This window comes from Leptospira alstonii serovar Sichuan str. 79601 (assembly GCF_000347175.1).
Classification (GTDB): Bacteria; Spirochaetota; Leptospiria; order Leptospirales; family Leptospiraceae; genus Leptospira; species Leptospira alstonii.
Genome location: NZ_ANIK01000012.1, coordinates 1 through 57,671, shown reverse-complemented (window position 1 = coordinate 57,671; position 57,671 = coordinate 1). Strand labels below are relative to the sequence as shown.

The following is a 57,671-nucleotide window of genomic DNA, read 5'->3' as shown; positions in this document are numbered from 1 at the left end:
AAAATCGTTGCCATGGCTTCCACAGGCGAGGACCCGACGATCATGTTAACGGGCCCGGTTTCCGCTTCTAAAAAAGCCTTAGCGATTGCGGGACTCAAACCCGACGATATCGATCTCTGGGAAATCAACGAGGCATTCGCTTCCGTGGTTCTTTATACTCAGAAGTCGCTTAATATTCCTTCGGAGAAAATCAACGTGAACGGCGGTTCGATTTCTCTCGGTCATCCCCTCGGAGCGACCGGTGCAATCCTTCTCGGAACCGCGTTAGACGAACTCGAAAGAAGACAGAAACGTTATGCGCTGATCACTCTTTGTATCGGAGGCGGTATGGGAATCGCCACGATCATCGAAAGAATCTAAGAAACGGTATTTTTTTTCGTTTCATCCGGGCTGGCTTTCGCTTTCGGCCCGGATGTTTTCCCTTTCTGTTTTCATCCCCTTTCCTTTCTTGTGCCCGACTTCTAAAACGCGGGAACTCCTGCAAATTTCCTTTCCTATCGAGCGACCCATAAAAAGCCATAACCAACCCTACAAGTTGAATGGGATTTTGGAAGAAGAAGGATCAAAAACGCAAATTCGCGGAAAAAGCTTGGGGCGAATCCGGCCCTTGGCTTTGCCAAGAGCCGGACCGCGCTTTCTGCTCTGATCAACAAATTGACGGCCTCTTCGAAAAGCGAAATTTGTTCGTCATTCCAATTTGTTGATCCCGCGACAATCGCTTTCGCATCGACGATGCCGCGCCTAACACTAAAATATTTTCCAAAATCACTTAAGAGATTTGATGAAAAATTTTCGTCGTTACGACGATTCATGATTCTACTTCAGCACATAACAATTGTTACAAAAAAGAAAAGGAATTCAATTCTCCTTTTGAGAATTTTAGAAACTTTTCAACCTTTTTACGAAAACCTGTTTGACACTAAGCCATGAACTTCTAAAGTTTCACCCTGTGTCCGGGATTCTCAAAACAAGATATAAAACTTCCGGAAACATAATCAAATTCTAATTGAATCGCGAGTAAGGAGTTATCAATGGTTCGTAACATGTGTAAGGTGTTGCTTGTCTTAGCTGTAGTATTATCATCAGCTGCAAGCCTAAGTGCAAAAACATACGGAATTGTAGGATTCGGGTTACAGTTAGACCTGGGTCAATTAGGCGGAACGATCACGAAAGACGGTTTAGATGCCGCAAGCTTTTACGGCCCTGCTAGATCAACGGACACCTGTACTGTAGGTGCAAACGATCCTGCTTGTATTCAAAATCCTTCCAAAGCCGCAGGTGAAGGAAACTATGTAGGAGTTGCCCCTAGAAAAGCGATTCCCGCTGAAAACAAACTGATCGCTCTCGATAGAACAACCGGCGGTCTTATCAATGCAAGAACCACAAACGGGGCTATGGTCGGCGGTAACTTAATGGTAGGTTACGAATCCGATTTCGGAAAGTATTTCTTCTGGAGAGTTGCGGCGGAATATACCCAAAAAATCTCCGGCGGTGTGACGAAGGCCGACATCGCGGGATACAACATTGTCGATATTTCTTGGGGATTCAGTTCCATCGTAATCCCCGCAACCGTCGGTATTAAATTGAACGTTACCGAAGATGCTGCGGTTTATATGGGGGCCGGTTTGAACTACTTTAACGGCGGATGGTCCTTAAACGGAATGAACAACCTCAAAGGCGGTCACGATATTTTAGCTGCCGCAGGAGTGAATAGTCTTGCAAACCTTATACCGGACGGAACCGATCCGATTACCACTCGCGAACATACCCGATTTAGAGCTTCCGGAATCGCTCCGAACTTTTTAATCGGAACTCAGGCGAGAGTAACGGACAAAGGTCACGTATTTATAGAACTGGAAACGATCATGTCTGCGGCTTATTCGGTAGGTAAAACACAATCCTTAGGAGGAGCTACCAATCTTTCTCCTTATCCCGCTTATCCGATCGTTGTCGGTGGACAAATCTACAGATTCGGTTACAAGCACGAACTTTAAGATTGAATCCGATCTTATACGTTCCATTTGCAAAAAAGGCCCTTACGAGGGCCTTTTTTATTTTAAAATCCAAGTTATCGAATCCGAATTTTGTTATCGGAAAATTTTAACCCCTGACATCTGAATCCCTATCCACCGATCCCTAAAACGTGGGAGTTCCCACATTTTAGGCTCTTGGTATTTTAGGCATTTCTAATGGACGAGTTTCACCTTCCAGAGATTTCAAAAATTCGATCAGATCCTTTCGCTCTTCTTCCGTAATCATGGCAGGTTTTAGAAGCGGATCTTCGATCGAACCTTTCACACCTCCGTTTACGAAATGATTCACAACGTCTTCCAGTCTCGTAAATTCTCCGTTATGCATGAACTCGTTTTTCCTACTCACGTCTCGAAGACTCGGAGTTCTCACCTTTTGTACGATTCCGCTAAGACCGGTCGTATGTTTTTCGGAATCCGAAAAGTTCGGTCCTTTGTGACACTGAGAACACTTGGCCTTGTTCATAAATACGTCTAAGCCGCGTTTTTGAGCCGGAGAGAGAGCCGATTCTTCCCCCAATACATAACGATCGAATTTGGAATTCTTGGAGAGGATCGTTCTTTCAAACGCCGAAATCGCTTTTACGATCCGATCCATCGTAATTCCGGGAGAACCGAAAGACTTTTCGAAAAGTTCCCTATATTCGCGTACCTGATTGAGTCTTGCTACGATGGTTTTTTCGTCCCTGAGCATCACCGCCGTGTGAACTCTTTCCTTTACGATCTCTTCCAGATCGTTCGCTTGAGGATCTGCAAACACATCCTTGTACAAACCTACGTTTGTAAGAGAAGGCGCGGGAGAATTGTGGATTTTATTTCTTGGTAAAGAACTTTTTTCCGAATTTTGAATTTCCGCCGAATGGCAGATCGCACAATTCGTGTCTTCCTTGAGCGAAAGCCGCTTATCGAAATAGAGCAGTTTTCCCAATTCCACTTTATCCTTATTGTACGGATTGTTATTGGGATGAATTACGTTCTTTACAACAAAACCTTCCAGTTCCGTTTTTTGAACCGGTTCTTTGCAGTCGCCGAAAGCGAGCAAAAACAAAATGGGCAAAATCCTATACATCGGGGCCATTCTGGGTCAATGGTTTGAATGCGAGATGATTCTGTCAATTCTAATTTAGAACAATTTTGATTACATATTTGAAGAGTGTTGTTGAGTTTTTACATTCAATCGCTTTCACGTCGGCTAAACCGAACTGAAGTGAGTTACCTAAATCCCGGCAAAACGTCCCGATTGAATTTCAACGAAATCGGAAATCCGAAGAGAAACGAAATAAAAAAAGGCGCCGACTCGAACGTCGAACGCCTTTCTTCGGTTCAATTTGGATTTTAGAGAACTTCGTCTCCGATCCGCAGAATTTTTTAAACGTGTTCCCTATTGGAATGCGATTTAGAAAATTCTAATATTCTTATTTACTCGACGCTGCCTCTCGAATAACGTAAGCCGCAATCTCGTTTTTCTGAATTTGAGTGGTTCCTTCAAAGATACAAAGGATTTTCGCGTCTCTCATCAGCTTTTCGACCGGGTATTCTTTCGTGTAACCGTATCCGCCGAAAATCTGAACCGCATCCAGGGCGCATTTCATCGCGGTTTCGGAAGCGTGCGCTTTTGCGATCGCGGAATACTTCGGAAGTCTCGGATCCTCGGCGTCGGACATTCTCGCCGCGAGATACGTAACTTGACGGGAAGTTTCCAGACCGATGGACATATCGGCAAGCATATGCTGCACCGCTTGAAAACTGGAGATCTTGGATCCGAACTGTTCTCTCTGTCTTGCATATTTGGAAGCGTAATCCAGAGCCGCTTGAGAAACACCCACACCCATCGCCGCAACGTAAGGACGAGAAGCGTTTAGAGTTTGAAGCGCATAAATAAATCCTAAATTTTCTTTTCCAATCATGTTCGCTTCTTCCACGGCACAGTCTTCGAAAATGATCTGACGCGTATCGGATGCGCGAATTCCGAGTTTATCTTCTTTTTTACCGACGGTTAAACCCGGAGTGTCTCTCTTAACGTAAAAACAGCTAACTCCTCTGGTTCCTCTTCCCTTATCGGTATATGCAAATACGGTAAAAGCCCCGGCGCTACCGCCTCCGGTGATCCACTGTTTCGTTCCGTTGATGACCCACTTGTCCCCTTTTTTTACGGCGGTTGTGCTCATGCCGGGAACGTCGGAACCTGCACCGGGTTCGGAAAGACAGAAGGATACGCCGAACTCTCCGTCAACTACCGGCTGCAGCCATTTTTTCTTTTGCTCGTGAGAAGCTCCTTTCAGGATAGGAAGGATTCCAAGACCCGTGTAACCGAAACAAAGAGAGATTCCAAGACATCCTCTAGAAAGCTCTTCGGTCACGAGGCACTGTTCAACGGAGCCGAGTCCCCAACCGCCGTATTCTTCGGGGATGGTCAAACCGTTGACTCCCAGTTCTTTTCTCATACGATTGATGAGTTCTTCGGGATGTTTATTTTCTTCGTCCCAGTGGATTGCGACTTCGTGTGTGATTTCTTTCTTCACAAAATTGCGGATCTGGTCTCTGATTTCGATCTGTTGTTCGGTAAATTCCTGGTACATCGGTTTTTCCCTTCTTACGAGAGTGTTCTGATCCTACTTTTTTTTTTACGGCGATTAGATCAAACCAAAATAGGAACGAAAAAATCGATGTATCGCTTGTTTTTTATCTTTTTTATTCATCCTATATTTAAAATTTTCAAGGTGAGAACCTCCCTATTTTAAAATCGCTTCAAAATGTCCTTTCCTCTGAAATTTCAAAGAACGAACGTTCTGTTATGGATTTTAAAAGATTCGTTTTAGAAAATTTTCCAGCGTTCTTAACGTTTAAAGCGAAATCAGATCACTTTTTCTTTCTTCATCGTTTCGATTTCTTCCACCGTATATCCGAGAGATTGATAAATCGACGCATTATGTTCCCCGTGATTCGGCGGGTCCAAACGATACGTAACCGGGGTAGCGGAGAATGGAAAAGGAGCCCCGAATTGAAAGTAATCTCCGTATTCGGAATGTTTTTTATCCAAGATCATTCCCCTTTCCCTTAAAACCGGATCCTTGCTGACCTCTTCCATCGTTTTAACGGGAGTCAGGCAGGAATCTTCGTTCTCAAATAGAAAATTCAAATCTTCGTATGTTTTGGACGCAAAGTAAGAGGTTAGAATTTCCTTCCACTTGGAAAAGTTTTTTTCCTCCGACGGGAATTCTTCCAAATGTTTATCCAATCCGGACTGACGCAAAAAGGTTTTAAAAAACATATCCTCAAGAGCGCCTAACGCGACCCAGCGCCCTTCCTTGGTTTGATATACATTATAATTCGGTAATTTACCGGAAAGTAATTCGTTCCCTCCTTCCGGATTTTTTCCGGTGGCGGCAAAAATTCCTCCGTACAAGGATAAAAACGGAAGCGAAGAATCCATCATGGAGATCGCGATCTTCTGCCCTTTTCCGGTCTTTTCCCTCGCATACAAGGCCGCTAAGATCGATGCGAGAGCCGTCATCGTTCCTCCTCCGATGTCCGCAAGTTGATAACCGGGGATCTGGGGCGTCTTACCGGTTTGCGAAAGAACTCCCGAAAGCGAAAGATAGTTCACGTCGTGTCCGGCAAAGTCCCTGTATTTTCCCTCCGTTCCGTACCCGTAAATGCCGCAGTAGATCAAACGCGGGAACCGCTCCTTCAGATCCTCGTAACCGAGTCCCATCTTGGCGAGTCCGTCCGGTCTAAATCCTTCCAAAAGTATATCAGCGTTTTCTAATAGTTTAAAAAGTATTTCTTTGGACTTTTCCTTTTTCAAGTTGAGCGTAATCGCTTTTTTATTCCGATTGAGCATCAAAAATAAGGAAGGGGCTCCGTTCGCTTTTTTAAACATAACTCGAGTCGCGTCCATCGCTCTCGGATTTTCAATCTTAATCACGTCGGCCCCCATATCCCCCAAATACATGGAGCAAAGCGGGCCGGGAAGTAACAAACTCAAGTCGATTACTTTTACTCCGGAAAGTGGACCTTTGTTCATAAAATTAAAACCTCTCAAAAAAGAATCTTTTCCCATTGATTGGAAAAGAACAAATCGAGATACCTTTTTTTAAACGCGTTTTTGGGAATCCGGCCGTCGAAGTTTCGGGTTGTATTTTTTTCGAAAAAGTATATTCTTTTATCTTAATTTTATGTAAGGACCGTTGAAATGTTTTACCGAATTCCGATTTCAATCCTAGTTTTCGTTTCCTGTTCGACTTCTTCCGTTTATAATCCGAGTATTTTAATGAGTCAGGCTTGGGCGGAAAACACGATCCTGAATTGTATTCTTACGGAATGTTATTTTTGTACTCTCAAGGTAACGAAAAATCCGGTCGTCAGTTTATTTGCGGGAACCGGAATCGGAACCAGCGCGGACGGAACGACGACAACCGCTTCCTTCAAAACTCCTTTCGGTTTGGAAGTGGACAACTTGGGAAACGTGTTCGTAAGCGATCAGACGGCGAACCTAGTTCGTAAGATAGACAGTTTCGGAAACGTGACGACTCTTTCCACAAGTTTATCCTTAGAGGATCCTTCGGGTATTAAATTCGATCCGAGCACAGGCGATAAGTATATTTCCTGCAAGGATACCTCTCAAATCTACAAGGTCGATTCTACGGAACAATTTTCTTTGTTTGCGGGAAGTTCTTCCGGTACGACCGGCCTTCAAAACGGAGACAGGTTGAGTTCCCTATTCAACGGTCCTTTTTTTATGGACTTGGATCGTGAAAGAAATTTATACGTGGGAGAGCTCGGAAACCACGCGATCCGAAAAATAAATTTGAATTCCGGTTCGGTAAGCACTATTTCGGGCGGCGTTTTGGGTTACTTAGACGGGGATTCGGCTTCTGCGCGTTTCAAATCTCCATTAGGAATTGCTTATGATCGAAAAACCGAAAGTTTACTGGCCGCGGATCTTCAGGATCATAGAATTCGAAAGATCGATCTGAAATCTTCCACCGTTTCCACTCTTTTGGGAACCGGAATCGGAACGGACATAGACGGAAACGGTTTAAACGCGTCCTTTTACGGTCCCGCTCATATTTCTCTCGACAATAGCGGAACCATGTTCGTGTCCGACGTATTTTCCAACAGAATCCGAATCGTAGATCCGGCTCTCAACGTTTCCACCGTTCCTCATACGTTTACGGCAATCGGCGCGGTAAAAGTAGACTGCCTAAATCAAAGACTTCTTGTCGCGGACAGTTCGGCGAATCAAATCTTTCAAGTTAAGTTTGAATAACAAGTATTAGCGATATGTTAGGCGTTAGATTTTAGGACTTTACATTATCCTTGCAGGAACCTAACTCAAGTTAGGTGTACGAAAGATGAGACGGTTTTTTATGATTTTGTTTCGAACATGTTCGCGGCGCAAAGCCAAACACCCGCGAGGATGAGCAGGATTCCCACCCATTGGGGCCAGGTCAATCTTTCCTTAAACGCAAGGGAAGATACGATGAGTACGATGATAAATCCAGCGCTCGTAAATACGGGATACGCGAGGGAGAGTTTTAATCCCTTCCCTAATACGAAACGATATCCTAGTAGCGCCAATCCGAAAGAAGCCAATCCTCCGATAAAAATCGGATTGAAAATCACTTGCAGAATTCCTTGTAGTCCTTCCGGTTTTTCGGAAGCGTCGCCTAAAGAGCTGGCCTTTATGAGGATATTGGCAAGCGCATTGAACGCAAGAGCGATAATAAAAACGATAAGAATTTGAATCTGCATGATACGCTCCGGTTTTGGCTTTACGAAAACCAGTCCACCGAAGGAGTTGGAAAGATCAAGGTCAAATCTCTCCGTTATGCTCAGAAAAACATTCTCCTTTCAAGGACTCAATCTTTCTTATCTCGATACGAACTCCAATTCCGATTCAAAGCCGACGATTCTTCTCTGTCACGCAAACGGATACAGCGCGCTTACGTACAAGTTTTACATCGAATCTTTACAAAAAACGCATAGGGTGATCGCGCTCGATTTTGCGGGTCACGGGGAATCGGATTCCACTTTAAATTTTCGAGATTGGTATTTTTTCAGAGACCAAGTTCTTTCCCTCCTGGATGCGGAAAACTTGGAGAACGTCACCGGAATCGGACATTCCTTGGGAGGAGCGAGTCTTCTTTTAGCGTCGTATCATTCCCCCGAAAAATTTAAGAAAGTGATCGCACACGACCCGGTCGTATTAAATTTTCTGCAAGTAACTTTTTCTCGGATCTTTCACAACCCGCTTGCCAAGGTGGCGATCAAACGCAGAAGGGAATTCAAAAACATCGAAACCGTTTCCAAACTCTACAAAAGAACCCCTTCTTTTTTCAAGATGGATTCCGAAATTTTCGACGATTATATCCGGAGTTGTTTTCGAATCGGCGACGACGGAAAAGCCTTTTTACGTTGCCTGCCCGAAGTAGAAGCGAAAATTTTCGATTCGGTGAGTTATCGGAGTTTGTTCCAGTTCGGAAAAATCCAAACGGAAACTCATATCACAATTCCAGATCCGCACGAAGTTTGTTCTCCCAAAGGCGCAAGTCGCATTCATTCGGGAAATGATAAATCGACCTTGGAAATTTGGCCGGGAACCTCTCATTTTTTTCCGTTTGAAGAAAAACAAAGGACCTTAAAAAGAATTTTAAACGTTCTCTGATTAAAAAAATTACGAAACACGTCCTTATCTTGCAGCTAAGAACTTATGCGTCGATATTCTCAAAAAATCCGTATCAAAATTCCGGATTTATGATTTTACATTCTGTTCGCGCTTATTAATACTGGCTTATCATTAGTGATAATTGTACAAGATGATTGTTAAAGGCCTCAAATCCGGGTTTCTCGCACTTTTGCTCGTTCTTTTTGCGGGCTCGGGATTTCATACTCACTCTGAAAAAGAATTTCAGACCTTTTCCGAACCGTCCTATTCCGCTCATCAGGATTCAAAACAAACTCCCGTTTGTCCGATCTGTCAGTTCCAAATCGAAACCCGGTCCGCCTGGAATCCGGGTTTTTTAACGGGAAATTCCCTTCCGCTCCTTCAAATTGAGAATCGAATCTCGTCCGAAATTTTTATCCGTCCTTTCGACTTTTTCCAAATCCAACTCGGTCGCGCTCCTCCGTTTTTGCTCCCCCTTTCTTAAATCAATCCTTTCTTTTTTCGTTTGATTGAATGGACGTTTCGTCCGGGAGTTGCACTTGAAAAAGCAATTGCATTCGTATTTTAGAATATTATTATTTTCCATTTTTATTTCACCCGCTTCGGTTTTCGCTTTGGACGTCGTATTAACGGGAAGCGTCAAGGGCAAGAACGGAAATCCGATTTCCAACGCGAGAGTTTTCATCCAAGAGTCCAGAAAAAGCGCGATTACGGACAACAAGGGTGAATTCGTTTTGGATCACGTTCCTCCGGGAAAATACACCCTCAGCGCGACCGCAAGAGGCCATCAATCCGAAACCCTTTCGGTTACGATCGGTGAAAAAGATCAAAGAATTCAGTTCACTCTCCTCGAAATTTCCTTGGACGAATCCGCAATCAACGTCACCGCAAAGTCCACGATTTCGGACTTTCTAACCGCTCCGCAGCCGATTACGGTTTTGTCGGGCAGGCAACTCGATCGTCAAAGAGGCGAATCGGCTATGTCGGCGATCAACAACACTCCCGGCGTTTCCAACCTAACTACGGGTGCGGGAACTTCCAAACCGATCATCCGGGGTTTAACGGGTCAGAGAGTGCTCGTTATGACGGACGGTATCCGCCAGGAGGAACAACAGTTCGGAGACGATCACACGGTAGAATTAGACGCTTTTAATATTCAAAAAATTGAAATTATTCGGGGTCCGGGCAGTTTGCTCTACGGTTCGGACGCGCTCGGCGGCGTTGTCAACGTGATTCGGGACAAGGCTCCTCTTTCCGGCGAAGGTGTTCCCAAAACGGCGGGACTTTTCAATTCCAACAGTTATTCCAACAACAAACAGGACGCGGGCAACTTTGCGGTTTTCGGTAATATCGACGGTTTCGGTTATCGCGCCAGTTCCAACGTCAGAAAGGCGGGCAGAATCACAACTCCGAACGGGACGCTGCGTAATACGGGAATGATCGAAAAAAACCAAAGCGCTTCCGTCGGTTTGGACGGGAAATGGGGAAATTTTTATCTGGATTCTTTTCGAAGAGAACAGACCCAAGACCTTTTGGAGAATCCGAACGAAAATCCGGGAGCGACCGTATCTCAAAAACTTCTGCATGAAAAATCCCACTTTCATTCCTTTTTTATTTTTTCGGCAGGTAATCTGGAACTCGATTTTTCGTATCAAAGGAACAATCGAAGGGAAATCGAATCCAAAAACAAACTCATTCCGATCAAAGACGTTCTTTGGGACGAGAACGCGGATATCCTTGATAAATCGTTTCAATTTTATCAAGCGACTTCCAGAGCAGCATATCAGGGTTTAAATCTTTTTTTGGATACGGCGACTGCGGAGGCGAAATTTCATCACAAACCTATATTCAATTTTTTGAAAGGAACCTTCGGGTTATCCGGCTTGGAACAAAAAAACAGAACGATCGGAACAGAACCTTTGACTCCTTCGTACGGTATCGTCAACATTGCGGGTTATTTTTTGGAGGAACTCAAACTCGGTTCCTTGACTTTTAGCGCCGGAGTTCGAGGAGATAAACGTTCGGCGGAAATTCGAAATAACGAAACGTTAGCCGTCGCGGAACAATCCAAAAATTATTATGCGACGACGGGTTCCACCGGCCTCGTCTGGAGAATCGATAAGTCTTTTTCCGCAGTTTTTAATTTCGGCCGCGGTTTTAGAGCGCCGACCCCGTTCGAACTTTTTTCCCACGGAGTTCACGAAGGAACGGGTAAATTCGAGATCGGCAAAAACACTCTAAAACCGGAATATTCGAATAATCTGGATTTCTCTCTGAGATACGGCTCTTCCAAAATTCAAACGGAAATCAGCGTTTTTCAAAATAATATTCAAAATTTCATATATGCCGCAAGTATTGCGGATATCGATGCGGATTCGGGTTTGCCGAAATATCAATACAAACAAGGCGACGCGATTTTACGCGGGGGAGAGTTTTCGATCCAGGCGGCACTGACCCGCCAACTCGTCCTCTCCGGCGGAATCGATATCGTTCACGCGAGAAATCAGAACGATACAAACCCGCTTCCGCGAACGACTCCGAACCGCGCGCGCGCGGGTCTTAGGTGGACGGAAGATTCCATTCTCGGCTTAAAGGATTTTTATTTTTCGATCAACGGAAGGTTCTACGATTCGCAGTTTCGCGTGGATCCTAAGGAAACTCCGACCAAGGGTTATAACCTTATGGACATAGGTCTCGGGTTCGAACTTCCCTATTTTGGTGACGGTATTTCCAAACCCACGGTGGATCTTAGCGTTCAAAACGTATTCAATGTTTCTTATGTGGATCACCTGAGCAGATACAAGGACTACGCTTTAAATCCGGGCGTAAACGCGATTCTTAAAATTTCATTTCCGTTCACGGCGGTTCCGTAGGAGGTTATATGAAGCGGTATATTCTAATATTCTTAATCGTTCCGATTCTATTCTGCCAAAAGGACAAAAAAGAATACGACGATGATCAACTTATTCGTTTACTTGCGAGCGCGTTTTTAGAATCCCGTTCCGACTGCGTTTATTGTACGGATACTCAGGCCTTTCAAGGTAACTGTTCCTGTTTTTCGAACATTCCGGTTTGGAGTTGCCAAGGTTACTCTGCGGGACGTCAAAAATCGAATTCCGTGAAAGTTTCCTGCGAGGATTTGACTTCGAAAGGAGTTTGGTCCGAAGTTCCGGGAGACGACGGAACGAAGTCTTGTTCTTATTTAACTTGTCCGCCGGAAGCGTATCGAGCCGCGTTTTCTCCGGACGGAGTTTGACGGGATCCGTCAACCGGATTTGCGCGTTCTTCCATCGCCGACGGATTTAGTCGTGAGTTCGATCTAAGAAAGTTTGGGCGAATCGTGTATTTTCCGGCCTGGAAATTCTCTAAAAAAATTAGACTTTTGAGACAAGCCGTCATTTTTAAATTCAGAGCTTGTCCCAAAATCAAAACTCGTCGAGCGATCCGTGGAAACTCAGGTGAATGCCTTCTTCAACTCAATCTCACTCCCTATGGGTCGTTCGATAGATCGGCATTCAGAGAATGAGGCTTTAGTTTCACAAAAATGCGGGAACTCCCTACATTTTCGATGTTAGGGACGAGTGGTTAGGAATTAGGAGCAGCTGTATGTTAAAGTCCCAACCCCTATAACGAAACCCTCGCCACTTGAAACGTGGGAACTCCTGCAAATTTCCTTATGTTCGAAAATGTTCGAAACGATTTTTCAATTAATGTGCGTTAAATGTTTCTGAGAGGATTTTTTCGTTATTTTCTGAAATTTTTTTCTTTTTTCACACAAATTGGATCCATCGCATACTTTCCGAGAACCGTAATCGGTATGGGAACATTGTGGCTACAATCGGATTTTAAAATCAGTTCGACTCTTAGGGAAAATCGTTCCGAGACGGTTACTCTTTTGATTCCGGAAGATACTTGGTCAGGTTTCTCCGAGAAAGATTTGAAAGCGCTTCCAAGAAAAATTCCCGAACTTTTGAGAACGTATGGAAAGTATCTTTCCGCGACAAAACGTTTGGGTAAAAAGGCCGGCCGAACCTTGTATCAGCCCAGTCCGGGAAAACAAAAAATGAAACGCGTGAATATTCGACTTAGCACCGGAACTTGGACTCTCTTTGGAGCTCTCGCACAGGCCCACGGCGTGTCCCGCTGTTATCTTTTCAATTATCTTCTGTGGTTGGAATCCGTGGGAGTCGGAGACTCTATCGTGGATACGATGAATGAGGGAGTTCCCACCTTTCACAGGTCTTACAGTTATATTCTCCACCTCGACCTAGTAGAAAACCAAGTGACCCGTAAACTACGCTGCCGACCCTTGTCCCATTTTTACGCATTGGACTATCGAGACTGGTTCCCGACATAAAAAACATAGGAGGAGGAGGCAATTCACGATAAACGCCTCACTACGGATCGCATTTTATCCTAACGCATTACATCTTCATCTTAGAATATTTTATAGGTACTTTATTTTATAACCAATCGGTAATTTCGTAAAACGGCGCTTAAATTCCCGATTCTAAGTATTCTCGTTTTTTCTATATCTTTTATTCGAGTCGATGCTATCCTTTTATGATTTGAGAAGAAACTTTTCGATCTTGAAAAGGAGAATGACAAGTGAAACTTTTTACTTTTTTAGGAATTTCGATTCTAACATTCTTTCTGACTGTCTTGTCCTGTTCAAACTACGGTTTGAACCAAGACAAGACAAAAAAAGAGGACGATAAAAAGAAGTGTGAGGCGGCTCTGGCGGTTTATTTGTCCTGCACCTCATCGAACCCTGCGATGAGCGCCTGCGATTCCCTGTATACGGGAGTTCTTGGAGTCTGCGGCGGAGGCGGAGGTTCCGGCGGGGGCGGCGGATACTGATCCTTAAATTCTTTTTGATCCATAATATTATAAAGTAATAATATATTTTATATCGCAGCTTTCGAACTGCAAAATAAAATGGCGATTTGTTATTACAGCCAATATGCTCAAAAATAGTTTCCGTTCGGTTCGAAAATTTGAAAATACGACGGATGTTCCCCATCGGAAACAGGCCTTTTGTCCACTCGACGGACAATCGACTCTTCCCGAAAAATCCGAAAACTTGTAAGTCAATTTGATTGTCAAAAGGGAGTTTCTCTACATTCTGTCGCTTAATGTCCTATAAGCATAAGAACATCCTGGATACGGAACAATTCTCGAAATCGGATCTTGATTTTCTCATCGGAAAAATCAAGGATATGGAGCGTCTTGTAGAACGGAACCAAGCTTTCGGAATCCTGACCGGCAAACTATTGGCTTCTCTTTTTTTCGAGGCTTCGACGAGGACGAGACTTTCCTTTGAAGCGGCGATGGAACGACTGGGCGGAAGAGTAATCTCCACCGTCGGTTTTCAATTCTCTTCGATTTCCAAAGGAGAAACGTTGTATGATACCATGAAGATGATAGAAGCCTACGCGGATATCGCCGTGATTCGACATCCCGTGGAGGGTTCCTCAAGAATCGCGGCGGGAGCGGTAAAAATTCCCGTCATCAACGCGGGGGACGGAGCGGGGCAACATCCTACTCAAGCGATTCTGGATCTTTATACGATCATCTCCGAAAAAGGAACGTTAGACGGCTTGACCGTCGCTTTCATCGGGGATTTGAAATACGGCAGAACGATTCATTCGCTTATCAATTTGCTCAGGCACTACAAAGTTCGACTTTATCTGATTTCTCCTTCGGAACTTGTATTACCCGATTCTTATAAAAAAGGTTTGGAAGGTTATCCTCTCACTTTGGAAGAGACGACCGACATCAAAGCGGTTTGGGATTGCGACGTCGCGTACGTGACAAGAATCCAAGAAGAAAGATTTCCGGATCATAAGGAATACGAAAGACTCAAGGATCTTTTTAAGATCAACAAAGAATTGATTCTTGCTTCCAAGAAAGAGACTACGATCCTACATCCGCTTCCGAGAGTGAACGAACTTTCCACGGACGTTGACGATCTGCCGAACGCGGCGTATTTCAGACAAGCGAGATACGGAGTCGTAAGCCGAATGACGCTTCTCTGTCTTTGTCTGGGACAGGATTTCTAAACGTCTTGGAACGGAAACTCTGGACATACCAAGAGGCTCGTAAAATTCTACCCGTAATCAGGGAGATTACGGAAGAATACTATTCTCATGTATCGGAACTGACCGTTCAACTTAGGGAAAAGATTTTTCCCGAAAATGAGATGGAACAAAAGGAAGAAGAAGTTCGAAACTCCATTTTCAAATGGTCTTCCAAAATTCAAGAATACGGAATCGAAGTCAAAGGACTTTGGCTCATAGACTTCGACAATGGAAACGGATATTATTGCTGGCACTTCGGAGAGGACGATCTTCTTTACGAACACGGTTACGAAGAAGGTTTTGCCGGAAGAAAATTAATCGATAAGGAAAAAGAAGATGGCGAACATCAATGAAAATTATTTAAAATTAAAAGCGGGATATTTATTTCCCGAAATTTCAAAACGAGTCAAGGTTTACTCCGAAAAAAATCCTTCCGCAAAAATCATTCGATTGGGAATCGGAGACGTAACTCTTCCGATTGTTCCTTCCGTCGTGGATGCGATGGTTGCAGCCTCGAAAGAGATGGGTACGTCCGGAGGTTTTCACGGTTACGGACCCGAACAAGGATATTCATTTTTGCTAAAGTCGATCGCGGATCACGACTACGGTTCTCTGGGAATCAAAATCGACGAGAGTGAAATTTTCGTATCCGACGGATCCAAATGCGATTGTGGGAATATTCAAGAAATCTTTTCTACGGAATCCAAAATCGCGGTGGCCGATCCCGTATATCCCGTTTATGTGGACACGAACGTGATGGCCGGAAGAACCGGGGAGATCGGACCCGATGGAAGATATTCCAATTTGATCTATATGCCCGCGACGAAAGAAAACGGATTTCAACCTGCAATTCCCAAAGAAAAAGCGGATATCATCTATCTTTGTTATCCTAACAACCCGACCGGAACCGTAACCACAAAAGAATCCCTAAAGGCCTGGGTAGAATACGCGAAAAAAAACAATTCTATCATTTTATACGACTCGGCGTACGAAGCTTTTATCAGCGAGCCCGGCGTTCCTCGTTCGATCTACGAAGTGGAAGGCGCGAAAGAAGTGGCGATCGAGTTTCGTTCCTTTTCAAAAACCGCGGGTTTTACAGGATTACGTTGTGCTTATATAGTCATTCCCAAAGAACTCAAAGGTAGAACGCGTTCCGGCGAAGAGGTCGGCATCAATTCACTTTGGAGCCGAAGACATACCACGAAGTTCAACGGAGTTTCTTACGTAACTCAAAAAGGCGCCGAAGCATGTTATTCTCCGCAAGGAAGAAAAGAAATTCAAGAATCCATTTCCTATTATATGTCCAACGCGGCAAAAATTCGAGAAGGTCTAAAAACGGCGGGTTACGAAGTTTTCGGAGGAGTCAACGCTCCTTATATCTGGTTGAAAACATCAAACAATCTTTCTTCTTGGGATTTCTTTGACAGACTTTTGGATAAGGCGCAAGTGGTCGGAACTCCGGGTTCCGGTTTCGGTCCCGCCGGAGAAGGTTATTTCCGTCTTAGCGCGTTCGGAAAAAAAGAGGACGTGGAAGAGGCGATCGCAAGAATTGCGACACTCTAAGTGCGGATGAAAGTGTGGCCTTGTTTTCAAGGCCCCGCTTTTCGTAGCTCGTGTATTCGTTGTTAGGCGAAGTCGCACTGATTTAATTCAAAATATGAATAGAGAAGCGTTCTTTGAATCTTTATTAGATCTTATTATTGAAGACTATTCCGAGTACCTTTATACTCAAAGTAAATATCTATGCCATTATACAAATCTTCAAGGGGCATATGGGATTATCAAAAGTCGCTGTCTTTGGGCTACGAATATTTATTATTTGAATGATACAAGCGAATACAGATACTCACTGGATGCCTTGAATATGGCTATTATTTCAATTGAAAAGAGGTATTCTACAAAAAGGTTTAAAATATTTAAGGAAACACTTTTAAATCATTTTACATATAAAAACTCAATTCCACCCATTCATATAATAAGCTTTTCAGAAAAATTGGATTCATTGAGTCAATGGAGAGGATATGGAGAATTAAACAATTCTTATAACTTAGTCTTTTCTGCAAATAAGCTCTGGCCAATAACAAAAGCGGAATGCTTAATTCTTAAAGTAATCTATGATAAAGAAATTCAGCAATATTTGCTTTCAAATATTATCTCGAATGCATATGAGTTTTTTATAAAATCTCAGAAACGGTCTCAAAAAAATGTAGCTAAATTTATTGAACATTTAAAATTTTTTTTGCATTTGTTTTTGCCAATTATAAAGGATCCTTCTTTTGAAGAAGAATTGGAAGTGAGGGTGATCATTAATAAAGAACATTTTGAGAACGATGATTATTTTAAAATGGAACATAGATTAGGAAAACAGTATTTGATTCCATATGTTTTGTTCCCTTTATCACCTAGTGGCGGAAAAACACTCGACTCATTAGATAAAATTGTAGTAGGTCCGAATGCATATCCAGAATTGGCGGTTGCCTCAATGAAAACACTTTTACAAACTTCTTTCGATTGGGCTAGTTGGATAAAGGTAGAACAATCCACGGTTCCATTTCGAGTCTAATTGAAATATTTCTGAGAAGTTGCAACTTCGTCTAACACGAGCTACCCTATCTGCGAACGTCGAGAAGCCTACTTGTTAGGCGAAAGCTTCTGTAAACATAGCAAATTCAAATTTTACATTCAAAGTGATTAAAAAAAATGCCAAACTATGAACTTAATGAAAGCGGTCAACCTATCGGGATTCTAATTGAAAATTGGATTACACCTAAATTTCCGGAGAAAACAGTTATCGATGGAAAATTTTGTAAATTAGAGCCGTTAAATTCGGTAATACATTCAAAGGAATTATTTGAGGCTAATTCATTAGATATAAAGGGAGAATGCTGGACTTATTTACCCTATGGTCCATTTAATACTTTACTAGAATATCAAAATTGGGTGATAGAGATGCAAAATTTAAAAGATCCTGCTTTCTATGCAATTATAGATAAAATTTCTTCGAAACCTATTGGCGTTATTTCATTTCTTCGAATCGATCAAGAAAAAGGTTCAATTGAAGTCGGACATTTAAATTTTTCAAATCTTCTTAAGAAAACAAAAATTGCAACAGAAGCATTATATTTAATGATGAATTACGCTTTTGAATTAGGATTCAGAAGATACGAGTGGAAATGCAATTCATTAAATATTCCTTCAAGAATAGCTGCACAACGATATGGTTTCTCCTACGAAGGAGCATTTAGACAACATGCAATTAACAAAGGTAGAAATCGAGATACGGCATGGTATTCTATTATAGATTCAGAATGGAAGTCAATCAAAGAAGCATTCGAGAAATACTTTAAAAATAATAATTTTGATGAAAGTGGAAATCAAAAAGTCAGTTTATCAAGTTTGACAAAACCTCTTTTAGCTCAAAAAGACAATTTTATTCTAAATAAGCAGAAGTCTTCGCCTAACACGAGATAACCGCTGCACATTGCTCGGTCTCCGCCACATTGCTCGATTTCGCTTTGAAGTTTAAAGACAAGCGAATCTCATCGTCCCTTTGTGTGTAAGCTCCTTGAGATAACCTATCTTTTTGCGGAAAGAATTTTTTCTGCGTTTCCTCGTATTTCGAGAATTGAAAGTAGGGCAGATCTTAGTATAACTTCGATTTCTCACTCCGTTCGTCACAAGCGCTCGGGTCCGCAATGTTGAGTCGTCGGCAATTTTCGGTAATTGATGCGCGTAAACTCCAAAATGAATGTCATCGTTTCATATAACATTCAATTTATATGATATTTTGAAACAAGGAATCTTCTCCGATTCGAAAGGAAATAAAATCATCTCCGTGGATTGCGAAAAAAAAGTTATCCTGTTTATAAGCGCATTTCAGGGAATCCATACAAGTTCGTTTGATATTTGCATCGTAACTCACGTCCGAGGCGATTCGATTTGAATCGTTTGAAATTTCAACGTATTGCTTCGAGCCGTCTTGTTCGAACTGTGCAAATAAAGGAATGATCGTCCCTCGTGTTTTATCCAAAATTACGTACGAATAATCGAAACCGAAAAGAATATTTCCGTTGGAGAGGGAAAAACAAAGGTTCGGAGGGCGCTCCAATCGGATCGGTTCGCCTAACGGTTGAAAGGCGGCGTTCAGGACGGAAATCGCGTTGATTTCCTTTTTCCCCTTTTTAAATTTACCGTACAAAACGACTTCGTCCCGACAGTAGAAAACTTTGGAAGGATTAAAATCCGTAAATTCCCTTTTTTCCACGATATTTAGGGAGCCGTTTACGAACGAAATCTCGTATAAAAACGGATCATCGGAGCCGCTCGTAAATAGCAGATTTTCACCGAACGGAACCAAACGTTCCACATATCCCTTTTCCACTTTTTGTTTTTGAACGGGTTGGATTTCGTCCGGCAAATTCAAATCGACTACGCCGATACCGTCCCAATTCATCGCAAGAAACGCGTAATCACCGATAATCCTCATATCGTAAAGATCGTAGCCTAACAATACGAAGGAATCGACGAGTTGAGGATCCGTAATATCTTCCAGATCGAATTTGTGAATCGCCCTACCGTTTTCGGTTGCATACAACGTGTTGTCCTGAACGAAAACGTTTCCGATCGCGTTTCGAAACCGAACGGAACGGACCTGATCCGGTTCTTCCGGATTTTCAAGATTTAGAATATGAATTCCCCGAGTTTCGCCGTACAAGCCGCATACGAACGCATGACCTTTGTGGATGACAAATCGATCGGCTCCTTTCAGAGTGATTCTTTTTAAAAGTTCCAAATGAAAGCGCGACATATTGATCCTTAGTTTAAAGAGTTTAGAAATTCTTGATATATCTCGAGGTCCGCGAGGTTTAAAAAATCCTTTTCGGAAAGGATCTTTTGTTTGTCGTAAACGTCCGGATCGAGACGGATCGCTTCTTTCAGATAAGAAACGCTCGTTTCTGCGTCTCCCAGTCTCGAATACAAACAAGCGGCGTTGAACTTGGCGAGAGCGAAATACTTCTTAAAGATTTTGGAATATTGTTCGTCCAAATCTTCTCCGAAGATTTTATCCATAAAACTCGAAGTCTCGTCCTTTTGATAATCGAAACGGCTCCAGTCCATGGAAAAGAGGGAATCGAATGTTTGTTTCGCCTTGTCTAAATCTCCGATTTCCGTCTGTAAAACTCCCAAATTCGCCGCGATCAAAACGTATTCCGGCTTTTTAGAATCCGATTTTTTAAGAATTTGATCGGTAATCGATTCCAGTTCGTTCAATTTATTTTCGTTTTGAAAAGCCCAATAAACGGAAAGAAAACAATATACGATCGTATCCCGATCCAAATCCTTTACCGCTTCCACGATTACGGAAGAATTTCGAATTTCCCTAAATTTGGAAAAGACGGATTTTGCGAGTTCCTTGGGGGAAACGTCCTCGTATTCCTTGATAAAGAACGCGAGGTGTTTTTGAAAAATCGGATTTTGAAAGAGTTCTTCCTTTAAGACCGGATTTTGATAAAACAATTTTAGGATTTGAAGGACGGAAACTTCTTCCGTTTCCCATTCCAAAAGTTGTAAAAGTTCCTTGGAAAAGTTTTCGGAATTTTTAAGAAGTTTGGAAGCGATCGAAAGATTGAGGGATAAGTTTCCGGGTTTTAAGAATAAAACCAGTTCGTTTTCGGGAAGGGAATCCAATTTTTCCAGAGTTTCGTATTCTTCCGTTTGATTTTTAATCCACGTTTTTTGAAACTCTATTTCAATTTTTGAATATTCCTTTTTTAAAATATCTGAAAACAGGTCCGTTTTAAAGGAGTTTAAATCGGCGATGAATTTTCCGTCCGCAAAAAACAGATCCTGAAACGCCGTTCGGACCTTTTTGTAAAAGGCGTATAATTTACCGAAGGAAATCCGCTCCCAGTTTTGATCGGGAAACAACAGATACAAAAAGAACGCCTTTGTTACGACAAGATCGTCCTCCCACAAAATCGGAAGGGCGAGTCTCAGCTCTTCCAAGGCTTGTTTGATTCCTTTTTTCTTTTCCAGATAATTTACTTTCAAAAAGAATAATAGAGGATTTTTAGAAATTTCGGATAACGTTCGGTCCAAAAGATCCAACGTATCCGGTTTTTCGTATAAAAACGATTCGATCGCCTTTGCGGAAACGCCGCATTCCAGTGCGAATTTCTGTTCCCGGTTCAATTTTATATGCGGCTTGAGAAGGTTCAGAAGCTCCGTCATGTCGGAGACGATTTGAAAAAACCGTCCGCGATTTTTTTTCGCGGTCTTTCCTTTTTTTTCGGAATAAAAAAGGGCGAATCGTCTTAAAATATCCTTCGGATCGTTTTTTAACGCCGTCAAAAGGAAAGAAAAGATGCGAGTTTCCTTTTCAATGTTTTCATAATATAAGGAAAATCCGGGTTCGCTGTCGTAAAGAAGATCCTCCCAGGTTTCCGAGCGCGCGAAGTCTTCCGGAAAATGTTGAAATCGATCCGAAAGATGAGACCAACGAATCGCGGGAGCTTGTCCGGCCCATCGATCGTAGAATTCTTCCATGTAAAATTCGTTTTCTTTGTGCAGCTCGTGAACGAGAGGCGGAATGTCTTCGCATCCGATCTCGTACAAAACCGGGGCAAGATTCCGCGTTGCGTCCTCGTAGTCGTATCTTTCCATCACTTTGATCACGGCGGGAACCGCCCTTTTGGCTTTTTTTCCCAAAGGAAGAAGCCGCTCTTCGAAGATAAAATCCCAGGATTCTCCGAACCAAGGAAACTCTTCGGGCATACAACGAATCAGTTCTATCATCAGATCAATCAATTCATCCGGAGGATCTAAATAGAGAGGGTTTTCATCCTCGAACCGATTCGATCTCAGGCGGGCTTCGATTTCCATAGCGCGAATTTTAAACGCGGGATGTGGAAGTGTTTTCATACGATCCAGCGCGCTCTCGAAGGCGGGACGAAATTTTTCCTTGCGGTTCTCCGGAATTTCCAGGTAGGATTGCAGTAAATTATATGAAAAATTTTGAATATTCGGAATCGCTTTCTCGTATAAATCCGTTAGTTCCGGAGGGGAAAGGGAAAAAACCTCGTTCTGAAAGTTTACTGCGTTTTCCAAATGGGATGGATTTACCTCCGCAAGTTTCCAGAAGAAACATACGAACTCCTGAGGAGTGAAATCCTTTATCTTTTCCTTAAGTAATTTATTATCGTCCGAAAATTTCCCGTCGTTCCAATCTTCCTCAAAATCCGAATCGGAGAATTCTTCATCGTCGTTGTTAGAATGTAGTAAAACAAGGGCGGACTTTTCCAGGAAGGTTTTGAATTCAGGATTGGAATCCGCGATTTCGAGTAGGTTCTGAAATTCTTTCGATTTCGGTTGATTTAGAAATTCGACCGAAAATAAAAATTCGTCCGTTACGGAAGAGTAATTTTCAACTTGAGACGACGTTTCATACAACGTGAAATGCGGATTGTCCCGAAGGGATTCCAATTCGATCGTTGGAAGAATTTCGAGTAGAAACCTTTCCTGTGTATAATCGTAACAATCCTCCGAGTTGACGAGCACGTAAAACGGAAACGCTTTCGGGAATTTCGCAAATCGTTCGTCTAACAAAAGTTCTTCGACGATTTCACGGATCATCTTCGCAAAAAGAAGGAGTTTGATATGAACGTGAAGATCCTTTCCTGGGATCGTTTCTCCCAAATAGGAAATCGGATATTCCCCTTCTTCGAGTGCGTAAATAAAATCGTAGGCTTCGGAACTTGTTTCTTCTTCGTCCTCCGAACTTTCTCCCGAAGGGTACGAATCGGTATATCGGATGATTTCGTGATTGAGTCCGAACACACGGGACGTTTTTCCGTTCTCCGAATCGAAATGAATCGAATCCAAGGTCGCGCTGCAAAATTCGTCGTCGGACATTTTGAAAAGAAATCCGTTGAACGGTTTGAATCGATGAGATCGTAGATTTTCTTCCGTTAGACTCTCTTCCAACGTTTTCAAGATTCGATCGACTCTGTCAGGCAACGATTCCGCAAAATGAAACTGCCGAATCATTTCTTGAAACAATTCATAAAGACTGCGATCCTTTTCTCCGCGCTCTTCGCGCAAATGGTCCGCGGGTTTTCCTTTTTTCTTTTGATTTCGCTCGTCTTTGAAAATTTCTTCAAGGAGATTCATCGCCCCTTCAAAGTCGTAGTTCTGTAATCTTTCCAAGTAGTGCGTATAATATTCGGGAATTGTTTCTTTACGGAAATCTGCCGGTCTGAAAATCATAAAGTGTCGTTTTGTCGAAAGCGTTTGATAGAATAACAGACCGCGCAAAAAAAGTCGTATCACTTTTTATTGGGAACGAGCGGCTCGGTTTGGACATCCTTTCTTAGTTTTAACCTACCACACTCCAAAAAAGAGAGGAATTTTCTGACCGACCGAAAATAAAAGTATTCTGACGTGAAATCGGCATTTGGAAAAATCGTCCTGCATGAAAATAGAAGCCATTTATAAATACTTTCTTCTCACGCCGACGACCCATCTTCCGGTTGTGGACGAGTCGGGGGAACTGATCGGGCTTTTATCCCGCAAACTGATTCAGATGGAAATGGCCGACCTGAGTTCGTCCGAAAGGGAATATTCGCAACTTCCGGAATCATTTCTGGAAACTACAATGCCTGAATCCTTCTTTCAATATTTTCAGAGACAAAAATCGATTCCGGTTCTATTTAAAACGGGCGAAAAAAAAGAAGAATGGGATAAGGTTCAGCTCCTCGCCGGTTTAAGTAAACTTGCCGTTGCGCAAAAGCCGCCCGTGTCGTCGTCTTCCGAAAAAAAACAGGAACAAGAACTGAGTTCTCGTTTTTGGTTTATGGAACTTATACTTCAAAATTTCCCCGACGGACTTTTGGCCACGGATTTGGAGGGTAATTCCGTCTTTTACAACGAAACGTTCGAACAGAACATTCTCCCCAAAAAATACTTTCGGGATTCGATCCTTCAGGCGGAACGGTTGCTCAAGGAAATGAGTAAAAATCTTTTGGCGGATTACTTGAAGTCCAACGAACTGCGATTAGACGGAAACCTACCCTTTTCCCTACAAACCTATCGGACCGAACTTGAGTGTAATGTGAGAATCATCGTACTCAAACAAGATTCCAAGATCGCGGGGTATCTCTATCACTTCGTCACTCCTCGGGCCGTTTTGGGTCGTCAGGACGAAAGCGGGTTGGAATTTCCGTCCGTTCAAGACGCGTTCTTTCAAAAGCTTCCTTTGGAAACGATGCTCAAAGAAATCGAAAGCGCGTTTATCTTTCATTCTTTAAAGGCCAACCAAGACAATATTTCGCATACGGCCCTCCAACTCGGAGTTCCTCGCACCACTCTTCAAAATAGAATCAAATTTTTGGACTTACAAAATCGTTACGCACTTTCTAAAGAAAATCCCATTCCTCGTAAAAAGACGATTTCCGCCGCTTCTCCCGAAGAGAAATCGGCAGCGGAACCTAAAAATGCGGAACCTTCCGGTCTGAAAAAACAAAGTCCTAAGACAACGAAAATCGCCTCAAAACAAGTTTCCGCTTCCAGTAAGAAATCGGATAAGAACGCAGTGAAACCGAATTCTCTTTCCAAGAAGAATTCTTCTTCTAAAGCGAGTTCTTCCAAACCCGCCGCAAAAAAAAGAAAGTCTCGCTGAATAATTTCGTTGACAACTTCCGCTTGCGTCCGTTATCTCATGATTAGAGCCGATCTAACCGATCTCTTCTCCACTCTGTATTCTCAAAAATAAAATCTCAAAAAGGCGAATCCTTCCCCTTTTTAAAACTCAAGTAGCTCCTAATATGGCAACAGCAAGACGAGACAGTAAAAGTAGACACCAACATTCCAATCATAGCCACAACAATCAAAACGACTCCGAAACCGGCGATTCGTTCGAAGAAGAAAGCGCCAGCCAGGAATCTCAGGATTTCGATTCCTCCGAAAATTCAGATCATCGTTCCCGCAAACGCAAACGGGGCGGCTATGATGGTCCGACTCCGGCTCCCATCGATCTCGTAGAGCTCAAAAAAAAGGCAATCGCCGATTTGATCGAAGCCGCCAAAGGTCTCGGAGTAGAGAATACGGGCGGGCTTAAAAAACAAAATTTAATCTTCGCGATTCTCCAAGCACAGGCCGAAAGAGACGGTCAGGTGCATGCGGCCGGAGTGATGGAAAAACTTCCCGACGGCTACGGATTTTTAAGATCTCCCGATTATAACTACGTTCCGGGTCCGGACGATATCTATGTTTCTCCTTCTCAGATTAAACTTTTCGGTCTTCGAACCGGGGATACGGTGGAGGGCCAGATCCGTCCTCCGAAAGAATCCGAGCGATTCTTTGCCATGCTCCGTGTGGAAACGGTCAACGGTTATACTCCGGATGTCGCGGGTAAACGCGCTCTTTTCGACAACTTAACTCCTCTTTATCCGAACGAAAGACTCAAGATGGAATACGATCCGTCCATGCTTGATACTAGAATTTTGGACCTCATGTGTCCGATCGGAAAAGGTCAGAGGGCTTTGATCGTCGCTCCGCCTAGAACCGGTAAGACGATCCTCATGCAGAATATCGCAAACGCGATCACATCCAATCATCCCGAATGTACTTTGATCGTACTTCTCATCGACGAACGTCCGGAAGAAGTGACCGACATGGCCCGTCACGTTCGCGGCGAAGTCGTTTCTTCCACCTTCGACGAACCGGCGCAAAGACACGTTCAGGTCGCGGAGATGGTCATCGAAAAGGCCAAACGTCTCGTAGAACACGGAAAAGACGTGGTCATTCTTTTGGATTCGATCACTCGTTTAGCGAGAGCTTATAACCAGGTGATCCCGACTTCCGGTAAAATTCTTTCCGGCGGTGTGGACTCCAATGCTCTTCACAAACCGAAACGTTTTTTCGGAGCCGCGAGAAACATAGAAGAGGGCGGTTCTTTGACGATCATCGCCACCGCTTTGATCGACACCGGTTCTAAAATGGACGAAGTGATCTTTGAAGAATTCAAAGGAACCGGTAACATGGAAATCCACCTGGATCGGAAACTTTCCGACAAGCGGATTTTCCCCGCCATCGATATCAACAAATCGGGAACTCGTAAGGAAGAACTTCTGATTACCAAAGACGTCCTTCAGAAAGTGTTCGTTCTGCGAAAAGTACTTTCTCCTATGAGTATCACGGAAAGCATGGAACTATTGCTGGAAAAAATGAGGCTTTCTAAGACGAACGACGCCTTTTTAGCCAGCATGAACACCCAGTAACCGCTAAAAAAAGGGAAACTATGAAAACTGGAATTCATCCAAACTATAAAACTGCTAAAATCAGTTGCGCGTCTTGTGGAACCGTTTACGAAACCAGAACTTCCATCGGCGATATCAACATCGAAATTTGTTCCGCTTGTCACCCGTTCTTTACCGGAAAATCCAAACTTGTGGATACGACGGGTAGGGTGGACAAGTTCAAGAAAAAATACAAGATGCAGTGAGAGTTTGCGGACTCTTCTTCCTTTTTATGCCGTCTAAACACCGGGCAGGAGAAATTTCATGAGTGTAATGGACTTCGCACGGTACAAACAAATCAACGACGATCGAGTCAACTACCGTGAAATGGAGGACGCGACCGTCGTTTCCAATTATAGGAACGTAGGCTGCGGGGACGGTTATCGCATTTATCTCAAAATCGATTCCTCCGAAAAAGTCACGGACGCAAGTTATACGACAACCGGCTGCGGTTTTGGAATCGTCGCCCTCGCGATGGCTACCGAGTTCGCCAAGGGCAAAACGATCGAACAGCTCAAATCGGTCCGTCCCGTAGACATCGAAACGATGTTCGAATTTCCGGAACGTAGAAAGAATTATCCCGAGTCCGCAGTCGCAGCGCTTTTGCAAGCCGTGAAAGATTACGAAAGCGGCGCCGGAGTTCCGAAAGAAAAAAGAATCACCGCGGGGAAAGCCCTCGAAATTCTCAAAGAAAAAGGTTCTCTGAAAGGAGAAGACCTTTCCAGTATTATATTAGAAAAACAGAATTTAGACGGAGTGGATTTTTCCGGCGCCAATCTGGGACACGCGTTCCTACAAAATTCTTCCTTTGTGGGCGCTAATTTTGAAGGTGCGAAACTCAGAGGTTCTTTTTTAAACAACGCGGATCTGAAAAACGCGAACTTCAAAGGCGCCGATCTTCGTTGGGCCAAACTCGCCGGAGCTAACGTGGAAGGCGCGGATTTTACCGACGCGATCTACGATATCGGAACCCGTCTGGATCAAAAACAAATTCATCTCTTTGGCGTTATGAAAAAAGAAGGAAAAGATCTTTATCTCAACAAAGAGGCGGAATGAAACCGGGCGACAAGGTTAAAATCATCAAACGTACTTTTCTTCACAACGGTATTTTCGTTCATACCAATTCGATCGTAGAAGTGATTTCTTTCGAAAACGATAGATTAGTGGTTCTCTTTTACGATAAGGAAGGATTTACCCACAACATCGAATCTCTTACGCCTGCCGACGTGGTTCCGGCATAACGTTTCCATTTTGCTTTCCCCGTAAAAACGGATTTTTGCATTTATAAATGATTAAAAAAAATCCGCGAAAATTCACCATCGTTCTAAGGGTTTTGCATAGGCGACGAGAATTCGTTTTCCCAGTTTGTGTTCGAAATCATCGATAAGATTGCAGGTATCCTGATCTAATTTCGCAAATTTGAATGTAGTACAAAGACCTTTCGGTTTTGCCAACGTTCCTTTTTTGTAAACGGCGAAAAAGACATTGAATTCCTTTTCTAATCGTTCGCATTCATCGACTAAATTTTGTTCAAGATATTCCAACTCGGAAAGATCCAACGTGTTCAGTTCATGAGATGGAATCCAATCATACATATAAAACAATGGATTGCTCATTACATCCGTAAGAATTCTCTTTGTTCCTTATCCTCTCTTTCTCTTCTACGTTTTTCCTTTTCTTGTCGAAGTAGTTCTTCGGCCGTCCATTCTCTGGAAGGTTTTTGTTTTTTTACTTCCGAGGACCGATTGCCGCTCTTGGTTGGCGTTTGAGTCGACGCTGCATCCTTAAATTCCGTTTTATTTTGGGAGGCGGTCGGATCGGATTTTTCTTGTGCCTTATGTTCGTATTTTGGTTTTTTAATATAATCTCCCGGATCGTAACCGGGTCTAAAATTGCCTTCGTTCTGCCGGGAAGACGAGGTATTGTTCCCCGTAGGAGAACCGTCGTTGGTTCGTTCGGTTTTCAAACCGGACTTTGTATGAAAGCCGGTATTTCCATTTCCCGCGTTTGCCGCCGTACTTCCCGAATTTGAGTTCGTATCAAGAGTCGTGTTGGATCCGACGGTCTCTTGGGTTCCGTTGTTCGAACTTCCATGGGACGAATTGGAACGGGATGCAGCTCCGGAAGAAACATTCGAAGAACCGGAATTGACTGCGGATGTATTTGTCGTCTCGGAGGAACCCGTTGAACCCGTGTTATTCGATGAACTCGAATTTGCGGCTGTTCCCGCTTGGAGAGTTTCGGCGGTTTGAATACTCGCCGCTACGGGAAATAATTTCTCGAATCCGTCCAAGGATTTTTTAGGCAACATCGGAAACGGATTGTTGGGATCCGCTTTTACGGCGCCCGAAAGAACCGCATAATCCAGGGTTTTTTGGTTCTTCTTTTTTTCTACGTTTACGGTTCCTTCCACGAGTTTTAGAACTCCGTCGCCCGAACGAATTCCAAGAGAAGTTTCCTTATTGTCCGATTTTCTCGTAATTTGCAGACCGCCGGAGGAAATTTCCAAACTTGCCCGATTGTCCAGATAATCGATAAAGATCATGGAATTTTCCGCGATCATAATCTCGCTTCCGTCCAAAAGTATGATTTTTGCCTGAGAATCTTCGGAGGTTGAAATTGTATCCCTGTTTTGGATCGAGTTTCCGATTTCGATTTCTTTCCAGACCACTTCGGAATCGTATTTTCTTTGGATCGTTTTGGATTTATAAAGAATACTTCCGATTACTTTTTGCGAACCTTGGTAGCCGTATCGAGTATAATCATATAAGAATATACCCGTGAACGCGACGATATTGAATAGAAGAAGAAACAGAATCGGCTTGTCGCCGGAAAGAAATCGATCTTTCATATTCTTATTTAGCTCCGCCCGGTTTGAAATCGATGCCGATTTGTTTTCGGAGTTCCTTCAGATTTTTAGGACAGTTTTTATCCTTGGAATGTCCCAAAACCGCGTAGATGGTTTGCAGGGATTTTTTTCCCTTCACTTGGATCGGTTTTAGTTTTTCCACGTTGAAGATCCCTTTCGTTTTTTCGTAAGAATTTCCGGTAATTAAGATATCGGCTCCGAATACTTTTGTTAAAGATTCCACTCTTGAAGCGAGGTTCACGGTATCTCCGATGACCGTGTATTCCAGTCTATCCTCGGAACCGATCTGTCCCGCGATGACTTCTCCCGTGTTGATTCCGATTCCGATTAGGATTTTCGGTTTTTTGTCGGTTCCGCGTCCTTTATTGAATTGAATCAAACTCTTACGCATATCGAGCGCGGCGACGATCGCTTTTTCGGTGTCGGAATGCGTATGTTCCAATTCTCCCCAAACCGCCATGATCGCGTCTCCGATGTATTTGTTGACGCTGCCGCCGTTTTCGTTAACACACTTGACCATCGCCGTAAAATATTGATTTAAAAATTCGACAACGAGTTCCGGTTCTATCTTTTCCGAGATGGAAGTGAAACTACGGATATCGGAGAATAAAATCACACACTCTCGTTTGTCCCCTCCGAGTTTGACTTCTCCTTTGAGAACCATTTCGGCGATGTCTTTGTTGACGAACTTACCGAACGCGTCCTTCATCTTATCCCGATCGGACAAACCTTTTCCCATTTCCACAAAGGAGGAAGTGAGTGTTCCGATTTCGTCCCCCGATTCCGGTTTTAGATCGATGTGAAAGTTTCCCTGTTCGATCTGCTTGGACGCGTCTACGAGTTTAAGAATCGGTCTTGTGAGTCTTCTGGAATAAAAGAATACGATTAGGATCGAAACGTTTAGGATTACGATCATCAGATAGATGTTTCTTTTCTGAATATTATAAACTTCTTCGAAGGCCTTTTTTTCCGAAGTGCTGGAAATTACACCGAGACCCGCGTATCCGATTCTTCTAAAGGAGCCCAGATAAAATTGATCGTCTTTTCCCTTGTAACGAGTCTGTCCGTTGCTGATGGAACTTTCCAATAAATTTTTAACGATCGGATCGTCGCCGAGGTCGGTCGGTTCCAGAATCAGTTTCGAATCGGAATGTGCGATCAGTTTTCCGTCCCCGCCTACGAGAAAAAACTGAGTGATTCCGGACGTTTTAAAAGAATCTAATATGGAATCCATTTTTACCAGGGAAACGAGTACGGCAGAATTGACCCCGTCTCCGAGAACGATGGAAAGATATAACACCGGTTTGCGAAAATCGGGAGAAACGTTGAAAACGAGAGGTTTTCCGATCTGGGCTTTTTTCCGTCCGCTTAAATGTTTTCGTACGATTTTGTCCGCGTTGTCCGGGGAAATCTTGAAGTCTTTGAGAGCGGTTTCGTTGACGATTCGCTTAACACCGACGTAGTCGGATCCTTCCTTTCTGAAAATTTTCAGATAAAAAATGTCCTCGTCGTTTTGAAGAATGTCGTTCGATTCTTCCGAACCCACAACGGACCGCGCGAGAAGCAGAGAACGTTTTGTCAACGAAGCTATGTCCGAACGTACTTTTTGACTGATGACATCGGTCAGTTTCAAGTTGTTTTCCTTGATACGAACCTCGTTGTCCGATTTAAAAAAATACGTAGCGAGAGCGATGATTGTTCCTAAAGAAACAAGAATGATGAATGAGATGATCACCATTAATTTTTGGCGAATATTCCAGTTGTACAAATTGAGCAATGAATTCATAACGTTCCGTTCGAGTTTGGTTGCACGATAATGAGTCTATCTAATTTAGTAGAACCTATAAAACAACACTATTTTGCACATTCCGTTGTATGGATCGGATTGAGTAAGTTCGGGACCGAGCGGTTTGTAATTTTTGATTTCGGTTTTTCGTTTTATAATAAAAAGTTAAATTTACAAATCAGGAACTTGCCGGTTTAAAGTTGATTTTGTCTTTTATGTAGCGTCAAGGGCCCAATTTATAACAAGATTTCTTAAATGTGATGATTTTGCGTTTGTTTCAAAGCGAAGGATGGGGATTTGAAACAAAAAAAGTAAGTAGCGCTTTTGACATCGGAAACGTGGGAACTCCTGTGCAAGGGTTTTGGGATGAACTCGAAATTCCGGTAAAATCTTAACCTTATTTCCGACTGGATTTTTCGGGAAACGATTTGTCTAAACGAATCAAAATGAAATTCTGCCAAAACCGGAACTCCGAAACCTGCTGAAAAACTCGGGCTTGAACGGTACATTCAACTTCATGAAACATTTCCTATTTTGCCTAACGATTCTATTTTTCTTTCAGACTTGTTTTCCGGTCGATCCGGAAAGAATCCGTTCTTCTCATTTCCAAAACGGAAAATACCACAATATCGAAGAAGACGAAAGGTTGAATAAAAGTTTCTTTTCCGTTCTTCGCTGGAAAGTTTTAGGACCGGTCGATCCGCCTACGGTGGAAGGGGACGTGGAAAAAATTCCGGACGTGATTCCGAGAACAAAAGAGGATTTTCTCGCGCCGCCAGGTAAGGTGAGAATCATCTGGCTCGGACACGCAACCGTCTGGATTGCGGCCAATTTTCACGGAAAAAGAATGCACATTCTCACCGATCCGATTTTTACGGGAGTTCCTCCTTTTGTTAAGCGACTTACGGAACTTCCGATCGAACCCGAAAATCTTCCGGGAGTGGACATCGTAGCGATCAGTCACGCGCACAGGGATCATCTGGATATCGATTCCGTCAAAAGGATTCAGAAATCGTTTCCGGAAGTTACGGTTCATCTTCCTTCCGGAATGGGAGAATTTGCAAAGGACGAAGGTTTTGAGAACGCCGTCATCCAAGAATGGTGGACCGTTTCCGAATACGCTGGAACCAAAATTCATTTTCTTCCCGCCAAACACTGGAGCAGAATGGGACTCGCCGATATGAATCAATATCACTGGGGAAGTTATACGTTCGAATTTGAGAATATTAGAATATACTTCGGAGGCGACACCGGATTTTCAAAACACTTCTCCGAAATCGGAAAACGTTTCCCGCAGGGTTTTTCCGCGACCTTACTTCCGATCGGAGCGTTCAAGCCGAGATGGTTTATGGAGCCCGCTCATATCGGACCGAAAGAGGCTTTGGAAGCAAGCGATATCCTTCGTTCTTCTCTTCTACTTCCGGTTCATTGGGGAACCTTTGCACTCGGAGACGATCGTCCTTCCGAGGCCCCTCTTTATCTGAAGAAACTACATTCCGAAAAAAAAGATTCGGCTCCTCCTCTTAAGGTTTGGACCGTGGGTGAAATCGTCGATTTATAGAATTGGAAGTTCTTAAATCTTGGGAGAAATTTCCTGCCAAAGTCCGTGGTTTTTGATGAGTTCCACGAGTTTTTCGTCCGCGATCTCGCTCGGAACGTTTTTCATGACGATTTCTTTTCCTCGATAGAGATGAACCTTACCCGGTCCCGCGCCCACGTAACCGAAATCAGCGTCCGCCATTTCGCCCGGACCGTTTACGATACAACCCATCACAGCGATTTTTACGCCCTTGAGATGCCCGGTTCTGGACTTGATTCTTGCGGTGGTTTCCTGAAGGTCAAAGAGGGTTCTTCCGCAGGAGGGACAGGAAATGTATTCCGTTTTTGTTAAACGAAGTCTGGTTCCCTGTAAAAGATCGTAAGAAAGTTGGAATGTTTCTTCGACGTCCTTTATCTCCGGGGTTTTGATTCGGACCAGATCTCCGATCCCGTCGATGAGAAGTCCTCCGATACCGATCGCGGAATCGTATAACGCTTCTTCCGGATTGGAAAAAGAACCGTGAAGAAGAATCGGGAATTCGTGGCGGCTGAGAATGTTTCCGAGTTTTCTGTAATCGTAAAGAATCTCCTTCGATTCGATCGAAAACAGAACGTTTCTGATTCCTCTTTCGGTTAACGTGTCCGGAAGTCCCTTAAGGGATTCTGTTTTTTCGGCGCTCGTATGTATTTCCGTATAAAGCCCTGCGTGTTGTCTTTCTTTTAAAAAGGACAACATCTCTTCTCCGTCTTGAAATTGAAGAAACGGATCGAACGCGATTTTAGGAAATCGTTTCAATTCTTTTTGGAGTTTTTCGTTCAAAGAAACGTTTTTTGCCAAAAGAATTCCCACCGGAATTTCAAGAGTCGCCGCCGCTTTGGCAATTTCCTCCAGTCGATCCGGCGACGGGGAATCGACCAAGATACTTTCCGGCTCGATCGAAAGGGATTTTCCGTACTGATAAAGTCTTGCGACGTTCGCTAAGAATGAGTTTGAATTTTCAAACGGCAAAACGGTTTCCACTCGTACGGGATGATTTTCTCCCGCTTCGAACTTTCCGATGTTGATTGGACTGCTGTAAAATCTTTCATAAACGAATGGATTTCTAAATTCGGAATAACCCTTTGCCGATTCGGAGCTTGGGATTCTTTCGTTGTATTTGTCCGCGAGAAGTTTCGCGACGGGAACTTCCAAAACCGGATCTTCCGTGAGGGAAACTCGAATCGTATCTCCGAGGCCGTCTTCGAGAAGAGAACCGATTCCGATCGCGGATTTGATTCTGCCGTCCTTGCCGTCTCCCGCTTCGGTGACTCCCAAGTGAAGGGGGTAATCCATTTTCAGTTCGTCGAATCTTGCGGCGAGCATTCTGTAAGCCTGAACCATCACCTGAGGATTGGAGGCTTTCATGCTTACAATAATATCATAATAACTTAAACTTTCGGCGATCCTGATAAATTCGAGCGCGGACTCCACCATTCCCTGCGGTGTGTCTCCGTATCGATTCATAATTCGGTCGGAAAGAGAACCGTGATTGGTTCCGATTCTCATCGCCACTCCGAGTTCCTTACAACGTTGAACGAGCGGAATAAACACTTCGGAAATTCTTCCCAACTCGTCCTCGTACTGCGAGTCCGTATAATCTCTTACCGCGAATTTTTTCTTATCCGCAAAGTTGCCCGGATTGATTCTTACTTTTTCCACATACTCGATGGCTTTCATCGCGACACTCGGAGTAAAATGAATGTCCGCTACGAGAGGAACCTTACTTCCCGCTTTTTTCAGTTCTTGTCGGATCGAAGGAAGGTTGTCGGCGTCCGCCTGAGAAGGTACGGTAAGCCTTACGATTTCACAACCCGCGCGTTCCAGTTCGAGAATTTGTTTTACCGATCCGAACGTGTCGGTCGTATCGCTGTTGATCATGGATTGGATGACGATCGGATTGGCGCCTCCGACTTTCACATCTCCCACTTTGACTTCTCTGGTCTTTCTTCTTTTATAACCGAAAGGCGTGTGATTGTATCTAAAATTCATTCTGGTTTAGAATTCCGTTTTGAACTAGAATTCCCCTTTTCTTAAAAGTTTTTCCCAAACCCATCGAACGACCCATGTAAACTCAGGTGACGGGTCGGCATTTAGGGAATGAGACGTTTTAGTTTCACAAAACGCGGGAGTTCCCACATTTTAGATGTCAGTGAATAGTGAATAGATGTCAGGGTCAAAATTTTTCCGATTTTATCCATAACGGCACGAATTTTATTCGTTTCCGGATCGTATTTTTGCCGAACGGATTTGATTCCGCGCTTCTCGACTCCGATATATACAAACACATCCCTGAAAAAATTGTTTTATGGATTTTACCGCATTAAAACCAACCGAGACGTATCGAATCCGGGTCACGGTCGCCATTTATCGGGGCAATATTTTGTCCTATAAGAACGAAGTGATCATTCCTTCCGAATACTTTCGAAGAACCGAGGCGAGGGCGCATATCCAAAAAGAAATTTCGGAAAGGCTGTCGTATTCCAATTTCTTTCGTTCTACGAGACCCGATTACGATCTGGTTCGTTATACGGAAGAGGCGACCTGCAATACTTTCCTGAGATATAGAATTCTTTCCTTAAAGTCGGGAAACGTTTTCGCTTAAATCGTTTGTAATAGGAATTTTGGGTAAACCGCGTCAAATAGAAACGAAGTTTTGAGATTGGCTATTTAAGTTAGGTTTTTTTATAAACGACTTTGTGAGATTTTAGTTTTACAATGAAAGTTGAAATCGGCCTTCAATGATTCCTTGAACCGTTAGATCTTCGTCAAGATTGTCCCATCTTAGTGCGTATCCGTCTAACTCCAGTTTAACTTCCCGGAGGTCAAAATCCGTGGCGGCTTTTAAAAGTTTAAACCGATCCGCAGGAAAGCCAATGACTCGACCGTCGGAAAGTTCAAGATAAATCATCCTATCTTTTACCCAAACTTTTGTAGCGGGAACATTGGACAGAATGTTATCTCTGACTGTGGAACTCATGGTAAACCTCTAAAAATCGATCTTTTGCGAAAGCGATTGAAGCGGAATCAACAAATTGGAATGACGAAAAATTTCGCTTTTAGAGCGATCTATCAATTTGTTGATTGGAGCTGAAAGCGCGGTCCGGCCAAAAAACTCAAGGCGTCGCTCTCTATGAATCGCTGCGCCAGGGCCGGATTCGCCCAATCTTTTTTTCGAGGTCGTAAAGCCCTAATCCCTAATTCCTATTCACTCGCTACTAAAAACGTGGGAGTTCCCACAACAAACTGTGATCCTCGTCGCCGGAAACGCGGGAACTCCCAATTTATCTTGAATTCCTGAAAACGGGACGAAAACTGACCAATCAAACGAACGAAGCCGATAAATTTAGGTTCGTTCTCCGGATACAAATCCGAAATCGATTGTATGTCAGGAAATGATAAAAAGATCATAGAACAAAATTCCCACGGTGAATTTGAACTGACCGCTTACGGAGAATTCTTAAGTTATTTTCATACACATATTCAACTTTTTAACGGGCTTATCTCCGCAAAAAAGATTTCTCCGACCGATCAGGAAGCCCTCAAACAAAAGCTGCGCTCTTATATCGTAAACAACATTCAAAAAACGGAACAGTTCTTCGATCATCTGCCTAAGTTCGCGGAATTTCTAGGCATGTCCCAAGCGGATCTTTCCGCGTTTATGACGAAAAACTTCATGAACACGCACGCCGGAATTCAAAACAAACTCATCGAACAAGAAAAGGCGAATATAGATAAGCCGAGAAAGAAAAAATATTCCCGCATTGGCGAAGAGATCGTGGAAACGATCGGTGTTTTGGTTCCTCCCGGAAAAAGGTTTATCGGAATGGACGGTTACGTCGTTCTTCGGGACGACGCGACCGGAAAAGATCTCGAACCTTCCGCCTCTTCTTTTGGGGAAACACCAAAGTCGAACGAAGAAAATGCTTCAAGCCCCGTTAGAGCCCCGGCTCCGCCGCCTACACCTTTGAGGAAACCTGCGGAGAAATTGATCCTTACGGAACTTGTGGAAAGATTCGGCTCCGAATTTTCAGGCGATCCTCTCGTATTGAAAAAGGAGGAATTGGACGAAGAGGAAGCGGTTAACAACTTGGCGGTCGGCGGCAACGAAGAATTGTTAACCGAAGTCGAAGATCTTCAATTCGGAGGATTTGAAGAACCGACGTTTCAAGAGGAAGAATCTTTCGAACCTCCGGTCGAACCGGAAGAACCTCCCGTGAATATTCCGTTTTCCAAATATATGGAAAGTGTAAACCGTGTTCGACAGTTTCAAAAAGAAGCACAACCGGACGCTTATAAAAAATGGGTGATGACTCTTCCGCCCGAACTCAGCGCTCTCGTTCAACTCCATTCGTTCGTGTTGAAGGAAATGAAAAACGAACCCGTGGATTGGAACACGATCCTCTCTTCGATTTCTTCCCGAATCGGTTTGAAAGATACGAGACTTTGGAAGATCTTGGATCTCACTCGCACCTTTGCGGAACTCAGAGCCGGTCTGGAAAAAGCCTTTGTTACCTCCAAAGCCGCCGGAATGGAAGAACTCGTGAAAAAAGCCTGGCCTCATATTCTCAAAATCTTCGAGGAATATCCGGATACTTCTTCTCTGCGTCAAAAATTGGATCAACTTTTTACGAGAATTCCGGATGCGACTCAAAGAAAAAAACTTTCCGACCTCTTTCTTCCCGTGATTCAAAAACTCTGAGCTCCGATTCTCCTTTCCTACTTCACACGAAATTCTTTCTTCAATTTTACTAACCTTGCTTTGATTCGGCGACTTTGCTTAAAGTTCGGGCAAAAGGTAGTCAAGATAAACGTCGCAAACGATTTACGAAGAGTCTAAGTCGTGGAGATTTATTTTTTAGATTCGCAGTAGGTTTACGAATCTAAATCGGCCACGTTTATAGATGGATCGAGTTTTGAGACGTGTTATACTTGAACGCGAAGGGGGAAGAAGGGGTAAGAATTTTACGACTCGTCGGACGATCGAACTTTAGTTTTTTGAAAAATTGAATTTTACTTTTTCAAAATTGTAGAGCCGAAAACTAAAAGAACCCGCTCGTTCGGCCGATTCTTTATTTCAATCCTATCTTTTAAAAGAATGTTTTCAATTTACGCAACTCTCAATTTATTGGCTTTAGCTGGAGAATTTTGCTGAAATTTCAGCCAGGGGCGCCCCACGCCTTATGTAAACCAGGGAAATCGGATGATGAGGGATCTCGGCAGATGAATGATCTAAAAGAACAATTACAACTTCAAAGATATCTGGAAGAAAACGGACTTTATGAGAAGTCTTTCGAACATGATAACTGCGGAGTGGGATTTGTTGCTTCCTTTCAGGGAGAAAATAGCCACAGAATCGTATCTATGGGACTTAAGGCGGTCGCCTGCCTGACACATCGAGGAGCCGTGGATGCGGATATGGTTACCGGAGACGGGGCCGGTATCATGATTCAGATTCCTAAGAAGTTGTTTGCTACTTACATCGAAGACATGGGTCATCGAAGACCGGACGAGGATTCCATCGGTGTCGGGATGATTTTTCTTCCGAGAGAAGACATCGATAAACAGGACATGTGCCGTAGTCTGGTCGAGTCCGCTCTCATGGAATTTAACTTTAAACTTTATGCATGGAGATACGTTCCCGTAAATCCGGAAGTTCTCGGACCCAAGGCCAATCAATCCAGACCTCAGATCGAACAGGTTCTCATCGGTAAACCGGAAGGAATGTCGAACGACGACTTTGAAACCAAGTTGTTTTTAATTCAGAAAAAATTGATGAGGGATGCGGATCGTCATTCTCTCGCGGGAGATCTTTATATCTGTTCTCTTTCCTCGGAAAGAATCGTATTCAAAGGTCTTTTTAACGGAAATCAGGTTTCTCAGTTTTACGAGGACTTGAACTCGCCAGATATGGTTTCTCCGTATTGTATCTTTCACCAAAGATATTCCACGAACACGTTCCCGTCTTGGGCTCTCGCTCAGCCGTTCCGGATTCTCGCACACAACGGAGAAATCAATACGATCGCCGGAAACAGAATTTGGATGCTCGCGCGCGAGGAAGAACTCGAATGCAAAAAATGGGGAGAATATCAAAAGGAAATTCACCCGATCATCCGCCCTCATATGAGCGACTCCGCGAGTTTGGACAACGCGATGGAAGCGATCGTTCGTTCCGGTAAAGACGTGTTGCAGGCGAAAGCGATGCTCGTTCCGAACGCTTGGTCCAAAAACCTCACGATGTCGGAAGAGTTGAAAAGTTTTTACGAATATAATAATACTCTAATAGAGCCTTGGGACGGTCCCGCCGCGCTTGCGTTCGCGGAAGGCGACTGGATCGGGGGCGCTCTCGACCGAAACGGTCTTCGTCCGGCTCGTTACGCGGTTACCGAAGACGGTCTTTTGATTATGGGTTCCGAAGCCGGACTCGTTCAAGTGGACGAAGAAGTCGTGACTAAAAAAGGACGACTTGGTCCCGGAGAAATGATCGGGATCAATCTCAAAGAGAAAAAACTCTATTACAACGAAGATATCAATTCTCTTTTCGAAAAGAAATACGACTACAGAGAATGGTCCAAAGAAAACGTATCGTATCTCAACCAAGATCTCGATTCTTCCATGAATGATACGATCACCTATAAAGGCGACGATCTGAGAAGAAGACAGGTGTTGTTTGCGTATTCTCCGTTCAAACAAAAATCGGTGATCAAACCTCAGGCAAGTCAGGGAAAAGAAGCGATCAGTTCCATGGGAGACGATACTCCTTTGTCGATCCTGATGCTTTCCCGAATCGGTCTTTACACTTACTTCCGTCAGAGATTCGCTCAGGTTACCAATCCTCCGATCGATTACATCCGTGAAAAAGGCGTGACCTCTCTTTACACTCGTCTTGTAAAAAAGATGAACCTGTTCGGAGACGAAAAACCTCAGAACTGTCTGGTTCTTTCTCATCCGTATCTCACCAATCTGGATCTGAAAAGAATCCGCGAGATGGACGGAAAACCGTACAAAATTCTCACGTTAGACGCAACCTTCGAAGCGCATTTGGATGCGGGATCCAATTCGAATAGCAACTATCTTGAGAAAGCGCTCGAAGCTCTCCTCGAACAGGCCTTGCAGGCGGCTAAGTCGGGAACGAATATCCTCGTTCTTTCCGATAAAAGACTTTCGAAAGAAAGAGCGCCGATCCCGATGGAACTCGCGGTTGCGGCGGTTCACAACCATCTCATCCGGAACAAAACCCGTTCCGCGGTTTCGATTCTCGTCGAGACCGGGTCCGCATTCGAAATTCATAATGTGGCCGTGTTGCTCGGTTACGGCGCTTCGGGCGTGAACAGTTATCTCATCTGGGACACGTTATTCGACCTTTGGGAAAAGGGAGAATTCGATTCCGAAGAAGGAACTCGCCCTGAATTCCACACGATCTGCGGAAACTATCGCTACGGAACCGACGACGGACTTTTAAAAATCATGTCCAAGATGGGGATCTCCATTCTTTCCTCGTACGTGGGCGGACAAGTGTTCGAAGCGATCGGTCTTTCCAGAACTCTCGTTTCCAAATATTTTCCGGGAACGTATTCCCGAATTTCCGGAATCGGAATCGGCGGGATCGAGCAGAACATTCTCAGAAACCACGAACAAGCATTTTACAAAGAGATCAATCCGGAAGACTTTATCTCCGAAAAAGACGATCAACCTCACCGTTGGTCCCCTAGAGTCGTTAAGTTTTTAAGAAAGGCCGCGGTCGATAACGACTACGAAGCTTTCAAAGAAGCGACTAAGATTCTCAAGGAAAGCGATCCGATCAACATCCGAGATCTGTTCGACTTTGTTGCCAGAAAATCAATCCCGATCGAAGAAGTGGAAACCGTTACCGAAATTCAAAAACGTTTCTTAACTCCGGGGATGTCTCACGGCGCGTTGTCGATCGAAGCGCATACGGATCTTGCGATCGCCATGAACCGGTTAGGCGCTAAGTCTTCTTCCGGAGAAGGCGGAGAAAATCCTTCTCGTTACGTAGTGAACGAAAACGGAGACCTTGCGAATTCTTCCATCAAGCAGATCGCTTCCGGAAGATTCGGCGTTACTTCCGAGTATTTGAACTCGGCGACGGAGATCGAAATCAAAATCGCACAAGGTGCAAAACCGGGAGAGGGCGGTCAGCTTCCCGGTAAGAAGAACAACGAGGAGATCGCGACCAACCGTCATACTCCGATGGGAATCGATTTGATTTCTCCTCCTCCTCATCACGATATCTATTCGATCGAAGATTTATCACAGCTCATCTACGATTTGAAGATGGCGAATCACAAGGCGCAAGTGTCGGTCAAACTCGTATCCGAAGCCGGAGTGGGAACGATCGCCGCCGGGGTTGCAAAAGCAAACGCGGACGTGATCTTGATTTCGGGTCACGTAGGTGGAACCGGTGCGGCTCCGATCACTTCGATCAAGTATGCGGGTTCTCCTTGGGAACTCGGTCTTTCCGAAACACATCAAGTTTTAGTAATGAACGGACTCAGAGACAGAGTGGTTCTCAGAACGGACGGTGGAATCGTTTCCGGAAGAGACGTGATCATCGCCGCTTGTTTGGGCGCGGAAGAATACGGTGTGGGAACGGCGTCGCTCGTCGCACTTGGTTGTATCATGGCGAGAAAATGCCACTTGAACAACTGTCCTACGGGAATCGCGACTCAGGACATCAAGTTCCGCGCGAAATACAAAGGTTCTCCGGATCAACTCGTGAACCTCTTCACTTGCCTTGCACTCGAAGTGAGAGAACATCTCGCGGAACTCGGATTCAGATCCATCGACGAAATTATCGGAAGAACCGACCTTTTAAAACAAATCACCCGTTACGATCGGGATCGTTTGGATTCACTCGATCTCAATCCGATCCTGGTTCGTTTGCCTTTGTTTTATGATTCTTCAAAACAGAAAAAAGACAGATCGATCCGTAAGGAACCGATCGGAGAAGTTTTGGACGATCGTATCATCAAGGACGCGGAAAAAGCGTTGGAAGGAAAATCTTCTATGGCGCTTTCGTACTTGGTGCGTAATACGAACCGCACCGTGGGTGCGAAGATCTCCGGACTGATCGCGAGAAAATACGGATCCAAGGGATTGCCCGGAAAACTGGAAATCATTTTGGAAGGAACGGCGGGACAATCTTTGGGAGCTTGGCTCGTCAAAGGGGTTCAGATTACTTTACACGGAGACGCAAACGACTACGTCGGTAAAGGGCTTTGCGGCGGCGTGATCGTGATCAAAAAACACCGCAAATCCAAATTCAAGGCGTATGAGAATACGATCATAGGAAACACCTGTCTTTACGGTGCGACTTCCGGAAAACTTTTTTGTTCCGGAAGAGCGGGGGAACGTTTCGGGGTTCGTAACTCGGGAGCGGATGCGGTCGTAGGCGGAGCGGGAGATCACTTCCTCGAATACATGACCAGCGGAACCATCGTTTGTCTCGGAAGCGTCGGCAAGAATATGGGGGCCGGTATGACCGGAGGAGTTGCGTATTTTTTCCAAAAAGGGTGGGATATTCAACCGCTTCTGAACAAGGAATACGTGAAAACCGTTGATCTGGAACAAGGAGATTACGAGATCATCAAAAACCTGATTGGCGAACATTCCAAACTGACCGGATCTGATCTTTCGGAAGGAATCTTGAAGGACTTTGAAGGGAACAAGAATCATTTCGTGAAGGTCGTTCCGAAATAACATTACAAAAATTGAATGAGTATTGCTACGAAAAACGACTTGCCGAAAAATTCCCTAAAAAGAACGAGGTAGTCCATGAAAAAAATGAAAACCAACGGAATATGCGCGTATTGTAATAAAGAAATACCGAAAAATTCCGCCTCCATAAAAGCACATATCTCAAAATGCGACGGTAAAAACAAATCGAAGAAGGATAAATCCTCTCGTCATATGCTTTTGCTCATTGAGGGAAAATATAGCCCCGAGTATTGGCTCGTAATTAAAGCAAAACCCGATATTTCCTTAGAAAAAATAGATTCGTTCATAAAAGATATATGGGTTGAATGTTGCGGTCATTTAAGCGCCTTTGCCAAGGGGCGTAACGACGATATTGAAATGGAGAAAAAAATCGGACAAGTTTTTAGAAAAGGTTTGAAAGTGGATTACGTATACGATTTCGGATCATCCACGGAATTATTTTTATCTTTAATCGATGAAATCGAAGACGAAGACGAAACGGATATTAAAATAGTATTTAGAAATAAGGACATTGATTTTAAATGTTCTCACTGCGAAAATAAAGCGGTACTGATTTGTCCGTTTTGTATCCATAACGGGTCGGGTCTTTTATGCAAATCTTGTATTCAAGATCATGAATGTGTTGAAGAGGAAGGAGAGGATATACTTTTGCCTCTTGTAAATTCTCCAAGAGTGGGGGAATGCGCATACACGGGTCATGAGGATAAATATGTGAAACAGTATTTTCCGAAGGCAATATTTTAGGATTTTGGAATAAGTTCTAAATCAACTTCAAAAAAACCGAAACCGCGTGTTTTACGTCCTCTCTTCCATCCCTTTGGAAAAGAGGAGAAGGTTTTCCCTTCCAGGAGAAAACATTTTCAATCGCCTTATCCAATCGAAACGAAAACAATTCTTCGTTGGAGATATACGCGGAAGGAATCTCTTCGTTTAAACTTTTGTGCAGAAAAGGAACTTCGGGAAAATTTCCGCGATCCGTATAAAGAACCGGGGTTTTGGCGTAAACCGCTTCGCTCATAATTCCGTAACCCGGTTTGGTGATCACGAAATCGCAGGCAGTTAAAAGATCCGGATAATGAATTCCGGAAAATTGAACGATGCCGTCTTTTTGTTTTTCGGGAATTTGCGTTAAATCGAAATCCGTTCCGGAGAGAACGATCGTATATTTTTCCGGATCGAATCGTTCCCAATAAAACCGAGAGGTTTCCACACCGTACGCTCCGAAGGAAAACAATAGGTTGATTTTATCGTTCGGAAGTTTAAAAAATTCTTTCGCGGATTTTTTATCCAAGTTCGGTCTTCGACCCACGAGTCCGATCGGTTTTTGTTCCGCCAAGGAAGACGAAGGGCAGTTGAAAGGAAGAAGTAAGCCGAACGTCGCGTGATAGTATTCTTCGTAGAAAGTTTTTGCCGCGCGTTCGAAGACGGAGGATTCTTTCGTATAATCCGCGTAAATAAAATCCCAGGTGAAGTTTCCCACGAATAGGGAAGGAATTTTGATTTTATCCGCGATCATAAAGGGAAGGGATGCCGAGTCCGAGACGATCAGTTCGGTTTCGAAATCGAGACAGGCCTCGATTTCCGAAATTTGAATATACGATTTTTGTAAATCGAATTCTTCAAGATTCGCTTCCGTCGCGCGGATATCGACGGAAAGAGAGTCTCTCTGAATCATACCCACGTCCAGGATCTTCTTGCGGACGTGTAAACGTTCGAGGTTTTTGGAATCCTCCTCGCCCAGGGAAAGAGTGGTTAAAAACTTTTCCCGAACGGTTACGAGATCGATTTCCAACTCCGGAAAATCGCGGAGAAGATACAGAATGATTTCCATGGATCTGCTGATATGGCCGAATCCGTGACCGCTAACGTAGTAAGTGATTTTCACTTTTGGGAACCCTGCCGGACGACTTCGTACATTACGATTCCTGCGGACATCGCTAGATTGAGGGAATCCGCTTCTCCGAACATCGGAAGGGAAATATACTCATCCGAATGATTTCTCGCGTAAGTGGAAAGTCCGTATTGTTCCGATCCGAACACAAGAGCGATTTTGTCGTCGAGTTTGGCGTTAAAATAAAATTTTTCCGCTTCCGGTGTTACGGCTAACGTTCTGTAGTCGTTTTTCTTTAAAATTTCGTAGATCGTTTCCGTTTCTCCGAGATAAACGTCCAGAGTGAACAAGGTTCCGGTGGAAGCGCGGATCACGTTCGGATTGAACAGATCCAATCTAGGGTCCGCGACGAGAACCGTATGAAATCCGGCGCCTTCCGCGGTTCGCAGGATCGTTCCGAGGTTTCCCGGTTTTTCCACGCCTTCGATCACGAGAATCGGTTTCAAATTTTTGAATGTATTCGACCGTTTCTGAAATGCGTCCAGGTCCGCCGGAAAAAAACTGGCGGTTGCGATGAGTCCGTCCGGTCTGTCCCTATAGGAAATTTTTTCGAAAACCTTTTTCGGGACCTTGATGTTTTTGGCGCCGATCGAACGAATGAGTGAAAATTCGTTTTCACCTAAAAAACATTCCGGAGAGTAGAGTAGGTTTTGAAACCGAACCTTGCCCGATTTTTGCGCTCTAAAAATTTCACGATAACCTTCTATAAAAAAAAGCCCCGAAGATTCCCTGTGTTTTTTATCCTTTAGGTTGGAAATATTTTTCAACTTTTCGTTTGAAAAGCTGGTGATCTCCAAAAACGAGATTTCCTTTTCTTCGTTCAAAGCGACAGTCTCTCCGAAACATAGATACAATTCGAACCCGCAGGATAGAGTTTTCCGCTTACTTCCGGAATGGAAAGTTCTCCGAGATGAAAGCGACCTTTGTTGCGGATTCTTCCCTCTAAAATTCTTTGAAGAGCTAAAGGACTGAAACCCGTGGAGTGACAGGTAAGAACGATAAAATCCGGTTTGTTACCGCAGAGTTGCATCAGAAGATCCATGAGTTCGGGCAGATCTTTTTCGATCTTGAAAACTTCGCCGCTCGCGCCTCTTCCGAAAGTCGGAGGATCGAGGATAAAACCGCGATAGTCCTTTCCTCGTTTGATCTCCCTTTTTAAAAACTTCAAAACGTCTTCCACCATCCACCGCACTTTTTTGTCCGCGAGACCGGAGGCGTTTGCGTTATCCCGCGCCCAGTCCACCATTCCTTTGGAGGAATCCAGATGGCAAACCGAAGCCCCTCCGTCTAACACTGCCAAGGTGGAAATTCCCGAATATGCGAACAGGTTTAAAACCTCCTCTTCCTTTTTTAGTCCGGAGGAAAGTTGTTGGATTTTTTTCCAGTTTTCCAACTGTTCGGCGAAAATTCCGAGATGTCCGAAAGGAGTGAATTTAATCTTAATAAAATATTCTAAAATTTGAATATAAAATTCTTCCTCCGTTTTTTTGTTCCAGGTCCAAGCGCCTCCTCCTTTGTCCGAACGGACGTATTCTCCGTCGGCGTTTTTCCAAAGTTGGGGTTTGGTAGCGGGCCAAGCGGAAACGGGGGAGGGGCGGACGATGGTATAAGGGCCGATTTGTTCTAGTTTTCGGAAATCTCCGGAGTCGAGTAGTTTATAAGAACCCGCCTCGATTTCTGCGTTGCGACTTTGCGAAACTCCGGATCGTTCGGCGGCAAACGGATTTTTTCCCGAATTCGTTTTTGATTGCCGGGCTTCAGTTCTTTTTACAGTTTTCATAGATATGTACCTTAAAATAATTTCCTTCCGGGAAGTTCTTTCTCACCGGATGATCCGCTTCCGGTTTTAAACTCGTAAAAAGTTCAAAGCTCCAACCTCTGGACTTGAGAATATTTTTCGCGAGCGATTCCAATTCTTCCGATCGAATTCTTCCCGAACAAGAACAGAGAATGATCGTTCCCGATTCTTCCAAAGACGTCAGGCTGTTTTCAAAAAGATAAGAATAGGATCTGAGCGCGTTCGACTTTGACTTTACGTCCGGAGTCAAATTGGGAGGATCGATCACGATGAGTCCGAAGGTCTTGTCTTGTAAAACTTCTTCCAGTTCTTTGAAGAGATTCTTTTGAACGAACTTGTGTCGATAGCGACTTACGTTCTTTTTTAAACTCAAAACTCTTTGGAAAGAATCCAAAGCTTCTTTCGATCCGTCCACGGAAAGAACGGACTCAGCACCCGCCACTTCCATACAAATCGACGTCAATCCCGTATGGGAAAAAAGATGCAGACAGTTTTTGTCTTTGCTCAATTCCTTCTTTTCGAGTAAGAATCCGCGTAGGTTTCTGAGATCTAAAAAAATTCCTCCCTTTTGGCCGGGGAGTTCGACCGGAAACCGAATGTCGTAAAGTTGGATCGTTTCCCGGATCGGAAACGTATCTTTGTCTGTTTTTTGTCGGACCGGCCCCGTTTTGTCTTTTGCGAAATCGGATTTTATGCGAATCGATTCGGGCTTTCCTCTCCAAAGCCTTTCTCCGGTCCGCTTTGTTGCGATTTTAAGATTCGATTTTGATAATATATTTTTGTCTTGTCCGGTTTTTTCCGGGGGGTCGAATAAAATCCGTTTCGGTTGCGGTTCTCCTAATTTAGGATTTTTGCATAGATCGTAGAGATTCCAAACGAGCCATCTTCCGTACGAAAGCAGGGAAGAGGAGTAAATCCGGACGACCCAGGTTCCGTTCAATCGATCGATCGTTACTCCCGGAAAAAAATCGTTTTCTCCGTGCAGAATTCTGTATGCGTTCGTGATTTTTCTGAGTTCGTTTCTTTTTTGCAGTGCGGAGATTAAATTCTCTCGAATCTTTTTTTTTGAGAATGTCGGCAGGAACTGTATCACTCGAATTGCCACGAGGCCGGTGTTCGAATAAATTCCTGTCGCTATGGGAACGTTTTTCGTGGAAACGAGATTCAACCATTGCCCGTTGACAAAAGGAGTAACCGCCGAAGAAAGATTTCCGCTGAAGATCCAGGGATGTTTGCGTTGGATGGAAAGCTCACTCTTCCGGTTCAGCTGGTATCTGCGGAACCGGAAAGTTTTAGAAGGAGAGTTCAGGCTTTTTTCTTGGCTTCTTTGTAAGAAGTTTCGGTGGCTCCGACGTAGATCTGTCTTGGACGACCGATTTTCATATCCGGAGATTCGATCATTTCCTTCCACTGAGCGATCCAACCCGGAAGACGTCCCATCGCGAACATTACCGTGAACATGTTCACGGGAATTCCGAGCGCGCGGTAGATGATTCCGGAATAGAAATCCACGTTCGGATAAAGTTTTCTTTCCACAAAGTAAGGATCGTGAAGCGCGGTATCCTCGAGTTCTTTAGCAATATCTAATAAAGAATCCTGAACCCCGAGTCTTTTCAGAACAGAGTCGCATGCCTTTTTGATGATCTTGGCGCGGGGATCGAAATTTTTATAAACCCTGTGGCCGAATCCGGAAAGACGGAAAGAATCGTTCTTATCCTTCGCTTTCTCGACGATCTTTTTAACGGACAATCCGCTCGCTTGAATCTCTTGCAACATTTCTAATACTTCCTGGTTGGCTCCTCCGTGTCTCGGACCCCAAAGAGCGCAGATTCCCGCGGAGATCGCGCCGTATAGGTTTGCAAGAGAGGAACCCACCAAACGCACCGTAGACGTAGAACAGTTCTGTTCGTGATCCGCGTGCAGGATCAATAATAAGTTGAGCGCCTTTACGATTTCGGGGTCCACTTTGTAATCTTCGCTCGGAACGGAGAACATCATGTTCATGAAGTTCGCGCAATAGTCGAGGCTGTTCAGAGGATGGATCGTAGGTTGTCCGATGGATTTTTTATACGCGAACGCGGCGATCGTAGGGAACTTCGCTAGAAGACGGATCATGGAGATATGTCTGTGTTCCGCGTTTTCCGGATCGTAAGAATCCTGATAGTAAGTGGAAAGAGATCCGATCATGGAAGACATGATCGCCATGGGATGACCGTCTTTCGGAAATCCGTTGTAAAGTCGTTTGAGATCCTCGTGAATGAGAGTGTGCATAGTAAGCTCTTCGTTCCAGCGTTTGAGCTCAGCGTCCGACGGAAGTTTTCCGTAGATCAGTAAGTAGGCGACTTCGGTGAACGTGGAATCTTCCGCGAGTTGTTCGATCGGAATTCCTCTATATCGTAATATGCCGAGTTCTCCGTCGAGGAAAGTCACAGCGCTCGTACAGGCTCCGGTGTTTAAGTATCCGTTGTCCAAGGTTACGTATCCCGTTTGTTGACGGAGTTTTGAAATATCGACTGCTCTTTCGTTTTCGGCGCCTACGATGATCGGGAGTTCGTATTCCTTCCCGTCGATTTTCAGAATTGCTACCTCTGCCATGTTTTTCTCCTAAAGAAATTGTTCGTTGTTTTTGCCAAGTTGTCGATCGTTCAAAAATTGCGTTTTAAATCGTTTCAGATTCCTATCCTATTCCTTCCGTTAGATAGACAATCTAAAAAATCTAAAGGTTCTTATATCTCCGTAAATTCTGATAGTTATAGTAGTTCGAACTGACGATTCTGCAATAGTCCCTCGGTTCTTTGACGGGAAGTTCTTCCAAGAAGTGATTGAAGTCGCCGCGATAATGATTACGTTTCCATTTGCGGAGATTGCCCGGTCCGCCGTTGTAAGCGATCGATGCCCACTGGAGATTACCGTTCGAAGCGACGAGATAACGTAAAAATCGCGCGCCCATTTCGATCGAAACTTCCGGATCAAAAAGAGAATAAGAATTCAGATTCATCCTTTTGGCGATTTCTTTTCCGGTGGGCCCCATGATTTGCATGAGTCCTCTCGCGTTCGAAACCGAAATCGCATTCTCTTTAAAAAAAGATTCCTGACGCATGATCGCGTAGACGATGTCCTCTTCGATTCCTACGTTTTGGGAAACGGAAGCGACGAGTCCTCTATGAGGTCTCGGATAAATTCTCGCCGCGAGTTTGGACGGAAGAAGTATAACGTCGTCGCTGAGTTTTTCCTTTTTCATCAGGGCTCTTGTGTGAAAGACGGTCAAGTAAGGAGTTCCGGTTTGTTCTCCGAGAGCCGCGAGAATTTCTTCCTTTTCCGTTTCTCCGAGTTGAACCTTATATCTCTGAACTAAGGAAAGCGCGTAGGCCATCTCACCGACTTCCAGATATTCTTTGGCCGATTGCAGATAACGGTTCCCTCGAATTTTAGAATGGGCGGAATCGATTCTCACGTTCAACTGAAACGCGGCGGCCTGAGTCGCAAAACTTAGATCCTTACCTAAAATTTTTCCGGAGAGTTCGGGAATTCCCGCGGTTAAGGAAAGATATTCGAAGAGACTGTCCTTATTCCAAGTCGGATTGGAAGGAAGCGGAAAAGAGGAAATCTCCTCCTGAAATTCTTCCCGAATGACGCGGGTATAGTAAGAACCCGGAATGTGTTTGTAATACGACTTGAGCCACACGTTCAATTCTTCGGTTCTTCCGTTTTTTTTGAGAAGGCGAAGATACCAATACACGAGTCTGCCTTTGACCGGAAGGTCCGGGATTTTACGAAGGGCGTCCTTCCAATACGCGTCGCCTAAAAAGTTTTCGTGATTTCCCGTCAAAAGATCGATGAGTTCGTCTTGTCGGATTAAATTCGTGGGACTTTTTTCGAGAGAGTCTATTAGATTTTTGAAATATAGATCCTTGTTCCCCTGTTTTTTATAGGCCCTCGCGTAACCGTAAAGAACCTCGTCGTTTTTTTCGACTCCGCCGTCGTTTAACAAATCCAGAGCCTTACCGGAAAAATTTTGATTGGTCAGTTCCCTCGACATCGCCGCCGTAAAATCCGGATTGGATCTTGCGAGATTTGTATTTCTCCTGAAAAAGTTGGGAAGGGATTCCGGTTCATAGGCGACGATCGCCCTTGCGGTGTTACGAAACGCTTCTCCCTTGGAAAAGGAAACGTTTGCGAGATCTTTGGAAGAGATCAGATGTTTTTTTTCGTGAGCGTCCAAATAGGGAAGGAACAAGGCCGCTCGTTCGGGAGTGAGGGAAACAAAATAAGAATTTCCCTTCCAGACCTTCAGGTCTTCCTGGATGAATTTTTTGACGGAAGAGAGAACGGAAGGATCTTCCAGGATCGAATAAAAGACGGACTCGGCTTGTTCCGTGTTTCCCGATTTATAGAGAGATTTCGCATAACGGTACGAAATCATCGGAGAAAAAATTTCGGCCTGTTCCCGATCGGAAAAACTTTTGGCGAATTCCAGACATTCCCGGATCCTACCCGCCTCGTAGTAGATTTTAAAAATTTCGGAGATCGCGTTTTGACTGAGAGGATCGTTTTCCCTGGGAAATTTTTTTAAAAGACCGACGAGCTCCTCCTTACCCAAAATTTTTCTGCGGGAGGTTTCCTCATAGAGTTTCCAGAGAGAAAGTTTGGTGATGACCGAGTTGGAAGGTAAGGGAGAATTCAGGATTTCGAGAAGGTCTTGTCTTCCGGGAGAAGGAACGATTCTCCCTTTGAGTAGGGAAACCAGATGGGAAAACTTCGCGTCCTTGTTTCCGTCGGGATGTTCTTCGTGATACTTTACCAGAGCGTAAACTTCCGATTCAGTACCGGGGCGGCGATCCCGGAAAATGCGATGGATTTTTTGAAGGTTATAGGATTTGATCAGGTATTTCAGATCATCGTTTGCACAAAGGTTGCCGAAAATGAAGAGGACTAGGCTGGTCAGGGCGAATTTTTTCATTCGTATTCTTTACTTAACTTTTCGGCCTAAGGATTCAATCGCAAAAAGGAAATTCCCATGCAAATCCTGGAAAAAGAAAAAGGGAACGATTTGTGGCCCGAGATCACGTTATCTTCGTTTGCGGAGAAAGTTTCGTTCGAAGAGAAAATTCTTCCCAAGAAAAAAAAGTCGGAAGGTCCGGTTCCCCGTAATCCCGAAATCATCCGGCTCAAATCCAAAATTTTAGAATATTTTTCCGGCGCCTTAAACAAGGTTCATTCTCCCTTTTTCAACCTGAGAATCGATTTGCTCGGAGAGTTTCGTTTTCAATCCGATAAGACTTCTCCTTTCGAAGAGGAAGGACTTTCGGAAAGGGAGAAAAATCTTCTCAAGATTTTTTTCGAGGAACTTTTGGACCGAGCCTTGGAAGAACACCAGGCCGATCCGGAGGTTTTTCAGGTTTTGGAATCCTTTCTTTTACACGAACAAAAACTGGACGAGTATCTGGAACTGACCGGAGTTTTCGATCCGGATCTTCCGTTTATCGTGGAAGCGAAACAGTTCCTGGCGCTTATGGGAAAAATTGAATATTCGGATTTTCTAAAGGATAAGAGTTCCTCCCGTTTTCAAAGATACGGAGCCCTTTGGAAATTCGGCGGCCTCGGTCTCGAAGACAGGGAAACGATCTACGATCTCGTCGTTACTGGCGAGGAGCCGGGTTTACTTGGACTTGCGTGGCTTCTTTTCAAACACGAGACCGCCGGTTATAGGACCGTATTTCCGATCGAAAGAAGGATTCTTACCGTAATCGAAACTTTCAGCTCCGAAGAAAAAGAATCCTTTTTCAAAGCCTATTATTCCCGTCACGGTTATCTGGAGAACTATTTCGTTCTGAGGAAGATTCGTCCCTTGGAATATAGAAAGGCTTGGCTTGAGGGAGAAAAACAAAAGAACGGCAGATCGGTTTTGTTGGGCTCTTTGCAGGAAAATATTTTAGCAGGTCAGGACGATTCGTTGGAGAAACGTTATGCGCTTTTGAAGCAGAATCATCTCGTTTATACCTTGAGTTCTTTTGAACTTTTGATTCTATTGAATTCCACGGAATCCTCGAACGTTCAAAAGGAAATCGGAGGAGTGGAGGAAAGACTTCCGGATTCCTATCTGACGAGAAGGGCCAAGGCGGTTCTCTTGTTTTTCAAAAAAGAATATGAGGAATTTTTAAAGTCTCTCGAACGTTGCGGTCGTTTCCGCTTTTCTCCGGAGATGCTCTATCTTCAAGGTTCGGCTCTTGTGGAAATCGGTAGGACCCAAGAAGGAATTAAACTTTTGGAAAGTCTTTTGATGAAGTTCCCCGACGCCGATTATCTCCGTTTGGTTTTGGAACGTTATAAGAAATCGTCCTGAATGCTTGTCCCGCTTCGAGTGGTTAGTAGCGAGTTGTTAGAGGTTTGGGCGATCGCATCGAAGAGACGTAATCTGTGGGAACTCCCACATTCAGAAGAAAGATCCCCTCTCCTAACCCCTCGCCACTTGAAACGCGGGAACTCCTGCAAATTTCCTTCTAGGTTTTAGTACAAGCTCTAAGTTGAATATTATGTTTAAAGATAAGCTCTTACTAAAAAAGGAATCCGGTCATATACGATGAAAAAAATCATACCGTTTTTAATTTTGTCGTTTTCGTTTTTATTCGCAAAGGAAGTGAAAATCGATAACTTGTCCGGCGGAAAACTTTCCGACTTAACGGCGTCCGAAATCCTAATTCAATTGGAAACCATGGAACGGAATCTAAAAAAATTGAATTCAAGCCAAATCGGATATTTGGATCGGTTAAAGGAATCCTTGGAATTTAGAACGGAAGAAACGATCGAAAATTATAAGAAAAATCATACGGATGATTTTTACCATTACGATCCGTCCGAAAGTTATATTTATAAACGATGGAACGCAAACTTACGTTTGATTCAAAGAGGAGCTAAAAAAACGGAAGTTCTCAAACATTTAAAAAACTTATATCAATGGAATCGATTGGAAAGCGAAGAGAATGCGGACCCCGAGGCGATTCCTATCGCTTCTAAGAAGACGGTTTATGAAAAATACTTTTATACCGAATATACGAAATACTTATTCTACAAAGTTCATTGTAAAACAACCGCGTTTGAGGCAGTGGGAGAAGATTGTGGACCTTGGCCCGAATATCAAGAGGAACTTAATCTTCTATTAAAGAAGTATAAAATTAAGGAAACCCAATCTTTGGAAAAAGACTGTGAATGTTTCGGTTGTTAAACCTTGTGATGACTTCTGCTTTTTGATCTCAAATCACTTTGTCCAGTTTTCGATTTTTAGATCCGGAATTTTATGAAAGTGTTTTTCGTTGTTACTTACCAATGTGTAGTTGAGATACAATGCGGTTGATCCGATTAAAAGATCAAAATCTTCAATAACGGTTCCTTTTTTCTGTAGAGTCGCTTTCAATTCTCCGAATGTTTCGACGATACCTCGAGTCATTTCGATGATTGGGAATAATTCTCCGATTCGATAAACGGTCGCTAAATTCTTTTCCCTATTTTGAGATTTTTTGGCGCCATAGATCAGCTCGCCGTAGGTAATCACTGAAATCGATTTGGAAAAGTTTTTTCGGTCTAAAAATTTCTGACGAACTCTTTCGTGTTCTTTCAAACTATAAATGATGATATCGGTATCAATCAAATAGCTCATTGACTGTTTTATCCCGATTGTTTTTGGAGCGCGAAGAACGTAAATCTTTTGCGATCTCTTTTGCTTCTCGTTTATCCCCCCACGAGTTGGATAATTTTAAGAATTCCGTCGTTTGTAATTCCATCTCAAGGTGATCTCTTTGAAGGTGCTTTTCTATGATCATTACAACTTCTTGGCTGATGGAACGGTGTTCGATTTCCGCTCTACGTTTGAGCGATTCATAAAGTTTATCGTCGATATCGCGTACTTGCAGGTTTGCCATGGTGAGTTCATACGATAATGGAATCTCATGTATTTGCAAGCATTATTCATGCATGGTTTTTTTCAGTGAAGTTTATTCTACCCGATTCTTTCCTTTAGAACTCCTTGACAAAAGTTTTCAATTTGTGCGAAACTAGAAAAAAATCAAAATGGCAATCAGTCACGAACAAATTCTCGAATTGCAGAAATATCAGAAGATGATTCTTCAATTGGAAAAAATCGCAAAGGGATCTCAAAACGACGAACAACGTTATCGAGTTTCCAGGGATTTGGAAAAATACAAAATGAAGATGAAGGACATTTCTCCCGAAGGAATTCCGGACAATCTCGATGTGACCGCGGAACAGATAAAACGTTACAAGGAAAATCCGAACGAAGCCGGTCGGGTACTTGCAAAATATCCGATCATGAAAATTTCTCCGAACTCGAACGACCTCGAGGTGAATCAGATCGGGACCTGGATCAACGTGATGGATCGGGAATATCTTCCCGTATTAAACGAAACTCACGTTCGTTTCGACTTCTCTCATACGAACGAAAAAGACGGAGTCGTAAAATATATGGAAAACATTCGAAGGAACGTCAAGGTTCTCACCGAAACCGTCGAGGAATTTCACGCCGCGGAAAAACAGGAGTTCAGAGAACAGTTGAGCAGGATGAAAAACAAACAAACTCGGATCTTCATCGCGGAGTCCTACGAGATGTTTCAAAAATTCAACGAATTTTTAAACAGAGTGATCAAAGAGGCGAAGGAAGTCGGAGGTGTTATCATGAATCTGGAAGACTCGATTCGGTTCAATCCTAGATTTGAAAGAGCCACCGAATTGGAGGGAAAAAGTATCATGGATGCTCTTAAGGAATTTCAAGAGTTCACATCCGAAGCCCTCAGTCGAATCAACGTTCCCAATATCCGTTGATTGTGTCTTCTTTGCCAATTTTCAAGAATAAACCCTGAAAAATCCTTTTCCGTTTGGCGGGATCTGCATATTTAGTGATTTTAACTCCCTCCGAAAAGGACACATAGGAAAGACAGGCGCATGGCACTCGTTAAAAATTCATCCGAAGTTACGAACTCCACCATCGGAGAAAATTCCTACTTCAGCGGAAAATTCTTTATCAACGGATCTCTTAAGATCGACGGAAAGTTCGAAGGTAAGTCCTTACAGGCCGAACAACTTTATATCGGCGTTACGGGTAAGGTAAAAACCAACATCACCGCAGCCAGTGTTATCATCGAAGGAATCGTAATCGGAAACATCACCGCAAGAAACAGGGTGATGCTCCTTCCCACTTCTAAAATTCTCGGAGATATCCGCACGCCGGAATTGATCATCCAGAACGGAGTGATCCTTGAGGGACGTTGTATGATTTCGAACGACCTCAAACATTCCGCGAAAGACTTGATCGATCTCGAGTATTCCAAGGATTCTCTCAGCGTTGAAAAAATCTTCGGAAAACAATCCGGAGCGAGAGAATAGTTCGAAGGGTTTTCGTTTCGGGAAAGAATTTCCGGAATGAAAACCGACTTTCCGAAGCAGTGAACCGGATCCTGATTACAGAAGGCGACCCTTGTGGAATCGGTCCGGAGATCTTCCTCCACACTTTTTCTCTTTTAAAAAAAATCTCCAAAACAAGATCGATCGTTTACTTTCATTCGGGTAAGTTTCCGCTTCCGAAAGAATTCGTTCCGATTTCGGCGACCTCGATTGGATTCGAGGACTTTGCAGGCGAATCGACCGCAACGAAATCTTCGTCCGTTTTATCTCGTTTTGCGGCCAAAGCGTCCGCTCAAATTCTGAAAAAAGGTTTGTTTTCGATTTCGCATAACGCTCTTTCCAAAAAAGAAATCTCCGCCTTGAAGTTCGGAAAACCTTCCTCTTTGTCCGGAAAATCCGCGTTAGCCGCTCTTTCACTCGCGGTAGAGTTTCAAAAAGGCGGAGGAGGAGATCTCGTTACTCTCCCGCTCAGTAAGGAATGGGTGATCGCGTCCGGGGCTTCCCGATTTCGAGGTCATACCGAATTTTTGGCCGAAGAATATCAGACAAAAACGTTTATGCTCATGTCCGGAAAAGATCTTCAGGTTCTTCCGCTCACGACTCACGTTCCTCTTGTCAGAGTTCCCGAGTTTTTGAAAGAGATCGACCTGAAGTCGCTTGCGGATTCCATTTTTTCCTGCGAGAAAATCGATTTAAAAAAACCGATCGCTTTTCTGGGTCTCAATCCGCACGCGGGAGAAGGCGGAAAGGTCGGTCGGGAAGAAACGGAGATTTTGGAACCGATGATCCGATTTTTAAAAAAGAAAGGTCTGAATGTGGAAGGTCCTCTTTCCGCCGATTCCATGTTCGGCGAGTCGGCCCGAAAAAAGTTCGGTCTTCATCTTGCTTGTTATCACGATCAGGGTTTGATTCCGTTTAAAATGTGGGAAGGAAAGAAAGGCGTGAATCTTACCTTGGGTCTTCCGTTTACCCGAGTTTCACCGGATCACGGAACCGCCTTTGATATCGCCGGGAAAGGGCTTGCCGATTCGACGAGTTTTGTGGAATGTCTGAATCGCGTTGTGGAAATTCCTTGAGATCTTGAAACGAAACGTTTCAACGAAAAAAAGTTTCGTTCTTAGGCGGGATCGGAATAGAAATTTGTCGATGTTAAAAAACAGAAACGAGGGTTTATGCCGGGACTTTTAGAACAAATCGTATTTCCGATTTTCCTTTTTTGGTTCTGCGGATTGACTCTGGTTTTGTTTCGCTCCGACTTTGAATTCGTCTGGAAGATCATTTTTGTTTTCATTTTTATCTTTTATTTCTTTCAATACTTTCCGGAGTTGAAGGCGAGTTACGAGCGTCTGGCCGTAAGTTATCCGGTCGAAATCGTTTCCTGGATCTACGGAATCGGAAAAGGTTTTTATTTTTTTCTTTTGTTTCTTTGGCCCGCCGCTTTGTTTCGAATTTTTTATTCCGCTTCCCCCCATGTAGGCAAGTCCCTTGCAAAGGCGCTTGTTAGCGCGACTTTGATCTATTGGTGTGGTTTTATCCTGTATAACCACTTTTCCACGGAAGTGGACGGTTTTTTAAATACCGGTTTTCTAAAATTCTTAAATGTTTCCCCGAAGTGAAATCCGTCTAAAGTATAGAATGAACCCACTCTATTTACAATCCTTCGGCGAATCGGAAGAAGCAAAGACGCACTTTTTGACCGCTTACGAGTATCAGACCAAGGGAAATTTGAAACTGGCTTCCAAACATTATAGAATGTCCATTGCCGCAAAACCGACCTCCGAGGCTTGGACGTTTTTGGGTTGGTCTTATTCTCTTGCCGGTAAATTGGATCGTGCGATCGAATTCTGTAAAACTGCGATTGAGACGGACCCTACATTAGGAAATCCTTATAATGATATCGGGGTTTATCTGCTTCAGCAAAAACGTTTCGAGGAAGCGCTTCCTTGGTTTGAAAGGGCGAAATCGGCTCCTCGTTACGAGGTTCCCGTATATCCGTATTTTAATTCGGGTTCTTGTTTGGAAATCTTAGGCCATATCGAATTGGCCCGTTTGGAATATGAAAAGGCGATTCGGATCCAGCCGAATTATCCTCCCGCAAATCTTGCTCTGAAACGGATTTACATTCGTTACAATTGACGGAGTGATTTCGCTTCGAGTCCCACTTTAATATTATGTAATACAATAACTATCCACTAATTTCTATCCACTGACCCCTAGCATGTACCTGTAACGCGACCCATAGGGAGTCGTTACATTGAGTTATTTCGGGACTCGCCGTTACGCAGTCTCACATCCTGTTCGACTTGGCTCCACGGCGTCTTTCTCGCTCATTCGCCATCCATGGCTCATGTCGCATTTGCGACGCTCTCTAAGGATCGCTGCAAATGCTCTCGCGAGAAAGCTTCGAGTCCCACTTTAATATTATGTAATACAATAACTATCCACTGACCCCTAGCATGTACCTGTAACGCGACCCATAGGGAGTCGTTACATTGAGTTATTTCGGGACTCGCCGTTACGCAGTCTCA

The 57,671-nt window shown here is 43.8% G+C and carries 51 protein-coding genes (1 of these 51 running past the window's edge); 31 read left to right on the top strand and 20 right to left on the bottom strand.

Annotated features, from left to right (window positions below; translation table 11 throughout):
* On the top strand, positions 1 to 360 hold the 3' end of the coding sequence (locus LEP1GSC194_RS03145) for an acetyl-CoA C-acetyltransferase (RefSeq protein WP_020772225.1). The gene continues 852 nt to the left of window position 1, outside the view; 360 of the gene's 1,212 nt are visible here — the last part of the coding sequence; its start codon lies beyond the left edge, outside the window; the stop codon is at positions 358 to 360.
* A 134-nt stretch (positions 361 to 494) separates the two neighbouring features.
* Here the strand turns inward: LEP1GSC194_RS03145 and LEP1GSC194_RS22130 are convergent, their stop codons facing one another.
* The gene (locus LEP1GSC194_RS22130; RefSeq protein ID WP_017809846.1) at positions 495 to 812 is read right to left on the bottom strand and encodes a hypothetical protein; all 318 of its coding nucleotides are present in this window, start codon (positions 810 to 812) and stop codon (positions 495 to 497) included.
* Between the two features lie 219 nt (positions 813 to 1,031).
* Here LEP1GSC194_RS22130 and LEP1GSC194_RS03135 point away from each other — a divergent pair, with 219 nt between their 5' ends.
* Positions 1,032 to 1,994 (top strand): porin OmpL1, encoded by a 963-nt coding sequence (locus tag LEP1GSC194_RS03135; protein ID WP_020772228.1) that lies wholly within the window; start codon positions 1,032 to 1,034, stop codon positions 1,992 to 1,994.
* A 166-nt stretch (positions 1,995 to 2,160) separates the two neighbouring features.
* On the opposite strand, the gene LEP1GSC194_RS03130 is transcribed toward LEP1GSC194_RS03135, so the two are convergent.
* The 3 genes from LEP1GSC194_RS03130 to LEP1GSC194_RS03120 form a co-directional block, all read right to left on the bottom strand.
* Positions 2,161 to 3,099 carry a cytochrome-c peroxidase gene (locus LEP1GSC194_RS03130; RefSeq protein ID WP_021064515.1) on the bottom strand — a complete coding sequence of 313 codons (939 nt, stop codon included), beginning with the start codon at positions 3,097 to 3,099 and terminating at the stop codon, positions 2,161 to 2,163.
* Between the two features lie 346 nt (positions 3,100 to 3,445).
* Positions 3,446 to 4,609 carry an acyl-CoA dehydrogenase family protein gene (locus tag LEP1GSC194_RS03125; protein ID WP_020772229.1) on the bottom strand — a complete coding sequence of 388 codons (1,164 nt, stop codon included), beginning with the start codon at positions 4,607 to 4,609 and terminating at the stop codon, positions 3,446 to 3,448.
* A 275-nt stretch (positions 4,610 to 4,884) separates the two neighbouring features.
* Positions 4,885 to 5,985, bottom strand: coding sequence for a CaiB/BaiF CoA transferase family protein (locus tag LEP1GSC194_RS03120; RefSeq protein WP_331272565.1), 1,101 nt, complete (start codon positions 5,983 to 5,985; stop codon positions 4,885 to 4,887).
* 240 nt (positions 5,986 to 6,225) lie between these two features.
* Here LEP1GSC194_RS03120 and LEP1GSC194_RS03115 point away from each other — a divergent pair, with 240 nt between their 5' ends.
* On the top strand, positions 6,226 to 7,302 hold the full coding sequence (locus tag LEP1GSC194_RS03115; RefSeq protein WP_020772270.1) for an NHL repeat-containing protein: 1,077 nt from the start codon (positions 6,226 to 6,228) through the stop codon (positions 7,300 to 7,302).
* 98 nt (positions 7,303 to 7,400) lie between these two features.
* On the opposite strand, the gene LEP1GSC194_RS03110 is transcribed toward LEP1GSC194_RS03115, so the two are convergent.
* Positions 7,401 to 7,787 (bottom strand): DMT family transporter, encoded by a 387-nt coding sequence (locus LEP1GSC194_RS03110; RefSeq protein ID WP_020772238.1) that lies wholly within the window; start codon positions 7,785 to 7,787, stop codon positions 7,401 to 7,403.
* Positions 7,788 to 7,863: 76 nt separating this feature from the next.
* Between LEP1GSC194_RS03110 and LEP1GSC194_RS03105 the strand changes: the two genes are divergently transcribed.
* The 11 genes from LEP1GSC194_RS03105 to LEP1GSC194_RS03055 all read left to right on the top strand — a co-directional run bounded on the left by LEP1GSC194_RS03105 (position 7,864) and on the right by LEP1GSC194_RS03055 (position 18,251).
* On the top strand, positions 7,864 to 8,700 hold the full coding sequence (locus LEP1GSC194_RS03105; RefSeq protein ID WP_036041135.1) for an alpha/beta fold hydrolase: 837 nt from the start codon (positions 7,864 to 7,866) through the stop codon (positions 8,698 to 8,700).
* A gap of 151 nt (positions 8,701 to 8,851) precedes the next feature.
* Positions 8,852 to 9,184, top strand: a complete 333-nt coding sequence (locus LEP1GSC194_RS03100) for an LIC10965 family protein (RefSeq protein WP_020772233.1) — start codon at positions 8,852 to 8,854, stop codon at positions 9,182 to 9,184.
* A 55-nt stretch (positions 9,185 to 9,239) separates the two neighbouring features.
* A complete protein-coding gene (locus LEP1GSC194_RS03095; protein WP_020772226.1) occupies positions 9,240 to 11,573 on the top strand; it encodes a TonB-dependent receptor in 2,334 nt (777 codons plus the stop codon).
* 8 nt (positions 11,574 to 11,581) lie between these two features.
* Positions 11,582 to 11,956, top strand: a complete 375-nt coding sequence (locus LEP1GSC194_RS03090) for a hypothetical protein (protein WP_020772249.1) — start codon at positions 11,582 to 11,584, stop codon at positions 11,954 to 11,956.
* Positions 11,957 to 12,517: 561 nt separating this feature from the next.
* Complete coding sequence (locus LEP1GSC194_RS03085; protein ID WP_036041148.1) at positions 12,518 to 13,057, top strand: DUF1564 domain-containing protein; 540 nt, start codon at positions 12,518 to 12,520, stop codon at positions 13,055 to 13,057.
* Positions 13,058 to 13,308: 251 nt separating this feature from the next.
* Positions 13,309 to 13,560 (top strand): hypothetical protein, encoded by a 252-nt coding sequence (locus tag LEP1GSC194_RS03080; RefSeq protein WP_017808859.1) that lies wholly within the window; start codon positions 13,309 to 13,311, stop codon positions 13,558 to 13,560.
* 275 nt (positions 13,561 to 13,835) lie between these two features.
* On the top strand, positions 13,836 to 14,762 hold the full coding sequence (pyrB, locus tag LEP1GSC194_RS03075) for an aspartate carbamoyltransferase (RefSeq protein WP_020772239.1): 927 nt from the start codon (positions 13,836 to 13,838) through the stop codon (positions 14,760 to 14,762).
* A 5-nt stretch (positions 14,763 to 14,767) separates the two neighbouring features.
* Positions 14,768 to 15,133, top strand: a complete 366-nt coding sequence (locus LEP1GSC194_RS03070; protein ID WP_020772255.1) for a DUF2203 domain-containing protein — start codon at positions 14,768 to 14,770, stop codon at positions 15,131 to 15,133.
* The gene (locus LEP1GSC194_RS03065) at positions 15,117 to 16,343 is read left to right on the top strand and encodes an LL-diaminopimelate aminotransferase (RefSeq protein WP_020772237.1); all 1,227 of its coding nucleotides are present in this window, start codon (positions 15,117 to 15,119) and stop codon (positions 16,341 to 16,343) included. Before LEP1GSC194_RS03070 ends, LEP1GSC194_RS03065 begins: the two co-directional genes overlap by 17 nt.
* Before the next feature lie 94 nt (positions 16,344 to 16,437).
* Positions 16,438 to 17,343 (top strand): DUF2971 domain-containing protein, encoded by a 906-nt coding sequence (locus tag LEP1GSC194_RS03060; RefSeq protein WP_020772277.1) that lies wholly within the window; start codon positions 16,438 to 16,440, stop codon positions 17,341 to 17,343.
* A gap of 137 nt (positions 17,344 to 17,480) precedes the next feature.
* A complete protein-coding gene (locus LEP1GSC194_RS03055) occupies positions 17,481 to 18,251 on the top strand; it encodes a GNAT family N-acetyltransferase (protein ID WP_020772235.1) in 771 nt (256 codons plus the stop codon).
* 304 nt (positions 18,252 to 18,555) lie between these two features.
* Here LEP1GSC194_RS03055 and LEP1GSC194_RS03050 read toward each other — a convergent pair whose 3' ends face one another.
* Both LEP1GSC194_RS03050 and LEP1GSC194_RS03045 read right to left on the bottom strand, forming a co-directional pair.
* On the bottom strand, positions 18,556 to 19,587 hold the full coding sequence (locus LEP1GSC194_RS03050) for an LVIVD repeat-containing protein (protein ID WP_020772246.1): 1,032 nt from the start codon (positions 19,585 to 19,587) through the stop codon (positions 18,556 to 18,558).
* A gap of 8 nt (positions 19,588 to 19,595) precedes the next feature.
* Positions 19,596 to 23,045: a TPR end-of-group domain-containing protein gene (locus tag LEP1GSC194_RS03045; RefSeq protein WP_020772283.1), complete on the bottom strand. Its 3,450-nt coding sequence runs from the start codon at positions 23,043 to 23,045 to the stop codon at positions 19,596 to 19,598.
* Between the two features lie 205 nt (positions 23,046 to 23,250).
* On the opposite strand from LEP1GSC194_RS03045, the gene LEP1GSC194_RS03040 reads away from it, so the two are divergent.
* From LEP1GSC194_RS03040 to LEP1GSC194_RS03020, 5 genes are all read left to right on the top strand, one after another.
* Complete coding sequence (locus tag LEP1GSC194_RS03040; RefSeq protein WP_020772263.1) at positions 23,251 to 24,456, top strand: CBS domain-containing protein; 1,206 nt, start codon at positions 23,251 to 23,253, stop codon at positions 24,454 to 24,456.
* A 145-nt stretch (positions 24,457 to 24,601) separates the two neighbouring features.
* Positions 24,602 to 26,056: a transcription termination factor Rho gene (gene rho, locus LEP1GSC194_RS03035; protein ID WP_020772276.1), complete on the top strand. Its 1,455-nt coding sequence runs from the start codon at positions 24,602 to 24,604 to the stop codon at positions 26,054 to 26,056.
* Between the two features lie 20 nt (positions 26,057 to 26,076).
* Positions 26,077 to 26,280: a 50S ribosomal protein L31 gene (rpmE, locus tag LEP1GSC194_RS03030; protein WP_020772265.1), complete on the top strand. Its 204-nt coding sequence runs from the start codon at positions 26,077 to 26,079 to the stop codon at positions 26,278 to 26,280.
* A 58-nt stretch (positions 26,281 to 26,338) separates the two neighbouring features.
* Positions 26,339 to 27,130: a pentapeptide repeat-containing protein gene (locus tag LEP1GSC194_RS03025; RefSeq protein WP_020772262.1), complete on the top strand. Its 792-nt coding sequence runs from the start codon at positions 26,339 to 26,341 to the stop codon at positions 27,128 to 27,130.
* Positions 27,127 to 27,315, top strand: coding sequence for a hypothetical protein (locus LEP1GSC194_RS03020; protein ID WP_020772232.1), 189 nt, complete (start codon positions 27,127 to 27,129; stop codon positions 27,313 to 27,315). Before LEP1GSC194_RS03025 ends, LEP1GSC194_RS03020 begins: the two co-directional genes overlap by 4 nt.
* Positions 27,316 to 27,387: 72 nt before the next feature.
* Here LEP1GSC194_RS03020 and LEP1GSC194_RS03015 read toward each other — a convergent pair whose 3' ends face one another.
* The 3 genes from LEP1GSC194_RS03015 to LEP1GSC194_RS03005 are packed head-to-tail and all read right to left on the bottom strand — an operon-like array spanning position 27,388 to position 30,729.
* Positions 27,388 to 27,690, bottom strand: a complete 303-nt coding sequence (locus LEP1GSC194_RS03015) for a hypothetical protein (RefSeq protein ID WP_021064414.1) — start codon at positions 27,688 to 27,690, stop codon at positions 27,388 to 27,390.
* The gene (locus LEP1GSC194_RS03010) at positions 27,690 to 28,925 is read right to left on the bottom strand and encodes a FecR family protein (protein WP_020772269.1); all 1,236 of its coding nucleotides are present in this window, start codon (positions 28,923 to 28,925) and stop codon (positions 27,690 to 27,692) included. Before LEP1GSC194_RS03010 ends, LEP1GSC194_RS03015 begins: the two co-directional genes overlap by 1 nt.
* A 4-nt stretch (positions 28,926 to 28,929) precedes the next feature.
* Positions 28,930 to 30,729, bottom strand: a complete 1,800-nt coding sequence (locus LEP1GSC194_RS03005) for an adenylate/guanylate cyclase domain-containing protein (RefSeq protein WP_020772227.1) — start codon at positions 30,727 to 30,729, stop codon at positions 28,930 to 28,932.
* 517 nt (positions 30,730 to 31,246) lie between these two features.
* Between LEP1GSC194_RS03005 and LEP1GSC194_RS03000 the strand changes: the two genes are divergently transcribed.
* Entirely contained in the window at positions 31,247 to 32,290 is a 1,044-nt protein-coding gene (locus LEP1GSC194_RS03000) for an MBL fold metallo-hydrolase (RefSeq protein WP_017809962.1), read from the top strand.
* 12 nt (positions 32,291 to 32,302) lie between these two features.
* Here the strand turns inward: LEP1GSC194_RS03000 and ispG are convergent, their stop codons facing one another.
* Positions 32,303 to 34,297, bottom strand: coding sequence for a (E)-4-hydroxy-3-methylbut-2-enyl-diphosphate synthase (gene ispG, locus LEP1GSC194_RS02995; RefSeq protein ID WP_020772242.1), 1,995 nt, complete (start codon positions 34,295 to 34,297; stop codon positions 32,303 to 32,305).
* Positions 34,298 to 34,688: 391 nt separating this feature from the next.
* On the opposite strand from ispG, the gene LEP1GSC194_RS02985 reads away from it, so the two are divergent.
* Positions 34,689 to 34,910, top strand: a complete 222-nt coding sequence (locus LEP1GSC194_RS02985; protein ID WP_021064420.1) for a hypothetical protein — start codon at positions 34,689 to 34,691, stop codon at positions 34,908 to 34,910.
* Positions 34,911 to 35,018: 108 nt separating this feature from the next.
* On the opposite strand, the gene LEP1GSC194_RS02980 is transcribed toward LEP1GSC194_RS02985, so the two are convergent.
* Positions 35,019 to 35,285: a DUF2442 domain-containing protein gene (locus LEP1GSC194_RS02980; RefSeq protein ID WP_021064412.1), complete on the bottom strand. Its 267-nt coding sequence runs from the start codon at positions 35,283 to 35,285 to the stop codon at positions 35,019 to 35,021.
* A gap of 405 nt (positions 35,286 to 35,690) precedes the next feature.
* Here LEP1GSC194_RS02980 and LEP1GSC194_RS02970 point away from each other — a divergent pair, with 405 nt between their 5' ends.
* The 3 genes from LEP1GSC194_RS02970 (at position 35,691) to LEP1GSC194_RS02960 (ending at position 42,787) form a co-directional block, all read left to right on the top strand.
* The gene (locus tag LEP1GSC194_RS02970) at positions 35,691 to 37,007 is read left to right on the top strand and encodes a hypothetical protein (protein ID WP_020772253.1); all 1,317 of its coding nucleotides are present in this window, start codon (positions 35,691 to 35,693) and stop codon (positions 37,005 to 37,007) included.
* Positions 37,008 to 37,528: 521 nt separating this feature from the next.
* Positions 37,529 to 42,025, top strand: coding sequence for a glutamate synthase large subunit (gene gltB, locus LEP1GSC194_RS02965; protein WP_020772244.1), 4,497 nt, complete (start codon positions 37,529 to 37,531; stop codon positions 42,023 to 42,025).
* 75 nt (positions 42,026 to 42,100) lie between these two features.
* Complete coding sequence (locus LEP1GSC194_RS02960) at positions 42,101 to 42,787, top strand: hypothetical protein (RefSeq protein ID WP_020772258.1); 687 nt, start codon at positions 42,101 to 42,103, stop codon at positions 42,785 to 42,787.
* 16 nt (positions 42,788 to 42,803) lie between these two features.
* Here LEP1GSC194_RS02960 and LEP1GSC194_RS02955 read toward each other — a convergent pair whose 3' ends face one another.
* The 6 genes from LEP1GSC194_RS02955 to LEP1GSC194_RS02930 form a co-directional block, all read right to left on the bottom strand.
* Positions 42,804 to 43,928 (bottom strand): glycosyl transferase family 1, encoded by a 1,125-nt coding sequence (locus LEP1GSC194_RS02955; RefSeq protein ID WP_020772254.1) that lies wholly within the window; start codon positions 43,926 to 43,928, stop codon positions 42,804 to 42,806.
* Complete coding sequence (locus LEP1GSC194_RS02950; RefSeq protein WP_051185246.1) at positions 43,925 to 44,788, bottom strand: TrmH family RNA methyltransferase; 864 nt, start codon at positions 44,786 to 44,788, stop codon at positions 43,925 to 43,927. The genes LEP1GSC194_RS02955 and LEP1GSC194_RS02950 overlap by 4 nt, the downstream gene beginning before the upstream one ends.
* Positions 44,755 to 45,714 carry a class I SAM-dependent methyltransferase gene (locus LEP1GSC194_RS02945; RefSeq protein ID WP_020772241.1) on the bottom strand — a complete coding sequence of 320 codons (960 nt, stop codon included), beginning with the start codon at positions 45,712 to 45,714 and terminating at the stop codon, positions 44,755 to 44,757. The genes LEP1GSC194_RS02950 and LEP1GSC194_RS02945 overlap by 34 nt, the downstream gene beginning before the upstream one ends.
* Positions 45,692 to 46,999 carry a class I SAM-dependent rRNA methyltransferase gene (locus LEP1GSC194_RS02940; protein ID WP_036041146.1) on the bottom strand — a complete coding sequence of 436 codons (1,308 nt, stop codon included), beginning with the start codon at positions 46,997 to 46,999 and terminating at the stop codon, positions 45,692 to 45,694. The genes LEP1GSC194_RS02945 and LEP1GSC194_RS02940 overlap by 23 nt, the downstream gene beginning before the upstream one ends.
* Before the next feature lie 38 nt (positions 47,000 to 47,037).
* Positions 47,038 to 48,327 (bottom strand): citrate synthase, encoded by a 1,290-nt coding sequence (locus tag LEP1GSC194_RS02935; protein WP_020772278.1) that lies wholly within the window; start codon positions 48,325 to 48,327, stop codon positions 47,038 to 47,040.
* Positions 48,328 to 48,448: 121 nt separating this feature from the next.
* Positions 48,449 to 50,692 carry a lytic transglycosylase domain-containing protein gene (locus tag LEP1GSC194_RS02930; protein ID WP_020772281.1) on the bottom strand — a complete coding sequence of 748 codons (2,244 nt, stop codon included), beginning with the start codon at positions 50,690 to 50,692 and terminating at the stop codon, positions 48,449 to 48,451.
* A gap of 57 nt (positions 50,693 to 50,749) precedes the next feature.
* Here LEP1GSC194_RS02930 and LEP1GSC194_RS02925 point away from each other — a divergent pair, with 57 nt between their 5' ends.
* Both LEP1GSC194_RS02925 and LEP1GSC194_RS02920 read left to right on the top strand, forming a co-directional pair.
* Positions 50,750 to 52,075, top strand: a complete 1,326-nt coding sequence (locus LEP1GSC194_RS02925; RefSeq protein ID WP_020772248.1) for a hypothetical protein — start codon at positions 50,750 to 50,752, stop codon at positions 52,073 to 52,075.
* Between the two features lie 237 nt (positions 52,076 to 52,312).
* Entirely contained in the window at positions 52,313 to 52,954 is a 642-nt protein-coding gene (locus LEP1GSC194_RS02920) for a hypothetical protein (protein ID WP_020772282.1), read from the top strand.
* 33 nt (positions 52,955 to 52,987) lie between these two features.
* Here the strand turns inward: LEP1GSC194_RS02920 and LEP1GSC194_RS02915 are convergent, their stop codons facing one another.
* Positions 52,988 to 53,386 carry a type II toxin-antitoxin system VapC family toxin gene (locus LEP1GSC194_RS02915; protein ID WP_020772271.1) on the bottom strand — a complete coding sequence of 133 codons (399 nt, stop codon included), beginning with the start codon at positions 53,384 to 53,386 and terminating at the stop codon, positions 52,988 to 52,990.
* Complete coding sequence (locus tag LEP1GSC194_RS02910) at positions 53,370 to 53,648, bottom strand: FitA-like ribbon-helix-helix domain-containing protein (protein ID WP_017808505.1); 279 nt, start codon at positions 53,646 to 53,648, stop codon at positions 53,370 to 53,372. Before LEP1GSC194_RS02910 ends, LEP1GSC194_RS02915 begins: the two co-directional genes overlap by 17 nt.
* A 148-nt stretch (positions 53,649 to 53,796) precedes the next feature.
* Between LEP1GSC194_RS02910 and LEP1GSC194_RS02905 the strand changes: the two genes are divergently transcribed.
* The 5 genes from LEP1GSC194_RS02905 (at position 53,797) to LEP1GSC194_RS02885 (ending at position 57,279) form a co-directional block, all read left to right on the top strand.
* Positions 53,797 to 54,564 (top strand): hypothetical protein, encoded by a 768-nt coding sequence (locus tag LEP1GSC194_RS02905; protein ID WP_020772250.1) that lies wholly within the window; start codon positions 53,797 to 53,799, stop codon positions 54,562 to 54,564.
* Positions 54,565 to 54,684: 120 nt separating this feature from the next.
* Complete coding sequence (locus tag LEP1GSC194_RS02900) at positions 54,685 to 55,125, top strand: bactofilin family protein (protein WP_001229815.1); 441 nt, start codon at positions 54,685 to 54,687, stop codon at positions 55,123 to 55,125.
* A gap of 59 nt (positions 55,126 to 55,184) precedes the next feature.
* Complete coding sequence (locus LEP1GSC194_RS02895) at positions 55,185 to 56,219, top strand: PdxA family dehydrogenase (RefSeq protein WP_020772268.1); 1,035 nt, start codon at positions 55,185 to 55,187, stop codon at positions 56,217 to 56,219.
* Positions 56,220 to 56,315: 96 nt separating this feature from the next.
* On the top strand, positions 56,316 to 56,759 hold the full coding sequence (locus LEP1GSC194_RS02890) for a hypothetical protein (RefSeq protein WP_020772243.1): 444 nt from the start codon (positions 56,316 to 56,318) through the stop codon (positions 56,757 to 56,759).
* A gap of 19 nt (positions 56,760 to 56,778) precedes the next feature.
* Positions 56,779 to 57,279 carry a tetratricopeptide repeat protein gene (locus LEP1GSC194_RS02885; protein ID WP_020772240.1) on the top strand — a complete coding sequence of 167 codons (501 nt, stop codon included), beginning with the start codon at positions 56,779 to 56,781 and terminating at the stop codon, positions 57,277 to 57,279.
* The last annotated feature ends 392 nt before the right edge of the window (positions 57,280 to 57,671 follow it).

Coding starts and splice junctions, on each gene's coding strand:
- gltB (WP_020772244.1), top strand. CDS start 37,529: ATGAATGATCTAAAAGAACAATTACAACTTCAAAGATATCTGGAAGAA.
- LEP1GSC194_RS03020 (WP_020772232.1), top strand. CDS start 27,127: ATGAAACCGGGCGACAAGGTTAAAATCATCAAACGTACTTTTCTTCAC.
- LEP1GSC194_RS03005 (WP_020772227.1), bottom strand. CDS start 30,729: ATGAATTCATTGCTCAATTTGTACAACTGGAATATTCGCCAAAAATTA.
- rho (WP_020772276.1), top strand. CDS start 24,602: ATGGCAACAGCAAGACGAGACAGTAAAAGTAGACACCAACATTCCAAT.
- LEP1GSC194_RS02900 (WP_001229815.1), top strand. CDS start 54,685: ATGGCACTCGTTAAAAATTCATCCGAAGTTACGAACTCCACCATCGGA.
- LEP1GSC194_RS03085 (WP_036041148.1), top strand. CDS start 12,518: ATGGGAACATTGTGGCTACAATCGGATTTTAAAATCAGTTCGACTCTT.
- LEP1GSC194_RS03125 (WP_020772229.1), bottom strand. CDS start 4,609: ATGTACCAGGAATTTACCGAACAACAGATCGAAATCAGAGACCAGATC.
- LEP1GSC194_RS02915 (WP_020772271.1), bottom strand. CDS start 53,386: ATGAGCTATTTGATTGATACCGATATCATCATTTATAGTTTGAAAGAA.
- LEP1GSC194_RS02935 (WP_020772278.1), bottom strand. CDS start 48,327: ATGGCAGAGGTAGCAATTCTGAAAATCGACGGGAAGGAATACGAACTC.
- LEP1GSC194_RS03110 (WP_020772238.1), bottom strand. CDS start 7,787: ATGCAGATTCAAATTCTTATCGTTTTTATTATCGCTCTTGCGTTCAAT.
- LEP1GSC194_RS02960 (WP_020772258.1), top strand. CDS start 42,101: ATGAAAAAAATGAAAACCAACGGAATATGCGCGTATTGTAATAAAGAA.
- LEP1GSC194_RS03000 (WP_017809962.1), top strand. CDS start 31,247: ATGAAACATTTCCTATTTTGCCTAACGATTCTATTTTTCTTTCAGACT.
- LEP1GSC194_RS02970 (WP_020772253.1), top strand. CDS start 35,691: ATGTCAGGAAATGATAAAAAGATCATAGAACAAAATTCCCACGGTGAA.
- LEP1GSC194_RS03105 (WP_036041135.1), top strand. CDS start 7,864: ATGCTCAGAAAAACATTCTCCTTTCAAGGACTCAATCTTTCTTATCTC.
- LEP1GSC194_RS03015 (WP_021064414.1), bottom strand. CDS start 27,690: ATGAGCAATCCATTGTTTTATATGTATGATTGGATTCCATCTCATGAA.
- LEP1GSC194_RS03065 (WP_020772237.1), top strand. CDS start 15,117: ATGGCGAACATCAATGAAAATTATTTAAAATTAAAAGCGGGATATTTA.
- LEP1GSC194_RS02920 (WP_020772282.1), top strand. CDS start 52,313: ATGAAAAAAATCATACCGTTTTTAATTTTGTCGTTTTCGTTTTTATTC.
- LEP1GSC194_RS03100 (WP_020772233.1), top strand. CDS start 8,852: ATGATTGTTAAAGGCCTCAAATCCGGGTTTCTCGCACTTTTGCTCGTT.
- LEP1GSC194_RS02980 (WP_021064412.1), bottom strand. CDS start 35,285: ATGAGTTCCACAGTCAGAGATAACATTCTGTCCAATGTTCCCGCTACA.
- LEP1GSC194_RS02930 (WP_020772281.1), bottom strand. CDS start 50,692: ATGAAAAAATTCGCCCTGACCAGCCTAGTCCTCTTCATTTTCGGCAAC.
- LEP1GSC194_RS02885 (WP_020772240.1), top strand. CDS start 56,779: ATGAACCCACTCTATTTACAATCCTTCGGCGAATCGGAAGAAGCAAAG.
- rpmE (WP_020772265.1), top strand. CDS start 26,077: ATGAAAACTGGAATTCATCCAAACTATAAAACTGCTAAAATCAGTTGC.
- LEP1GSC194_RS03055 (WP_020772235.1), top strand. CDS start 17,481: ATGCCAAACTATGAACTTAATGAAAGCGGTCAACCTATCGGGATTCTA.
- LEP1GSC194_RS03045 (WP_020772283.1), bottom strand. CDS start 23,045: ATGATTTTCAGACCGGCAGATTTCCGTAAAGAAACAATTCCCGAATAT.
- LEP1GSC194_RS02890 (WP_020772243.1), top strand. CDS start 56,316: ATGCCGGGACTTTTAGAACAAATCGTATTTCCGATTTTCCTTTTTTGG.
- LEP1GSC194_RS03130 (WP_021064515.1), bottom strand. CDS start 3,099: ATGTATAGGATTTTGCCCATTTTGTTTTTGCTCGCTTTCGGCGACTGC.
- LEP1GSC194_RS02945 (WP_020772241.1), bottom strand. CDS start 45,714: ATGAAAACTGTAAAAAGAACTGAAGCCCGGCAATCAAAAACGAATTCG.
- LEP1GSC194_RS03025 (WP_020772262.1), top strand. CDS start 26,339: ATGAGTGTAATGGACTTCGCACGGTACAAACAAATCAACGACGATCGA.
- pyrB (WP_020772239.1), top strand. CDS start 13,836: ATGTCCTATAAGCATAAGAACATCCTGGATACGGAACAATTCTCGAAA.
- LEP1GSC194_RS02910 (WP_017808505.1), bottom strand. CDS start 53,648: ATGGCAAACCTGCAAGTACGCGATATCGACGATAAACTTTATGAATCG.
- LEP1GSC194_RS03040 (WP_020772263.1), top strand. CDS start 23,251: ATGAAAATAGAAGCCATTTATAAATACTTTCTTCTCACGCCGACGACC.
- LEP1GSC194_RS03090 (WP_020772249.1), top strand. CDS start 11,582: ATGAAGCGGTATATTCTAATATTCTTAATCGTTCCGATTCTATTCTGC.
- LEP1GSC194_RS03120 (WP_331272565.1), bottom strand. CDS start 5,985: ATGTATTTGGGGGATATGGGGGCCGACGTGATTAAGATTGAAAATCCG.
- LEP1GSC194_RS02905 (WP_020772250.1), top strand. CDS start 53,797: ATGGCAATCAGTCACGAACAAATTCTCGAATTGCAGAAATATCAGAAG.
- LEP1GSC194_RS22130 (WP_017809846.1), bottom strand. CDS start 812: ATGAATCGTCGTAACGACGAAAATTTTTCATCAAATCTCTTAAGTGAT.
- LEP1GSC194_RS03050 (WP_020772246.1), bottom strand. CDS start 19,587: ATGTCGCGCTTTCATTTGGAACTTTTAAAAAGAATCACTCTGAAAGGA.
- LEP1GSC194_RS03135 (WP_020772228.1), top strand. CDS start 1,032: ATGGTTCGTAACATGTGTAAGGTGTTGCTTGTCTTAGCTGTAGTATTA.
- LEP1GSC194_RS02925 (WP_020772248.1), top strand. CDS start 50,750: ATGCAAATCCTGGAAAAAGAAAAAGGGAACGATTTGTGGCCCGAGATC.
- ispG (WP_020772242.1), bottom strand. CDS start 34,297: ATGAATTTTAGATACAATCACACGCCTTTCGGTTATAAAAGAAGAAAG.
- LEP1GSC194_RS03060 (WP_020772277.1), top strand. CDS start 16,438: ATGAATAGAGAAGCGTTCTTTGAATCTTTATTAGATCTTATTATTGAA.
- LEP1GSC194_RS03010 (WP_020772269.1), bottom strand. CDS start 28,925: ATGAAAGATCGATTTCTTTCCGGCGACAAGCCGATTCTGTTTCTTCTT.
- LEP1GSC194_RS03115 (WP_020772270.1), top strand. CDS start 6,226: ATGTTTTACCGAATTCCGATTTCAATCCTAGTTTTCGTTTCCTGTTCG.